This is a genomic window from Candidatus Methanoperedens sp., from assembly GCA_027460535.1.
In the GTDB taxonomy this organism is placed as follows: domain Archaea; phylum Halobacteriota; class Methanosarcinia; order Methanosarcinales; family Methanoperedenaceae; genus Methanoperedens.
The window spans coordinates 1-57,671 of the sequence record JAPZAR010000008.1 but is presented as its reverse complement, the minus strand read 5'-3'; the positions used below and the strand labels follow the sequence as shown (position 1 = coordinate 57,671).

Annotated in this window: 59 protein-coding genes and 1 pseudogene (1 of these 60 running past the window's edge); 19 read left to right on the top strand and 41 right to left on the bottom strand. The window is 42.0% G+C overall.

The features are described from left to right. The 20 genes from O8C65_02815 to O8C65_02720 form a co-directional block, all read right to left on the bottom strand. Positions 1–55, bottom strand: partial view of an NAD-dependent epimerase/dehydratase family protein gene (locus O8C65_02815; GenBank protein MCZ7355841.1) — the start only. Its footprint begins 881 nt before the window's first position; the window shows 55 of its 936 coding nt (coding positions 1–55); it begins with the start codon at positions 53–55; the stop codon falls past the left edge of the window. After that, complete coding sequence (rfbB, locus tag O8C65_02810; protein MCZ7355840.1) at positions 52–999, bottom strand: dTDP-glucose 4,6-dehydratase; 948 nt, start codon at positions 997–999, stop codon at positions 52–54. The genes O8C65_02815 and rfbB overlap by 4 nt, the downstream gene beginning before the upstream one ends. 43 nt (positions 1,000–1,042) lie before the next feature. Beyond that, a complete protein-coding gene (locus tag O8C65_02805; protein MCZ7355839.1) occupies positions 1,043–1,771 on the bottom strand; it encodes a sugar phosphate nucleotidyltransferase in 729 nt (242 codons plus the stop codon). Positions 1,772–1,805: 34 nt separating this feature from the next. After that, complete coding sequence (locus O8C65_02800; GenBank protein MCZ7355838.1) at positions 1,806–2,525, bottom strand: class I SAM-dependent methyltransferase; 720 nt, start codon at positions 2,523–2,525, stop codon at positions 1,806–1,808. Beyond that, positions 2,522–3,715, bottom strand: coding sequence for a glycosyltransferase family 4 protein (locus O8C65_02795; GenBank protein MCZ7355837.1), 1,194 nt, complete (start codon positions 3,713–3,715; stop codon positions 2,522–2,524). The genes O8C65_02800 and O8C65_02795 overlap by 4 nt, the downstream gene beginning before the upstream one ends. Next, positions 3,712–4,257 (bottom strand): HAD-IIIA family hydrolase, encoded by a 546-nt coding sequence (locus O8C65_02790; GenBank protein MCZ7355836.1) that lies wholly within the window; start codon positions 4,255–4,257, stop codon positions 3,712–3,714. Before O8C65_02790 ends, O8C65_02795 begins: the two co-directional genes overlap by 4 nt. Positions 4,258–4,279: 22 nt before the next feature. Next, positions 4,280–4,969 carry a hypothetical protein gene (locus O8C65_02785; GenBank protein ID MCZ7355835.1) on the bottom strand — a complete coding sequence of 230 codons (690 nt, stop codon included), beginning with the start codon at positions 4,967–4,969 and terminating at the stop codon, positions 4,280–4,282. A gap of 39 nt (positions 4,970–5,008) precedes the next feature. Then, positions 5,009–5,605, bottom strand: coding sequence for an SIS domain-containing protein (locus O8C65_02780; protein ID MCZ7355834.1), 597 nt, complete (start codon positions 5,603–5,605; stop codon positions 5,009–5,011). Positions 5,606–5,627: 22 nt separating this feature from the next. Further along, on the bottom strand, positions 5,628–6,497 hold the full coding sequence (locus O8C65_02775) for an SDR family NAD(P)-dependent oxidoreductase (GenBank protein MCZ7355833.1): 870 nt from the start codon (positions 6,495–6,497) through the stop codon (positions 5,628–5,630). A gap of 2 nt (positions 6,498–6,499) precedes the next feature. Further along, positions 6,500–7,807 carry a nucleotide sugar dehydrogenase gene (locus tag O8C65_02770; GenBank protein MCZ7355832.1) on the bottom strand — a complete coding sequence of 436 codons (1,308 nt, stop codon included), beginning with the start codon at positions 7,805–7,807 and terminating at the stop codon, positions 6,500–6,502. A 4-nt stretch (positions 7,808–7,811) separates the two neighbouring features. Continuing rightward, positions 7,812–8,723, bottom strand: coding sequence for a Gfo/Idh/MocA family oxidoreductase (locus O8C65_02765; GenBank protein ID MCZ7355831.1), 912 nt, complete (start codon positions 8,721–8,723; stop codon positions 7,812–7,814). A 41-nt stretch (positions 8,724–8,764) separates the two neighbouring features. Beyond that, positions 8,765–10,297: a PfkB family carbohydrate kinase gene (locus tag O8C65_02760; protein ID MCZ7355830.1), complete on the bottom strand. Its 1,533-nt coding sequence runs from the start codon at positions 10,295–10,297 to the stop codon at positions 8,765–8,767. A gap of 37 nt (positions 10,298–10,334) precedes the next feature. Next, a complete protein-coding gene (locus O8C65_02755; protein MCZ7355829.1) occupies positions 10,335–11,333 on the bottom strand; it encodes an SDR family oxidoreductase in 999 nt (332 codons plus the stop codon). A gap of 6 nt (positions 11,334–11,339) precedes the next feature. After that, on the bottom strand, positions 11,340–12,581 hold the full coding sequence (locus O8C65_02750; protein ID MCZ7355828.1) for a DegT/DnrJ/EryC1/StrS family aminotransferase: 1,242 nt from the start codon (positions 12,579–12,581) through the stop codon (positions 11,340–11,342). A 10-nt stretch (positions 12,582–12,591) separates the two neighbouring features. Next, positions 12,592–13,590 (bottom strand): SDR family oxidoreductase, encoded by a 999-nt coding sequence (locus tag O8C65_02745; protein ID MCZ7355827.1) that lies wholly within the window; start codon positions 13,588–13,590, stop codon positions 12,592–12,594. Between the two features lie 357 nt (positions 13,591–13,947). Then, positions 13,948–15,363, bottom strand: coding sequence for a radical SAM protein (locus O8C65_02740; protein ID MCZ7355826.1), 1,416 nt, complete (start codon positions 15,361–15,363; stop codon positions 13,948–13,950). 33 nt (positions 15,364–15,396) lie between these two features. Next, the gene (locus O8C65_02735) at positions 15,397–15,948 is read right to left on the bottom strand and encodes a methyltransferase domain-containing protein (GenBank protein MCZ7355825.1); all 552 of its coding nucleotides are present in this window, start codon (positions 15,946–15,948) and stop codon (positions 15,397–15,399) included. Continuing rightward, positions 15,949–16,077 (bottom strand): hypothetical protein, encoded by a 129-nt coding sequence (locus O8C65_02730; protein ID MCZ7355824.1) that lies wholly within the window; start codon positions 16,075–16,077, stop codon positions 15,949–15,951. It lies immediately after the preceding gene. A 38-nt stretch (positions 16,078–16,115) separates the two neighbouring features. Then, positions 16,116–16,730 (bottom strand): class I SAM-dependent methyltransferase, encoded by a 615-nt coding sequence (locus tag O8C65_02725; GenBank protein MCZ7355823.1) that lies wholly within the window; start codon positions 16,728–16,730, stop codon positions 16,116–16,118. Further along, positions 16,717–17,913 (bottom strand): hypothetical protein, encoded by a 1,197-nt coding sequence (locus O8C65_02720; GenBank protein ID MCZ7355822.1) that lies wholly within the window; start codon positions 17,911–17,913, stop codon positions 16,717–16,719. The genes O8C65_02725 and O8C65_02720 overlap by 14 nt, the downstream gene beginning before the upstream one ends. Before the next feature lie 207 nt (positions 17,914–18,120). Between O8C65_02720 and O8C65_02715 the strand changes: the two genes are divergently transcribed. From O8C65_02715 to O8C65_02685, 7 genes are read left to right on the top strand one after another with little or no spacing between them, the layout of a single operon-like run. After that, positions 18,121–19,824: a glycosyltransferase family 39 protein gene (locus tag O8C65_02715; GenBank protein ID MCZ7355821.1), complete on the top strand. Its 1,704-nt coding sequence runs from the start codon at positions 18,121–18,123 to the stop codon at positions 19,822–19,824. Between the two features lie 58 nt (positions 19,825–19,882). Further along, entirely contained in the window at positions 19,883–21,085 is a 1,203-nt protein-coding gene (locus O8C65_02710; GenBank protein MCZ7355820.1) for a nucleotide sugar dehydrogenase, read from the top strand. Then, complete coding sequence (locus O8C65_02705; protein MCZ7355819.1) at positions 21,082–21,885, top strand: class I SAM-dependent methyltransferase; 804 nt, start codon at positions 21,082–21,084, stop codon at positions 21,883–21,885. The genes O8C65_02710 and O8C65_02705 overlap by 4 nt, the downstream gene beginning before the upstream one ends. 24 nt (positions 21,886–21,909) lie before the next feature. After that, positions 21,910–23,016: a DegT/DnrJ/EryC1/StrS family aminotransferase gene (locus O8C65_02700; GenBank protein ID MCZ7355818.1), complete on the top strand. Its 1,107-nt coding sequence runs from the start codon at positions 21,910–21,912 to the stop codon at positions 23,014–23,016. Between the two features lie 17 nt (positions 23,017–23,033). Beyond that, positions 23,034–23,822 carry a glycosyltransferase gene (locus tag O8C65_02695; protein ID MCZ7355817.1) on the top strand — a complete coding sequence of 263 codons (789 nt, stop codon included), beginning with the start codon at positions 23,034–23,036 and terminating at the stop codon, positions 23,820–23,822. Beyond that, positions 23,819–24,802, top strand: a complete 984-nt coding sequence (locus O8C65_02690; protein MCZ7355816.1) for an SDR family NAD(P)-dependent oxidoreductase — start codon at positions 23,819–23,821, stop codon at positions 24,800–24,802. Before O8C65_02695 ends, O8C65_02690 begins: the two co-directional genes overlap by 4 nt. 16 nt (positions 24,803–24,818) lie before the next feature. After that, entirely contained in the window at positions 24,819–26,078 is a 1,260-nt protein-coding gene (locus O8C65_02685; GenBank protein MCZ7355815.1) for a class I SAM-dependent methyltransferase, read from the top strand. A 90-nt stretch (positions 26,079–26,168) separates the two neighbouring features. Here the strand turns inward: O8C65_02685 and O8C65_02680 are convergent. The 9 genes and pseudogenes from O8C65_02680 to O8C65_02640 form a co-directional block, all read right to left on the bottom strand. Further along, positions 26,169–26,437 (bottom strand): annotated as a pseudogene (locus O8C65_02680) (ISNCY family transposase). A 320-nt stretch (positions 26,438–26,757) separates the two neighbouring features. Next, complete coding sequence (locus O8C65_02675; protein ID MCZ7355814.1) at positions 26,758–28,197, bottom strand: glycosyltransferase family 39 protein; 1,440 nt, start codon at positions 28,195–28,197, stop codon at positions 26,758–26,760. Further along, positions 28,194–29,936: a flippase-like domain-containing protein gene (locus O8C65_02670; protein MCZ7355813.1), complete on the bottom strand. Its 1,743-nt coding sequence runs from the start codon at positions 29,934–29,936 to the stop codon at positions 28,194–28,196. Before O8C65_02670 ends, O8C65_02675 begins: the two co-directional genes overlap by 4 nt. A 26-nt stretch (positions 29,937–29,962) precedes the next feature. Next, positions 29,963–31,030: an NAD-dependent epimerase/dehydratase family protein gene (locus tag O8C65_02665; protein MCZ7355812.1), complete on the bottom strand. Its 1,068-nt coding sequence runs from the start codon at positions 31,028–31,030 to the stop codon at positions 29,963–29,965. 20 nt (positions 31,031–31,050) lie between these two features. Then, the gene (locus O8C65_02660; GenBank protein ID MCZ7355811.1) at positions 31,051–32,109 is read right to left on the bottom strand and encodes a GDP-mannose 4,6-dehydratase; all 1,059 of its coding nucleotides are present in this window, start codon (positions 32,107–32,109) and stop codon (positions 31,051–31,053) included. After that, complete coding sequence (locus tag O8C65_02655) at positions 32,106–33,044, bottom strand: SDR family oxidoreductase (protein ID MCZ7355810.1); 939 nt, start codon at positions 33,042–33,044, stop codon at positions 32,106–32,108. The genes O8C65_02660 and O8C65_02655 overlap by 4 nt, the downstream gene beginning before the upstream one ends. Before the next feature lie 7 nt (positions 33,045–33,051). After that, positions 33,052–34,056 (bottom strand): nucleotidyltransferase family protein, encoded by a 1,005-nt coding sequence (locus O8C65_02650; GenBank protein MCZ7355809.1) that lies wholly within the window; start codon positions 34,054–34,056, stop codon positions 33,052–33,054. A gap of 47 nt (positions 34,057–34,103) precedes the next feature. After that, a complete protein-coding gene (locus O8C65_02645; GenBank protein MCZ7355808.1) occupies positions 34,104–35,531 on the bottom strand; it encodes a mannose-1-phosphate guanylyltransferase/mannose-6-phosphate isomerase in 1,428 nt (475 codons plus the stop codon). A gap of 21 nt (positions 35,532–35,552) precedes the next feature. After that, the gene (locus O8C65_02640) at positions 35,553–36,836 is read right to left on the bottom strand and encodes a UDP-glucose/GDP-mannose dehydrogenase family protein (protein ID MCZ7355807.1); all 1,284 of its coding nucleotides are present in this window, start codon (positions 36,834–36,836) and stop codon (positions 35,553–35,555) included. A gap of 359 nt (positions 36,837–37,195) precedes the next feature. Here O8C65_02640 and gyrB point away from each other — a divergent pair, with 359 nt between their 5' ends. Genes gyrB through O8C65_02610 form a run of 6 tightly spaced genes read left to right on the top strand, consistent with a single transcriptional unit; the run spans position 37,196 to position 43,755 of the window. Continuing rightward, entirely contained in the window at positions 37,196–39,103 is a 1,908-nt protein-coding gene (gyrB, locus tag O8C65_02635) for a DNA topoisomerase (ATP-hydrolyzing) subunit B (protein MCZ7355806.1), read from the top strand. A 2-nt stretch (positions 39,104–39,105) separates the two neighbouring features. Further along, positions 39,106–39,726 carry a hypothetical protein gene (locus tag O8C65_02630; GenBank protein ID MCZ7355805.1) on the top strand — a complete coding sequence of 207 codons (621 nt, stop codon included), beginning with the start codon at positions 39,106–39,108 and terminating at the stop codon, positions 39,724–39,726. Between the two features lie 8 nt (positions 39,727–39,734). Continuing rightward, positions 39,735–40,055, top strand: a complete 321-nt coding sequence (locus tag O8C65_02625; protein MCZ7355804.1) for a nucleotidyltransferase domain-containing protein — start codon at positions 39,735–39,737, stop codon at positions 40,053–40,055. Next, positions 40,045–40,446: a HEPN domain-containing protein gene (locus O8C65_02620; GenBank protein ID MCZ7355803.1), complete on the top strand. Its 402-nt coding sequence runs from the start codon at positions 40,045–40,047 to the stop codon at positions 40,444–40,446. The genes O8C65_02625 and O8C65_02620 overlap by 11 nt, the downstream gene beginning before the upstream one ends. Positions 40,447–40,450: 4 nt before the next feature. Continuing rightward, entirely contained in the window at positions 40,451–42,955 is a 2,505-nt protein-coding gene (gene gyrA, locus O8C65_02615; protein MCZ7355802.1) for a DNA gyrase subunit A, read from the top strand. A gap of 11 nt (positions 42,956–42,966) precedes the next feature. After that, positions 42,967–43,755, top strand: coding sequence for a class I SAM-dependent methyltransferase (locus O8C65_02610; GenBank protein ID MCZ7355801.1), 789 nt, complete (start codon positions 42,967–42,969; stop codon positions 43,753–43,755). A 55-nt stretch (positions 43,756–43,810) separates the two neighbouring features. Here the strand turns inward: O8C65_02610 and O8C65_02605 are convergent, their stop codons facing one another. Then, on the bottom strand, positions 43,811–44,080 hold the full coding sequence (locus O8C65_02605) for a DUF3303 family protein (GenBank protein MCZ7355800.1): 270 nt from the start codon (positions 44,078–44,080) through the stop codon (positions 43,811–43,813). A 69-nt stretch (positions 44,081–44,149) separates the two neighbouring features. Continuing rightward, the gene (locus O8C65_02600; protein MCZ7355799.1) at positions 44,150–44,857 is read right to left on the bottom strand and encodes a hypothetical protein; all 708 of its coding nucleotides are present in this window, start codon (positions 44,855–44,857) and stop codon (positions 44,150–44,152) included. A gap of 114 nt (positions 44,858–44,971) precedes the next feature. Between O8C65_02600 and O8C65_02595 the strand changes: the two genes are divergently transcribed. Then, the gene (locus O8C65_02595; protein ID MCZ7355798.1) at positions 44,972–45,463 is read left to right on the top strand and encodes a hypothetical protein; all 492 of its coding nucleotides are present in this window, start codon (positions 44,972–44,974) and stop codon (positions 45,461–45,463) included. Here O8C65_02595 and O8C65_02590 read toward each other — a convergent pair. The 8 genes from O8C65_02590 to O8C65_02555 form a co-directional block, all read right to left on the bottom strand. Continuing rightward, entirely contained in the window at positions 45,460–46,215 is a 756-nt protein-coding gene (locus O8C65_02590) for a 7-carboxy-7-deazaguanine synthase QueE (protein ID MCZ7355797.1), read from the bottom strand. The two genes, O8C65_02595 and O8C65_02590, sit on opposite strands and share 4 nt — an antisense overlap. A gap of 18 nt (positions 46,216–46,233) precedes the next feature. Further along, positions 46,234–47,325, bottom strand: a complete 1,092-nt coding sequence (gene ftsZ / locus O8C65_02585) for a cell division protein FtsZ (protein MCZ7355796.1) — start codon at positions 47,323–47,325, stop codon at positions 46,234–46,236. A gap of 10 nt (positions 47,326–47,335) precedes the next feature. Then, on the bottom strand, positions 47,336–48,712 hold the full coding sequence (locus O8C65_02580) for a hypothetical protein (protein ID MCZ7355795.1): 1,377 nt from the start codon (positions 48,710–48,712) through the stop codon (positions 47,336–47,338). Positions 48,713–48,746: 34 nt separating this feature from the next. Next, on the bottom strand, positions 48,747–49,010 hold the full coding sequence (locus O8C65_02575; protein MCZ7355794.1) for a PRC-barrel domain-containing protein: 264 nt from the start codon (positions 49,008–49,010) through the stop codon (positions 48,747–48,749). Between the two features lie 19 nt (positions 49,011–49,029). Next, positions 49,030–51,243: a CDC48 family AAA ATPase gene (locus O8C65_02570; protein ID MCZ7355793.1), complete on the bottom strand. Its 2,214-nt coding sequence runs from the start codon at positions 51,241–51,243 to the stop codon at positions 49,030–49,032. A gap of 122 nt (positions 51,244–51,365) precedes the next feature. Then, on the bottom strand, positions 51,366–52,382 hold the full coding sequence (locus O8C65_02565; GenBank protein MCZ7355792.1) for a DUF169 domain-containing protein: 1,017 nt from the start codon (positions 52,380–52,382) through the stop codon (positions 51,366–51,368). Positions 52,383–52,505: 123 nt separating this feature from the next. Continuing rightward, complete coding sequence (gene pscS, locus O8C65_02560) at positions 52,506–53,696, bottom strand: O-phospho-L-seryl-tRNA:Cys-tRNA synthase (protein ID MCZ7355791.1); 1,191 nt, start codon at positions 53,694–53,696, stop codon at positions 52,506–52,508. 296 nt (positions 53,697–53,992) lie between these two features. Then, positions 53,993–54,241, bottom strand: coding sequence for a thioredoxin family protein (locus O8C65_02555; GenBank protein MCZ7355790.1), 249 nt, complete (start codon positions 54,239–54,241; stop codon positions 53,993–53,995). Between the two features lie 115 nt (positions 54,242–54,356). Here O8C65_02555 and O8C65_02550 point away from each other — a divergent pair, with 115 nt between their 5' ends. Beyond that, the gene (locus O8C65_02550) at positions 54,357–54,638 is read left to right on the top strand and encodes a hypothetical protein (protein ID MCZ7355789.1); all 282 of its coding nucleotides are present in this window, start codon (positions 54,357–54,359) and stop codon (positions 54,636–54,638) included. Here the strand turns inward: O8C65_02550 and O8C65_02545 are convergent. Continuing rightward, entirely contained in the window at positions 54,635–54,838 is a 204-nt protein-coding gene (locus tag O8C65_02545; protein ID MCZ7355788.1) for a hypothetical protein, read from the bottom strand. The two genes, O8C65_02550 and O8C65_02545, sit on opposite strands and share 4 nt — an antisense overlap. A 259-nt stretch (positions 54,839–55,097) precedes the next feature. Between O8C65_02545 and O8C65_02540 the strand changes: the two genes are divergently transcribed. From O8C65_02540 to O8C65_02525, 4 genes are all read left to right on the top strand, one after another. Continuing rightward, positions 55,098–55,583: a hypothetical protein gene (locus tag O8C65_02540; protein MCZ7355787.1), complete on the top strand. Its 486-nt coding sequence runs from the start codon at positions 55,098–55,100 to the stop codon at positions 55,581–55,583. A gap of 44 nt (positions 55,584–55,627) precedes the next feature. Next, on the top strand, positions 55,628–56,161 hold the full coding sequence (locus tag O8C65_02535; protein ID MCZ7355786.1) for a deoxyuridine 5'-triphosphate nucleotidohydrolase: 534 nt from the start codon (positions 55,628–55,630) through the stop codon (positions 56,159–56,161). Continuing rightward, a complete protein-coding gene (locus O8C65_02530) occupies positions 56,162–56,416 on the top strand; it encodes an AAA family ATPase (protein ID MCZ7355785.1) in 255 nt (84 codons plus the stop codon). Positions 56,417–56,633: 217 nt separating this feature from the next. Continuing rightward, complete coding sequence (locus O8C65_02525) at positions 56,634–57,140, top strand: hypothetical protein (protein ID MCZ7355784.1); 507 nt, start codon at positions 56,634–56,636, stop codon at positions 57,138–57,140. Positions 57,141–57,184: 44 nt separating this feature from the next. On the opposite strand, the gene O8C65_02520 is transcribed toward O8C65_02525, so the two are convergent. Further along, on the bottom strand, positions 57,185–57,355 hold the full coding sequence (locus O8C65_02520) for a hypothetical protein (GenBank protein MCZ7355783.1): 171 nt from the start codon (positions 57,353–57,355) through the stop codon (positions 57,185–57,187). Between the last annotated feature and the right edge of the window lie 316 nt (positions 57,356–57,671).

Genomic DNA, 57,671 nt, shown 5'->3' with positions numbered 1-57,671 from the left:
TAGCTATCTGAGAGCCTATAAATCCGTTTCCACCTAATATGAGACAGCTACTCATAAAAGTGGTTTCCACCACCATTCATTCTTTTTATACCATTTTATCGTTGACTTCAAAGAAGTCTCAAAATCATGCTCTGGTTCCCATCCGAGTCTTTTTATTTTCGTAAAATCCAATGAGTATCTTCTATCATGCCCCGGTCTATCTTCTACAAATTTTATCAGACTATTTGGCTTATCAAGTTCGGAAAGGATCAGGTCAGTGATCTCCAAATTCGTTTTTTCATTTCCAGCGCCGATATTGTAAATCTCTCCCGGGGTTCCCTTTTGATACACCATGTCAATAGCTGAACAATTATCCAGAACATATATCCAATCTCTTACATTCATCCCATCACCGTACACCGGCAGTGGTTTGTTTTGTATTGCGTTTATTATAAAGAGTGGTATAAGTTTTTCCGGATATTGATAGGGACCGAAGTTATTAGAACTGCGGGTAGTCAGGACCGGGAGGCCATAGGTTTTATAATAAGCCCCGACCAGCAGATCTGCGCCGGCTTTGCTTGCGGAATACGGCGATGCAGGCTTTAATATATCATCTTCCTTGAAAGAGCCCTTTTCTATTGAGCTATAGACCTCATCTGTGCTTATCTGGATATATTTCTTAATCTCATATTTTCTTGCGGCCTCAAGCAAGGTATATGTTCCAAGAACATCAGTCTTGATAAAAGCGCCGGGTTCCTTTATTGATCTATCCACATGGGTCTCGGCCGCGAAATTAAAAACAATGTCACAATCTTTTATCGCTTTTTCGACATCTTCTCTGCTGCAGATGTCCCCTTTTATGAACGATATCTTCTTTTTTATATCATCCAGATTTTCAAGCCGCCCGGCATATGTGAGCTTATCTATGACCACGATCTCATCATCCGGGCGCTTTTCCAGCATGTATCGGACAAAATTACTTCCAATAAAACCCGCACCTCCCGTAATTAAGAGCTTCATGCATTCACTCCGGCAGGCATAGATTCCAGCATCTTATTCATTATCACATCTTTATTTTATTATTCAATTGGTATAACAGTTCATTTGCCTCAAAATAGGATTCGAAAGTTCCACTGTCCACCCAGCGGCCTTTAACAATGTCATATTTTAATTCATGATCTTTGATATATACATTGTTCACGGAAGTTATCTCGTATTCACCTCGATCTGACGGCTTTATCTTTTTGAGGATATCAAAAACCTTTGGATTGTACATATAAACCCCGACCACGGCAAAATCTGTTTTAGGTGATTGCGGTTTTTCTTCTATCTCAAGTATGTGTTTTTCATCCATTGCAGCTATTCCGAACCTCTCCGGGTCATTCACTTTTTTCAACAGTACCCTTGCACCTTTCTCCTGTTTTTCAAAATTCCTGACATAAGGAGATATGCTGTATTCAAAAACGTTATCCCCCAGGAAAACCACGATCTTATCATTGCCCGCGAAGTTTTCAGCTAATGATAATGCATCAGCTATCCCCTTGGCTTCCTCCTGCACTTTGAATGTAAATTCACATCCGAATTCTTTTCCGCTACCTAAAACTTTGACAATGTCTCCCATGTGGTCGGTACTGGTCACTATCATTATTTGTAGTATCCCGGCACTTACCAGTTGTCTGATGGGATGAAATATCATAGGTTCCTTTCCAACAGGCAATAAGTGCTTGTTGGTGACCTTCGTCAGAGGATATAAGCGAGTTCCTTTTCCGCCTGCTAATATTATTCCCTTCATAATACCATCTTCTGATTATATCTTAATAATTTTATTACTTTTTCACTACCATTATGTAGCCTAAAGTATCTCCTTCCTGTCTGTCCAGTCTGTCCAGTGACAAAAAGAATGCCTGGATAACCGCACATGAACTTCTTTTTATCATTTCTCCAAATATTGACGCTGGCGTCCCTCTCCAATGATATGACCAGCTACTTAATCTTTGTCCAATCATGCCCCAGAAACCGCATCTTTCCTCAATATAGACGATCTCAAATTCGAGACTCTCTGCAAGATATTTTAATCCGTATCTAGTGTAACGATAATAATCATGCGGAATCTCATGCAATCCCCATGTCATGGGGGCTGTCAATATCAGATGTCCGTCCCTTTTTAGGACTCTATGTGCCTCTTTTAGCATTTCTTTCGGTTCAGGAACATGTTCAAGCACCTGGAGCGAGATAACAGTATCAAAACTGTTTGATTTAAAAGGCAGCTCCAAAACGGAACCATGAACATCTGCTTTTTTCTCTTCCTTATTTGCAGATTCAGAGAGGGGTAAATCAATTCCAATATAATTTTCTTCGCGAAAAATAAGAGCATACGGTTTATTTCCGCAGCCCATATCCAATATGTTCCCGCAGGCGTATTTTTTGGCTTTGATTAACGCATCCAGGATGGACTGATTTTCAATTTTATAGGGAGAAAGATAGGATATTTTTCCGCGGTAAAGCAAATCTTCATTTCTCTTCTTCCACGAGGATTGAATGTTCATTTTCCTAAAGCCTTCTCATAAACTTTTATTGTGTCATCAACCATTCTATCCACGCTGTACCGTTCCATTATCTTTCTCCGTGCATTTTTCCCAAGCTTAGCTCCCAGCTCCTCATTTTTTAAAACTTCAAGTATTTTTTCCTTTAATTCCCTGAGATTGCCGGGTTGGATTAAAATCCCATCGATATAATTCTCTATGACAGTAGGAATCCCGCCTATCCTTGATGCAATGACAGGCCTCTCACAGGCCATCGCCTCAGGGATCACCAGAGGCCCGGCTTCCACTCTCAGCGTCGGGAAGGCAAAAACATCTGCAATATTGTAATAAAATTTCAGCTCTTCGTGCGATACTTTTCCTGTGAAGACCACATGATCGGAAACCTTAAGTTCCTGAGCCATTTTCTTTAAATTCTCCATGGCCGGGCCATATCCCACCAGAACCAGCTTTATTTCCCTATCCTCTTTTAAAAGTTCAGGCATGACCCGAATAAGGAGATCATGCCCTTTCTGCCCGGTCATCACGCCAATTGACAGGATAATTTTCTTGTTTTGAAGTTGATATTTTTCTTTCAGACCTGAAACCTCTAAATCCGGTCTGAATGTATCTACATCAATACCGTTCTGGATCAAAATAAATTTTTCTTCAGGGATGTTGTATTGTTTTTTGAGATCCTCTTTTAATTCATTGCTGACCGCAATTATTTTGCTGGCTCTCTTGCTTGTGATTTTATCATCTTTATTATGATTTATTAGAAAATCATTATAAAATATATATAATGCAATGATAAAACCTTTTATTGATTTTGTATTTATCGCGCTGATTATTTCGTTTAACGTTGTTCCCTGAAAAGTTACGATAAAGGGTATTTCATTATGACAGAATCTCGCAAATCCATAACCAGAGGTGCTTTGACTGTGAACTATATCAAATCTTTCTTCATAGTTCAGTTTTTCAAATAATTCCAGAGATTCTTCATAAAATCTCGCCGTACATTTAAGGGATTTATCACCCACGTAGTAGATTTTCAAATTTCCTTTCTCTTCTTTCTTAATTCCCAGCGGGTGCCTGGTGGTTATTACGGTTACTTTATGCTGTCTTTTGATGAGTCCATCAACTAAAGATTGAACATGGATCTCCATTCCCCCTGTAATATGAACGGGCAAGCCTTTAGCGAAAATGCAGATATTCATAAATCTCCACCTATCTTCCTTATTAATACTACTGCATCTTCAAGGGATTCTACTCTATAATCAACCTTAACAGATTGATTATATGGTTTATCTATTAAGAGCGTTATACACCCGGCGGCTTTTCCGGCATCTATATCTTTCCAGTTATCCCCTATTAAGAAAGACCTTATTAGATCTACCTTCCATTTTTTTGAAAGGTCCATAAGCATTCCAGGTTTGGGTTTACGGCAGGTGCATTTATCGCGGTCGTCATGTGGGCAGACCATTATATCCTGGATAGGGAACAGTTCGTACAGCATCTCGTTTATTTTCTCTGTCGTGCCCTCCTCAATATAGCCCCTTGATATGTCTGGTTGATTTGAAATTATAAAGAGATAATAGCCCATCGAAGATAATTCCCCAAGGGGCTTTTCTATTCCGGCAACTAACTTGAATTCTTCAAATCTCCAGGGCGATGACGGTTTCTCGCCATCGTGAAAAACGATCTCATTTATGACCCCATCCCTGTCCAGAAACACAGCCCTGTTGTTGATATTTGTCACACCGATATTAATTCTCTTACAACTATTTCAGCATCGATTCAATTTTTTTAGCATCCTTCAGGAACATCTGCACAGTTTCCTTACTGTACGGATGAACGATCATTCCTTCAAGAAGATTTGGGGTTGTTGTCACAATGTGGGCCCCGGCTTCAAGCCATTCTACGATATTCAATACTTCCCGTGTGGAACCGACGATAATTTTTGATTTAAGATCAAAATCATCGATAAGATTTCGCAGTTTCCTTATTTCTTCACAGCAGTTATATCCCATATTGTTGACCCTGCCGCCGAATATCGAAACATATGTCGCCCCTGAAAGCGCTGCCAGAAGGCACTGCTGCGCGCTCATCATTGCGGTCACATTGACCCTGACGTTATATTCTGTTTCGAGTTCATGGACCACTTCAAGGTTCTCAAGTTCACCATTCGGGCCATGTATCGTTATTTTGACATTGATGTTATCAGCCCATCCGGCAAATTCCTTCGCCTGCTCTATCATCCCATCACGGTCGTTGGTCATTACCTCGACAGATACAGGATACGGCGCGATTAATTCTGCAATTTCGATCGAACGTTTCTTGATGCCTGACATTCCGCCGCCGACCCCATCCTTCAGCATGATGGTCGGATTGGTCGTTACTCCTCTGATTATTCCCATTTTATGGTATTTTGCAATTTCCGATATTATACTCGAATCCAGAAAGATCGGCATATTTCAGTCTCCTTTTTTAGATTATTATATACAATACTATTATTTAACTGATTCCCATTTCATTTCATGAATACTCAGGTCAGGATGGGATACAAGTAAATGCCACACCAGCGCCTGGAATGATTCTGTATGAGGAGTAACCGTATCCTTATTCACTATAGGGACTATCACGCAGGCATCCGCCACTTTTGCCGTGTACCCGCCGTCCCTACCGACTACACCGCATATCTTCGCCCCTGCCGATTTAGCATATTCCAGCGCCTTCACGATATTTGCGCTTATGTTTTTTTCCAAGTTGCCCCCTCCAACTGAAAATACGAACACCATATCATTTGCATCGAGCTTGCTGACTTTCAGCCATTTAGCAAAAACAGTATCCCACCCCTCATCATTTGTTCTTGCCGTCAGTTCGGATACATTATCCGTTGGTGCATAGGATTCTATTCCGGCTATCTTTCGAAAATCGTTGACCGCATGTGATGCATTCCCGGCCCCGCCACCGACGCCCAGGAAAAAAATGCGTCCGCCGTCTTCACGGACATTGACCAGCAATCTTATTATCTTTTCGATCTCCACATGATCCAATTGATCGATTATTTTTTTAGCATCATCCAGATATTGATTTAGGTAGGACATAGAATTACTACTTTAATGGTATCTATAAGTTCATTAATTTTTTTCTCAATTCATCTTTTTCATCCAGGTTGGCAAGATTTATGCGCCTCATTGTATAGAGTTCTGAATCAGTTATTTGCCTGACAGATTTTTTAAAAGTTTCCGTGTTCCATTTATCGAAGCTTGCACTGATGGTTTTACCAGTCAATCCATCTGATTCAGATGAAATTAGAAATTTCACACAATCAACCACAACCTCCATTGGGACTGAGCCTTCTTTTAGCTGAATCTTTGTTTTTTTGAAATGCTCACCTGCGGTCCCTTCCCCGGCCTGGAGCGTAGCATCGTGTATCTCGGTAGCAACAAATCCTGGAGCTACACAATTTACCTGTACGCCAAGGTCTTTTAGCTCTACTGCAATGTTCTCTGAAAAGCGGACCACCGCTGCCTTGGAAACAGCATAGGCGCTGTAATTGGGAAAAGCGCCAAATGCACCACCCCCTGAAAAATTAATTATTTTCTTAACTTCGGAGTGCATAAGAAGTTCTAAAAAATGCTTTGTGACAAGGTATGCTCCGAACATATTTATCTCAAAAGTCTTTTTCCACATTTGTGAGTCGGTCTTATCAAATCGTCCTATTGCCCCAAAAAGACCTGCAGAATTTATTATTACATCAATGTGATTAAATTTAGTCTTAACAAAATTTAAAAGGTCGATAACACTTTTTTCATCTGATACATCGCAGGTGTGGTAATATATATTTTTACCTTTTCCAGCCACATTTTTTAAATTCTTTTCCTTCCTGCCGCAAATAATGACCGAATTACCATATGCACTTAAATCCCCGGCCAATGCAGCCCCTATGCCGGAGCCGCCGCCTGTGATCAATATATTAAGATTCCTGTTTTTCATTTTTACTCCTTTATTGCCATGCCAATTGCGATATATTTAAAATCTTCAAGCTCTTCGATTCGGTTGGAATAGAGATTGACGCAATCAATTATTAAAGGATATTCCATGAGTTTTCTTAACTTTTTGACATCCAGCGCCTTAAACTCATCCGGGTCAGTGAGCAGAATTAAACAGTGGGCTCCTTCCACCGCGGCATATCTATCCTGAGCAATATCCACATTTCCAGGATGACCTGTGGATCTTACGAGCGGGTCGAATGCGCTGATGGCGGCTTCATCCGACAACTCATCGATTAATTTTAAAGCAATGGAATTCTTTAATGACGTTACATCCCTTTTGTAGGCAAGGCCCCAGATACATATTCTTGGTTTTTTCACGTTCTGGAATAAATATTCCCGTAATTTTTTCTCAACCCATTTGTAACGGGTTTGATTCAAGTTCACGAGAACCCTGATCAGATCCGAATTCAAGTTTTTATTTTCCTCAAGCTGTGAGAGAGAGATCATATCACGTTCAAGGTTCCCACCCGTGACCCCGAGACCTGGCCGAATATATGCATAAGGACCTATCCTTTTATCGAGCCGAAGCGCCGGTATTATTTCATTCATGTCCGCCCCATAAGCTTCACAAAGATCGGCAATGGCATTGGCATATGACACGGAATTAAAAAGATAAAAATTGATGGCGAGTTTTGTAAGTTCGGCGCTTTCATATCTCATGACCACTAAAGGTGCACCAAACCCATTCAGCCGGTTTTTAAGATCAGCATATTCATCCAGGCCTTTCCCGGCTTCAGTCCCCAGGATTATCCTCTCAGGCTGAAGAAAACGATCAACCGCATTTCCAATTATTAGCGTCTCGACCATGTAAAACAATTCAAAATCTAAATCGGGTCTCCTTTCTTTTATATGTCTTTTCAATTCATTGCAGGTTCCTACCGACACCTGGCTCATTACAACTATTTTAGTTCCATGGCAAAGATGCGGTATTGTTTTTTCAACTAGCTCATAGAATGAACCATAGTCGCTCCTATTATTCTCATCGGTCTTTATGTCCTGTGTGATGAAGACTGTGCTGCATCTCGATAGATGGCTAAAATCAGTGGTAAACCTGATGCTTTTCCTGCTTTTAGCAAAAAGATCAGCAAGTTTCGGTTCCTCTATCGGTAGTTTCCCGGATGCCAGTTTGTTAATAATTCCCGTGTCCGGGTCTACAGCTATCGCATCCGGGAATCTGGATGCCCAGCATATGCTTGAGACTATACCTAAATGGGTCAATCCTACAAAACCTGTGATGTTTTCATGGTTCATCTGTTCACCGGGTTTTTATATTTGAAATAAGGGCGTTGATGGATTTTGTTATATACAGATCATTTTCATATGAAGATTTTCCAATGTTTATCATTTTTTCAAAATAAGCGATGTCCTCTTCCCATGTCTTATCTTCTCCTGACGAGGTAATGACGCTTTCTCCCGGGACTCCGCTTGGGAAAACGCGTTCGCGGTGGATAAGCCGGCTCCCGCCCCATTTATGTAGCCCGTATAGATGAAGCGACCCCTTGCTTCCGAACGCCTCGATAGTGAATGTATTTTTCCACACGATTGTGCTGCATAAAAAATGGAACCTGCCGTCAACAGTTGAAAATGCACAGTAATCAAGCGCATTCGCTTCAAAATTACCCACTCCGGTAATCCTGTATTCACGCTGATGTTCAGGGAACAGATATGCTGCGAGGTCAAGCAAGTGGCATCCCAGATCATCTAAAACGCCGTGCCCTGCATCCCGCCAGGTGCCGATGATGTTCGAGACGGTTCCGTTCCCGTAAATAAAATTAGCGAAGTAAGGCTGGCCGATAGCCCCATCGTCCAAAAGTTCCTTAAATTTGATGACCAGAGGTTCAAAACGGTGGTTATATGAGGTGTACCAGATCACTCCGCTGGCTCTTGCACTGGAATCTAATCTATCCGCAGTCTTTTCATCTTTGAACAACAGCGGTTTTTCTACTAGCGCGTGTTTTCCGTTTTCTATGAGATATTCGAGAATATCCATCTTGACCGCATTTGGAACCGATACCACAGCAGCATCATAGAGATGAAGCGGGACGCCTCTGCAATCACTGTATTCTGCATCTTCCAGGAAAGGGTCCACGATTGCCATACATTTTTCATTCAGTACCTTGTGCCTCTTTTTACCAATATTCCCATAGCCGATTATTATATATCTCATAGTTCAGATAAATATTGTCTGTAAAAAATTCTCCTGGAAGATCAGGCAAATTTTTGCTCATGGATCTTTTTTATTTTAGCCTCAATTTCTTCAATTGAGATGGGGATATTCCCTTCTTTTTCACATGCTATTGCAGCTCCCATACTTCCAAGTACCGAACTTGTCAGGATATTATTTGAGGCTTTATATGCAAGAGAAGTAGCTGCTAACATGGCATCGCCTGCTCCCGTTGCATCGACCAGGTCTTCTACGAAGCTATCGATCATGAAAAAGTCCCTTGGATTTTCATTTACATCCCTGTACACTAAAATACCTTTTTCACCGAGCTTCAATATCAAATACCTCGCTTTGGATTCCTTATACAATTTTGCACCAAGTGGCCTGATACCTGTATCCTGGTCACCGAGTGCGAATCTCGCTTCTTTCTCATTCGGGAGGATTATGTCAAAGTTCTTAAATTCCAGAATGTTCCCCCATCTATTACTTACCTGGCTATCTGCAACTTTTATCGCGCCCTGATGTATCTTCCTGCTGAACAACTTTATTGTCTCTTTCTGGAAAATACCGTGCCTGAAATCACTGAAAATAACAATATCCGATTTTTCCCATCTTATTTGATTGCCTATCTCTTCTAATATCTTTTCAGAGACGATGCTGTTGTCAAGGGTATCGACCTGCAATAGTTTGTATCCATCTGCCCAGAACCTCTCTTTCATTGTTGTCGGTCTGGTATTGTCGATGATGGCATTAATCTTGATATCCCACTTATTCAGGTCATCAATAACGAAATCTTTCAGATTATCGTTTCCAAGTACTGTCGTGAATGTAACATCCGCACCCAGGCTCTTCAAATGTTTTGCCACTATTCCTGCGCCTCCAACAAACATCTTTGATGTTTCCAGTTTTATACTGAATGTTGGAGTTTTGGTTGTCGGTCCCAAAACCGTGCAATAAGAATATTTATCTACTATCGTATCCCCCACGACATGCACCTTTATACTTCTAAATTTATGAAGTGTGCTTAATATGTCTTCAAATGTTACTTTCTCTGCCTCCATGATCGCCATTAGCTTGTCAATGGAGATCTTGGGCTTGTGAACTGTCAGGAGGTGGGTGGATGAATATACCACATCCCCGGGGCTGAATAATACCTCTCCTCCATATGATGAGATCGCTTTAATTTCTTCCTTTGTCTTTGGGTGGATTCCATCCTTACTATATTCAAAGCCCTTTACAAAAAAATCAGGTTTAATTTTAAGAATATTTTTGATGGGTGTTGCTTCATAGTCTACAATTACATAATCAACCATTTCTAATGCAGCCAGGTTTTTTGCCCGCAATTCTTGCGGCACATAAGGTCTATCTTCACCTTTTGAAATAAATTTGTCAGCAGTAAAACTTGCAATTAAAATATCACCTTTTTCTTTTGCATAAGTCAAGTGTCGGATATGTCCCGGATGAACTATGTCAAAAGTGCCATGACACATTACCACTTTTTTTTCTCTAGGCGGTTGACCAATAATTTCACAAAGCTCTTCTATGGTCTTAATCTTGTTTGAGTAGTTTAACGACATATCATTTATCACTCTAAATCATGTATTCTTTAATCCATTATTTGCTTAAATATTTGAACCAATCTTTTGTTGCAGAAGCGATCGTTTCCGGGGTCCAGGCAGGGGCAGCCTTCCAGTAATCTATGTTCTCAAGCATGATCTTTACACCCTCTTCAAAAGAAATTTTTGGTTTCCATCCAAGCAGATCCTTTATTCTTGTTATATCAGCAAAAGTGCAGTCGGGCTCACCAGGCCTCTTAGGAATGTGTACCACATCTTTTCCCCCCAGGAGCTCGACAAGACGGTTAACGCTATATGTATCCCCGCTGCCAACATTGAGTACCTCGGATGTCAGGTCAGATAACGCTGCCATGAGGCAGGCATCCACGACGTCTGTCACAAAAGTAAAATCCCGCGTCTGCGTGCCATCTCCAACTATTGTAAAGGGTAGTCCTTTTAGTTTCTGGGCAAGAAAGACTCCAAATACAGCACCGTAGGTGCCGGATGTACGGGAGCGCGGCCCGTATACGTTGAAAAATCGCAGCGATACCACCGGCAATTTGTAAACATTTCCCCAGTGGAGCACCATCCGCTCTCCAAGATACTTGGTGAGAGCATAAGGATATTCTGTCCTTGTTTCTGCAGTCTCGGGAGTCGGATAGATATCTGGGATGCCATAACATGAGGAAGATGCTGCGTAGATGAATCTTTTTACTTGATTCTCCCGGCACAGCTCGAGCACATTGAACGTCCCATCCACATTCGATCGAAAATATTTTTCAGGATGCTGGATGGATGGGACGATATCTGCAAGGGCAGCAAAGTGGAAAACCCAATCTGCTCCGTCAAAATAATGGCTGATGGCAGCCGTATCGTTCACGTCAGCACCTACGACCTGCAGGTTCCTGCGTCCCTTCTGGTGCGCAAGATTCTCGGGCCTGCCCGTGCTGAAGTTGTCAATGGCGATCACATGATGACCATCTCCGAGAAGCCGATCAACCATATGGCTTCCAATAAAGCCCGCTCCACCTGTAACAATAGTTTTCATTTTTCGCATAGAATCTTATCTTACTCCATTTTTCCTGAGCGTTTCCATCGTTTCAGCCAATGCATTTTCTATAGTACTGATTTCCCATTCCTGCATCTGTGGGGAGATCGGAAGACTTAATTGTTCATTGAACCACACATGCTCACAAACCGGGCATTCTCCAATATCATGTCCTTTCATACGTAAGATCCCGCCCAGATGGATGGGCCAGAACCGTATAACGATGTCGATCTTATGCTTTTCTTTCATATGATATACGAAATCATCGCGTTTAATGCCTGTATTGCTGTCAAGGAAGAATGTGAAAAGATGCCATGCGTGTTTGCAGCCGGGAAGGATTTTTACCGGCCTTAACCCATCTATCTTTGAAATTGCCTTGTTATAGCGGCTCGCGATCTTTTCCCTTTGGGCGATGAAGTCATCCAGCTTTTTTAATTGAACGCGACCTACTGCTGCTTGTGGGGTGGACATACGGAAAGATGTCCCCACCTCATCAATCCTCGACCAGTCGTAGTCCCATGCATCCCCGGCATGCATGAAGATCGGGGATTTCGGTTTGGGGTAATTCCCAAGATTTGTGGTTTTCCTTTTGGATTTCTCGCCGTATGGGAAACATGTCCTGATGCCTCGTACCATTTCGGCGTAAGAATCATTATTCGTCGTAATCATTCCCCCTTCCCCCAAGGTGGTTATGTTTTTCATTGTGGAAAAAGAGAAGCAGGTAATATCGGCAAATCCCCCCATTTTCCTTCCCTTATATTCCGCGCCAACAGCATGGGCTGCATCTTCAACAACTGCTAATCCATATTTTTTGGCTATCCTCAGGATTGCATCCATATCCGAAGGATTTCCCCCATGATGCATAACGTAAATCGCTTTTGTCCTGGGGGTTATGAGAGATTCTATCGTCCCAGGGTCCATATTGAGTGATCCCGGGTCTATATCAGCGCATTTGATATCGACGTTGCGCTCGATCAGAGCCACGATAGTGGCCCAGAAAGCATTGGCCTGGCAGATGACCTCATTCCCCGGGCCAAGATGAAGCAATTGCGCTGCGATGCGAAGCGCCCCTGTACAGGAACTCACAGCCACTGCATGCTTCACATTGCAGTACCGGGCAAACTCCTGTTCAAAAAGATCCACGTCTTTCCCGCGTGTAAGGGGTTCCCCCGATTCGATCACGCGGCGGACAACGGCTATTTCTTCCTCGCCCAGAATGCTCCCAACCGGATACTCTTCTATTAAATCTTTGCTCATTTAACTCCGATCACAGCACAATTTTTCCATTTTTTATCTGCGTTTTATACCATGCCATATTGAACAATTCCGGATTATCTTTATCAATCAGGTAATTCTCAAATGCAAAGATCAAATCCTGGATTGCATTTTCTACATTCCTTGTAAAAGAAAATCCAAGCTCCTTTTTGATAAGTTCAGAATTCAGGCTGTGGCTTCTTTTATCAGGTCCCACTGCAGTTTTTATATCGCATTTTACATAACTTTTGACCATTTCGCCCAATTCCATGAGCGACATTGTCTCGGCCCCGCAATTGTAGGTCTTTCCATTGATTTTTTCACTATCTGCAGCGAGCAATGCCATATAAGCGTCCACCATATCATCGATATGGATGTGGGGTCTGACCCTCTCTCCGCCTTCGATAACGATTTTACCCTCGTAGTAGCCCTTGAATGTTAAGAGATTGACGATCAGATCCAGTCTCTGGCGCGGGCTGTAGCCGCATACGGTAGCGGGACGGATGCTGACGGTAACAAATTCGTCCGAGGTCTTTGTTTTCAGGTATGATTCAATTATCGCTTTTGTTTCGCTGTATAATGACACAGGGGCAAGGGGAGTTTCCTCAGTAATGTCAGGATCGTCATTAACTCCATAGACACTTGAACTGGAAGCAAATATGAATCTTTTTAATTTATTCTTGATGCTGGCATCGATCAGATTTTTCTGTGCATCGATATTTACAGCTCTTGTAAGAGATGGCTCAAGGTCGCCCATGGGATCGTTTGAGATCGAAGCCAGATCGATAACAGCGTCCGGCCTAATGCGTTTGATAATATCCCTTACTTCATCAAATTTCCGCAGGTCTATATTATAGCATGATAATTTCCTGTTAAATGGAAGATAGTTCCCGTATATCATCCAATCCAGTACATATACCCTGTAACCCGATCCAAGAAGCTCCGGGACAAGCTTGGTTCCAACATATCCGCATCCACCAGTTACCAACACTGATTTGATTTCATTCATCATGTTTCACCGTTGACCATTTTTGATCTTTTAATAGCTCCTCATGTGTTTTACCTTTTCTGAAAGGAACTTTTATCCCTGGCATACTCCAACAATCTTATGTGAAGTTTTTCTATCTTTTTCATGATTTTGTATGCAGGCTTATTCCAGTGCCTTCTCTATTAAATATCTGATATTTATTATAATCCTCTGGTTTTAGAATTATTTGTCTCCATTTTCATACCTTTAACTATCTCCTTTTTATTAAGTATTTCCATAAGTATTTGACATTGTATAGTCCCGAAACCAATAAGTTCTTGACATCATCAACAACAAGCCTCTAACAAAAGCATAGGCTTATAAGATTTTATATTATCTATATCACTTAATTTTTATTACATTTAATCCCTTATTGATTGTCCATTTTAAATACTCAATCTTCCTATTGCCTATAACTATGTTCTTAACATAAATCCAATTCATAATAAACGGATACAGTCTTCGATGACCTATCCTAAATATCGCCTCACGCGCTAATTCGTCCAAATCTTTATGATCGGGTGTAAAATTATAATTTTCTGTTACATATTTTAAAGTAGCATTTTGTTTCAAAGTGTTAAGGTAAGGGTAATCCTTCTCCGTTACCGAAATATTATATTTCTCAACTATTTCACATCCCGGAAACGGTACAAAAATGTTATAAATTAATCTGTCCGCATTAATTTCTTTGGCAAATCTAATAGTCTCCTCTCTCTCTTGTACCGTCTCTGTGGGAATATTTGTCATATAATTCGCCAAGGTCCGAACTCCATTTTTTCTGCACATTTCCAAAGTATCTTTCGCCTGCTGTAACGACACGCCTTTTTTAAGAATTTTCAAAACTCTTTCCACACCAGATTCCAATCCGAAATCAACTTGGATGCATCCTGATTTTTTCATCCTTAATAACAGATCTTCCGATAGCAAATTAGCCCGAGTATCACATCCCCATATTATTTTGATACCGCGCTTATCAATCTCATCACAGATTTCGTAAACATGTTGTTTGTTGATTGTGAACGTTTCATCAAGGAAATAGATAGCATTAACTTTATATTTTTTTATCAAAATCTCCATCTCGTCAACTGCTTTTTTGGCGTTGATGAGTCGTTGAGGGCCTAGAAAGTGTTGTTTCGGACAGAATGTACAATGATAAGGACAGCCACGTGATGTATAGAGAGTTCCACAACTAACGAGAACGCCACGCAGAATACCATCTGTCAATCTAGTATAATAAGACATATCTATTAAATGGTAAGCTGGTGGTGGAAGAGTGTCTAAGTCAGCCAAAGGTCTCGGTTCTGTATATTTGACCGAATGTTTAAGGACTGAAATACCCTGGACATCGGTAATCGGAGTGTTGTTTTCTATAGACTTTGCTAACTCCAATACTGTAATCTCTCCTTCTCCAATACAAACATAATCTGCATATCCCAAAAATTCCTGCGGTGCGTAAGATGGATGGAAACCACCGACTACTATCGGGATGTCCTTTATTTTCTTGATTCCCACACATAGTTCTTTAATGTCAGATACATCTCCTAAATAGCATGTAAACCCGATGAGATCAGGGTGAGTTAAATTAATGTGTTCGAGAAGAACGGATTTATAATCTTCGTATGATTTTATTTCTTTACGATTAAATATTTCAACGTCTATACCATTCTTTTCCAGATTCGATGCAATACACATTAATCCCAGCGGTGGGATGTGACCATGTATCGCCGTTATGGGAGGGTTAACGAGCAAGACTTTCATATTTTATCCTCTCTGTGAAGATAATGGTAGCCGTCATCTCTTATAATGATATTCAACTATATCCACATCCATATTCTCTAAATATTCTGCAATGATATAAATCATAGTCGAGAATAGCAAATGTCTTAATCTAATTGGCAGCAAATTAACTAAATGGATATATTTTCGTTGCTTCCATGTGTACTTCGGTATTGCTTTACGCATCATCTCCACGTCAATCCACGATTTCGAAACCGGATTCCAGACAAATTTATGTTCGCCTTTACCTACTCCGCCAAAGAATACTTCACCATAGATGTGATGAATGAGTCCCGGAGCGGTTATAGTTATATTTTGTCCTACCCTGTTACATTCCTTTAAAAATAACTCCGGATCATCTAAATGCTCAATAACATGGTTAGAATAAATATGTTCAATAGATTTCTTTTTAAATGGTAAATACTGAGCGTCCCCAATAACCATATTTTCTTTTAGTTTCACTGGATACCCTGCTCTGTGAATGTGGTTTTTAAAGAACCGTTCTAAAAACAGATTGGCTTTTGGATTTGGGTTATGGCCGCTGCCAACATCTAATATCCAGTTCATCTATTGTTTAAGAATAAAGTTCGAGAGGTTTTGATTACCCAGAATCTTGATCTGGGATTTGAGCTTTGGTCTTTTTGGGCACTGTCCTATCCCTGAAATATCTTCAAATATCTCTTTAAAAAATCTCATTTTTATTAAATTCTCTCCTTTTTTTATTGATATCAGAACTAGAAACATATACAGTAGAATGTCCAGACGTTATTTTTATGCAGGGAACCGATGATTTCATCAAGCTGACCAAGAATCAGTACCCTTTTAAAAACCTTATTTAGATCCTCGTACAATTCATCGTAAGCGTACTCATGCAGATGATATTTCAGCCTGTTCGGCGTCAGAAGATCTTCGGGCAATCTTCTTGGAGTTGAAAGGAAAAGAACAGCGTCCGTATCCTTATGATCATTGATGGTCTTCAGGAATTCAAATGACTTTTCTCTGCTCATGTCCTGAATTACCTCAAAGCAGGTAATGATATCTTTATTTTTTATCACCTCTGGATTTTTTAATATATCTAAGTGTTCAAATAAAATATTCTTGGATTTGTAAGTTTTATTTGCTTTTTCTATCTGGGCAGGATCGATATCGACTCCTGTAATATCCCTGCAGAATTCACCCAGGTAAAAAGTTCCGTATCCTGTCCCGCACCCGATATCAAGAAGTGATTCATTACCTGATAGAATTGATTTGACAAATTTATACTTCGCCAGAGAGACCAGCAACGTGGTGTAATCCACTTCTCTCAGGTTATCCAGATCCAAATGGGAATAATCCTTAGCCGGACACATATTTTTCTCCTGATCTTATTATGATTTTTTGATAAAATTCCTCAAGAGACTTCCCTTGATGACCTGACAAAAAAATCTCTCTCGTCTTTATTATATTCTCTTTCAATTTCATAGGATCATAAGTTTTTATCATCTCTCCAATTTGATCTATCTCAGTATCCTTAACAGAAAAACCTATTTGATTTGTCTCAACAAAATCTTTTATGAGGGTATAATGATGACTGACTATGACTGGAATTCCTGCCTCCAGATAACCAAAAAATTTTGCGCCCATCGCTACTTTTGCTTTTTCATCGGTTAAACGTTCGCCCTGGATATTTTTTACAATGTCAATACCCCAATCATACTTTGCAATTTCCTTACTCAGTTCATTATATAGAATATGTTTATGAAAATGAAAATAATGCACTTTTTTTTCCAGTTCTATATAGTCTGTGGCTTTTCTATACTCCAGCGGATTTGAAGGATATATGTCCAGATGGATTTTTTGTTTTGCCAATTCTTTTATTAATGGAATAAAATTTTTATATTCATATTTTGGATCTGTTGAAACGCTGCCAATATAGACTAAATGTATCTCACCATCTTCTTCAGATAATTTTTTGGTATTTATATCTGCAAAAAGTTCCTCTTCACAACAGCCCCACCACTGAAGATCCGGGGACTCGATTTTATATCCATGCTGCCTGTAATAATCTAATTCAGATTGTGGTCCTTTATGACAAATCCCTTCAGCATGCTCGAAACAATATTTTTCATCTTCCCGTGTTCTCCTGTCCAGATTCTCTATTCCGGCAGTTATCCCAGTGAAGTCCTGCCCATCAAAGACCGAAGGCTTATTTGAATTCTCAATAACGATTCTCGGAATATTATTGGGTTCTGCATGTGCATGAAATATATCAACTTCAATGTTATTTACTATACTTTTCAATTTTTTTTCGCCATAATTTATTACTTTATTGAAAGCAAAGTTACAGCTTCTTGAAAGAAAGTTATTGTCTTTATTTTTTATGAATCCATAAAAAATGATCTCATCGAATATGGTTTCCAATAAGTCATAATTACATTTTTCGCATATCAGCAATAGTTTATATTTTTTTGTCGCTCTTAGGGCCTTTGCCTGCATGTATATTCGGATGCTTGGATCCTGCTGGACAAAACAAATGTTTCTCATTAATTTCAACACTCAAAATTTTATGCTATAATCTTAAGATCATTTCTATGTCCTTATTTTAGCGTATCTTCAAACAATAATATCATTCCTCAACCAGTATTAGATTCATTTCATAATAGAATTCCACGTGTTTTTCAGTCTGGCAAACAATTTTTTTTCTTTAATCTAAGTCTCTACTTCGCTACTCTTATCTATATATAAATATATGATAAGAGCGTGAACCTAATAGCGTATTGGAGCTATATAAGTGTTGTTTTGTTAATATCCTTTATTCCAGGCTTTGCAATAGCAAATCGTTTCAAAAATCTAAACACCTGCGAAAAATTAGCTATCAGTTTTGGCTTTTCTTTTTTGATACCAATCTTAATGGTTCCATTTTTTCCATTGAAGCTGGCATTTCTTGCGCGAATCCTTTTGATTGGTGTAATGATCGTTTCAATGTGGTACCTCGTTAAAAAGAGGGCAACATTAAAAATTGAGATTGATGCAAAGTTCCTCATCCTTGTTCTGGTTATCAGCATTGTTTCAAACCTCTTCTTCCAGACCCTCTGGGAATACCCTGTCATGGGAGGGGACTGGATCCGGCATACATTACAGATACCGTATGCTTTTGAGATGGGAGACTGGTCTCAAAACAAAGAAAAAACCCCGCTTTTTAGTCTACTGATTTATTCATATCACCATCTTCTCGGTACTTCGCTTTATCAATACTGGGTTTCTCAGATTATAAGTGTGCTAATAAATAGTGTTTATATATTTCCCGCTTATCTAATAGCCAGGAGAGTTTTCGGGGTTTGGGTGGCCAAGATATCAGCACTTTTCATGCTTGTAACCCCTTTCCTGATTTTCAATACAATCTATACATGGCCCAAGAATGCAGCTATGTATGGTATTCTGATGATGATTTATTTCCTTTTCTTCAGTGATCATGATATTAGGCTTCGCTATCCATTGGCAGGGTTTTTTGCAGGTCTTGGGTTCTTGTTTCATAATTATTCTTTGTTTTATATTGGAATTGCTTTTTTACTACTGGTTTACAAAGAGAAAATGTATAAGGCGCTTCTATCTAAAGACATTATTAGCAATTTGAAGAAATTGTCTTTCTTTTTGCTCGTTTTACTCCTCTTCTTAGCACCCTATTTTGCATGGGTTTATTCATATTATGGAACTGTTTCCAATTCAAGAACCATTTATTATCCAATCGCGGTTAAAGGATACGAGTCAGCTTTCAACCAAACACCAGAAGAACTCTGGGAAACTTTTAAAGCCACTCCACTTAAAGAAATAATAATGCCTCGAATTAGTAATATTATCGCAACATTCACCCCCGCTACATTGCCTATAAATCCCTATGCGATAAACTTTCGTACTTATAATCCAATATTTTATTATACTCAAGATTATCCTGGAGGTCTTTCGACTCTGATGTACCTGCTTGTGGTAATATGGTTTATTGGATACATTCTCGGGAAAACAAGAACTGATAGGATACTGGTTGGTTTCTTGGTTTTACCATGGATAACGATCATAATTTTGTATGCATGGAGAGAATGGGGTCTCCTCACAGGAATACTGCATCCAACACTTCCGCTGTTGATCGCAATAGGTATCAATGAAATGCATAGATTGAGCGGCAAGATAGAATATATTTTACTTTACATTATATTTATTTCAGCCATAATTGAGGATGCCATATTTGGTGTGCTCATCGGAAAATTCTATTATATAGAAGGCGGGCTTCCCCAAGTAGCAAGAACCGGGCAGCAATTTATTCCTGACTTTCAAGTATCAGATTTTGTCTCTACTCATTTTCTGTTTAATGGAACTATTGATATGTTGACCAATTTTTTAATTTCGGTCGGAATAATAATATTGGTTTACATCCTCTACAGAGCACGTGAAAATATTGGACAGTTATAGTTAAGGGCAACATGGTTGAACATAAAGATTATAATAATCAAATCTAATTGAGAATGATATGACAAATAACACTGATGGTAGTTCCTTTGATGTGATCATTGTCGGCGGCCTGGGTCATGTAGGTCTGCCTCTAGGGTTGGCTTTTGCAGATAAAGGTTTGAAAGTGTGCCTTTACGACCTTGATCAGAAAAAAGCTGATGTTGTCAGGCAGGGTACAATGCCTTTTATCGAATATGGCGCTGAGCCTATCCTAAAAAAAGTTCTCAAGAAAGGAAATCTTGAGATTTCACTCGATATTAACAGTATTTCGAAAGCGCGAAATGTTATCATTGCGATAGGTACACCCGTGGATGAATATCTGAACCCAAAAACACGTATTTTCCTTGAGTTCTTTGCCAGGCTCAAAGAAAATCTTCATAAGGACCAATTGATTATTATAAGAAGCACGGTATATCCGCGCACCTGTCAGCAAGTTCTAAACTTACTGGGTGGCGATGGCTGGAATATAGCCTATTGTCCTGAACGTATTGTTCAGGGTTATGCAATCAAGGAATTAAAAGAACTGCCACAGATCATTGCCGGCTTAAGTGAGAAAGCAATTGAAGATGCCGCTGAATTGTTCAGTGTCCTTTCCCCGAAAATAATCCGGACTTCAATCGAAGAAGCGGAACTAGTCAAGCTTTTCTCGAATGCATGGAGGTATATTCAATTTGCAGTGACAAACCAGTTCTACATGATCGCACATAATTTCGGGGTGGATTATAACAGAGTACGCCAAGCCATGATGGAAGGATACGGAAGGGCAGCGACTCTGCCGACAGCAGGATTTGCCGCAGGCCCATGCCTTCTTAAAGATACAATGCAATTGTCGGCTTTTAACACCAATAATTTTCTTTTGGGTCATGCCGCGATGATGATAAACGAAGGTTTACCTAATTTTATTGTGGAAGACTTGAGTAGGAGATACGATTTAAGCAAAACAGCTGTTGGCATTCTTGGTATGGCTTATAAAAATGATATAGATGATATCAGGGATTCGCTTTCATACAAATTGGGTAAAATCTTGCGGTTTTACGGCGCTAGGGTTTACTATTCCGATGAATATGCAAAAGACCCGACTTTCGTTTCAAAAGAAGAGGCAATAAATTTAAGTAAGGTTTTGATTATAGGGGTACCCCACTCGGCATATAAACAACTTAAATTCCCACCAAATAAGGAAATTATAGATCTGTGGGGTATTCTTAAAAAAGAGGATAAATGAATTCAGAACATGATTTTAATGAGGCTGTAAAAGAATATTGGGAAGATCACAATACTGTGTCAATTATCGATAAAAATTTACATAAAATAGAAGTTGATACAGTATGCAGATACTTGCGTTCTACTGACTTTCTGGCTGATATTGGATGTGGTGATGGAGATGCGACCATTGAATATGCCAAAAAAGTGAATAAATGTATAGGTTTTGAGCGTTCGGATTATTTGAGGCAGAAAGCTATGGAGAATGTAAAAAAATCAGGAATCAAGAATATATCTATTGAAAGAGCTGATGTTCTTGAAATGTCAAACCTGCCAAAAAAGTTTGATGTTATTGTTACACAGCGTGCATTAATTAATCTGGCTTCATGGGAGGAGCAAAAAAAAGCCATTCTTAATATTTATGAGACTTTAAAAGTTGGGGGATTGTATATAATGATTGAAAATACAAATGATGCTTTTCTTGCTCTCAATGAAATGCGCGTTGAGGTCGGGCTTGACCCAATCCCACAGCACTGGCATAACCGATTCTTCGATTATGAATTGCTAATGGCGTTTCTTGAGGGAAGGTTCCAGCTTTTAAAAGTTCATGATTTTGGACTTTACTACTTTCTTACACGTGTCTATGTACAGATGTTTGCATCTTTCTCAGGTTACGGCAAGAATGCAATTAAGAATCCTATATTTGAGAGCTCCGATAAAGCTGCAAGTATTATTTATGAGAAGTTCCATGATCGTGTCCGCATAGATGGATGCCGCGTATTGGGTCCGATTCAGGCATTTGTACTTAGAAGAGAGCCTTAAACAAAGAAATGATTTGAACATAGTATGAATTATAAAATCCCTTGGTGGCAGCCTCAACTTGGAGGAGAGGAACAGAAATTTCTCAAAAAAGTTTTCGATAGTAATTTTCCCAACGAAGGGGGATTGACAACATTATTTGAACAAAAATTATGCGAGTTGCTGCGGTGTAAACATGCGGTTGCCGTTACAAGTGGGACGGCTGCAATTTTTCTTACTTTGAAGTCTGTCGGCATCAAGCATGGTGATGAAGTAATCGTCCCTGATATAACATTCATCGCAACCGCCAATGCCGTACAGATGTGCGGCGCCAAACCGGTCCTGGTGGATGTTGATCCCAGGAATATGAATATGTCCCCAGAAGCTTTCGAAGGTGCGATAACCGAGAAAACTAAAGCTGTTGTTCCGGTCCATGTCAGCGGTCGAGCAGCAAATATGGGAGCAATAATGGGGATCGCAAAGAGCAATGATATTGAGGTTGTGGAAGATGCTGCTGAGGCATTAATGTCCAGGCACAAAGGAAAATACCTGGGCACCTTTGGAAAAGCGGGCTGCTTTTCGTTTTCACCCAATAAGACCATAACCACAGGGCAGGGCGGCGTAATTGTCACTGATGACGATGATCTTCATATTCGTTTACGCGAGTTAAAAGACCACGGAAGGCCCACAAGGGGGACTGGCGGTGATGACCTCCACAATGTGATTGGTTATAACTTCAAATTCACAGATCTCCAGGCGGCTGTAGGTCTTGGCCAGCTTACCTATCTGGAATCAAGGATAGAACGAATGAAAAGAACATATCGTCTTTATGTTGAAGAATTAAAAGACCTAGACGGGATATCATTGTTTAACTTTAACATCGATACAGGTGAATCGCCCCAGTGGACCGATGCCCTGCTGGAGCACAGGAACGAATTGGACAAGTATCTTGCCGCCAATGGTATAGGATGCCGCAGATACTGGTTCCCGATACATACCCAAAAACCCTACTGGCTGCCGGATGATAGTTTTCCAAACAGTACTATACTGTCACCAAAAGCTATTTGGCTACCTTCCGCATTTACGCTTTCTGATAAAGACATTGAAACCGTCTGCAACCATATACGGAATTTCTTAAGCAAAGATAATCTATAATTAAAATTTTAATCAAAATGACAGAAGATACAACAAAAGCAAAATTATCTATTTTGATGCCAGTCCGCAATGAAGGGGTAAATATAGGTATCATGCTAAAAATCCTGCGCGCTGTGGTCGAGATCCCGCATGAGATTTTAATCGTTTATGACTCTCCTGAAGACGACAGCATTCCTGTTGTCAGGAAGCTTCAACCCAATTATCCGGAGGTCCGCCTTGTATTTAACGATCTTGGCAGGGGGGTGGTTAATGCTATCAAAGCCGGAATAAAGGCTTCGAACGGGGAATTTATCCTCATTTTTGCAGTCGATGAAGTCGGGCCTGTTATCGCAATAGATGATATGATCGCTCTTATGGATGAAGGATGCGATCTGGTAAGTTGCACGAGGTACGCACATGGTGGAAGGAGGCTAGGAGGCACTTTTATTGGAAGTTTCCTGTCAAGCCTCGGAAATAGAGTTTTCAATATCCTTTCAGGTTCGGTTTTCACAGATTCCACAACAGGCATCAAGATGTTTCGGAAATCCATATTTGATAGAATAACTTTAGAGTCAAGACCGGTTGGCTGGGCTGTAGTCTTTGAGCTTGCAGTCAAGGCGCAGATCGAAGGATTCAAACTTGGGGAAGTCCCGATTATTTCCATCGATCGCCTTTATGGGGGAAAATCGACTTTTTCATTAGGACCATGGTTTAAAGAATATCTTAGATGGTTCTTGTGGGGTACAAAACATCTGCACAACTCAAAGAAAAGACAGAAACCAGTAATACGAATACCATCAAACTTTGTTGAGGGAAGACCAGAATGAAAGGCAAAAAATATCTTGTGACAGGCGGCACAGGTTTCATAGGTAGTTCGCTTGTCAGGCGTCTTGTAAAAGAAGGCTACAATGTCAGCATAATTGACAACGATTCTCGTGGTGCCTCGGAAAGGCTCAAAGATGTTGCTCATCAGATCGAAATGTTCCGAGCAGACATAAGAGACGCCGATGCTGTGCAGAAGGCATGCAAAGGCATGGATAGCGTCATTCATCTGGCTTATGTGAACGGCACGGAATTTTTCTACAAAAAACCGGAACTTGTCCTTGACGTCGGCGTAAAGGGGATCATTAATGTTATAGACGGTTGCATCGGGCAAGGAGTTAAGGAATTGATACTTGCATCAAGCTCAGAGGTATATCAGACGCCTCCAAGGATTCCGACAGATGAGGCAGTCCCTCTTTCAATCCCGGATCCCCTTAATCCGCGCTATTCATACGGCGGAGGGAAGATCATAAGCGAACTCATGGCAATTAATTATGGAAGAAAGTATTTTGACCGGGTTGTAATATTCCGCCCGCATAATGTGTATGGTCCGGATATGGGGTGGGAGCATGTCATACCGCAGTTCGTCATGCGAATGAAACAACTTTGCAGGGACTACAATGAAAAATTTATAAAATTCCCGATACAGGGAACGGGAAAAGAAACTCGGGCTTTTGTTTTTATCGATGATTTCATTGATGGACTGATGCTTGTATTAGAAAAAGGTGAACACCTTGGAATATACCATATAGGCACGATGGAGGAGATTTCCGTAGAAAAAGTTGCCATTGAAACAGGTAAATATTTTGGAAAGGAAGTTATTATTATTCCAGGGGAGTTGGCAAAGGGCGGCACATTGAGAAGATGTCCAGACATAACAAAGCTGAAAAACCTGGGATACATACCAAAAATTCCGTTAAAGGAGGGTCTAAAGATCACCGCAAAATGGTATGATGAAAATATCCATAAAAAACCAGATATATGAAAGTAGGCGATAAGTTATGAAAAATAATCCTGTTCAAAAAATATCAAGTACAGTCGTTGAAAAATGCCAGATTTGTGAGCATACAGGTCTTGAAACTGTCCTGTTTTTAGGATATTTGCCTCCTGTCAATGCCATGAACAATATCGGTGAGAGACCACATGAGCAGCCCAGCTATCCCGCCCAGCTTTTGTACTGCTCTATGTGCCATCTTGTGCAGCTTGGCCTGATAGTTGACCCGAAAATACTGTTTCCTTCTTCATACCCTTATACCAGTAGCACGACAAAAATACTGAGGGATAACTTTGCAGAATTATATAAAGAATGTAAGACGATTGTGGATTTAGACAGGGAAGATTTGGTTATTGATATCGGCTCAAATGATGGCAATTTGCTCAGCAATTTTAAAGACAATCATAAAGTTTTAGGGATAACCCCGGAGGAAATGGGAAAGATCGCAATAGAGCGCGGAATTCCTACGATCATAAATTACTTTACGAGTGAGGTCGCCGACAAAGTAAAATCCGAATATGGACAAGCAAAAATCATCACCGCAACTAATGTGTTTGCGCATATCGCCAACGTCGGCAGCGTTGTAGAGTCCATCCTTGAATTGCTCAAGGAAGACGGGGTCTTTATCTCTGAGTCCCATTATTTGCTGCCGCTTATTGAAACGCTTCAGTATGATACGATTTACCACGAACATTTGAGATATTATTCCCTGCACAGCCTCAAATATTTACTTGAAATGAACGGGCTTGAAATCATCCATGCAAAGCAAATCCCAACGCATGGAGGCTCGATAAGAGTATACGCTGCAAGGAAAGGAGCGTATACAGTAAAAAAAACCGTCGGCGCTCTTCTTGAGAAAGAGAAAAAGACGGTTCTTGACAAGAAAAACCTTCTGGAATTCAAAAAAAGAGTTGTTGTTTCCAAGCTTGAACTTCATTCATTGCTCCTTGGCATAAAGAAACAAGGGAAACATATTTATGGTGTCGGGGCACCTTCCCGCGCAAGTACACTAATAAACTATGTGGGTATTGATGATGGCATAATGGATTACGTCGTGGAGATCAAAGGCTCCCATAAAATTGGTAAATACATCCCTGGCACGCTGATACCGGTTGTGGAAGAGTCCAAGCTCTTTGAAGACCAGCCTGAATACGCTTTATTGCTTTCATGGCATATCGCGGACGAACTTGCTCCCAAGCTCAGGGAGAAAGGATTTAGGGGAGAATTTATTGTTCCACTTCCGAAACCATACATACTAAAACTATAATATATATCTTACCTTTGAGAGGGACGCGATGAAAAAAGGTTTGTCAATCAAGATGCTGAGATATAATTCCAAGGGTCTTAGGAAAACCGACTTTAAGAGATGGAAAATACACAGTTGATGGTTTATTTTAAGTTCATCCATTATGCTTTTATATTCCAGTCGATGATCCGTAGTAATAGCATGAACTGGTTTCCCATTTATTGCTTTTTCAATAAACGATTTGACAGTATCATATTCAAGATCATTGACGATCGACTCTTCTACCGGTTTATCTAGTATTGAATCAATCAATAGAACCGCCTTCCATCGATCCATAAGTACTGTTCATAATAGCAATAATATCCAGATAATTTCGTGGACATCACTTCTGATTTTGGATATATCTCATCAATCCAATTGTATATTATTTAAATATATATTAGCTGTAATTTCCAAATAACTCACCGCAGAGAACGCAAAGAAGGCAAAGGTTATGACAATCGTTATTTTCGTCCTTTGCGCCCTTTGCAGTGTTTGAATATGTATATGGGATCCCAAAACACTTCGGTTGAGCTATTAAACTCTCATGAAACATTATTTTATTGGATATTACGTAATACATGCAGAGTTACGGATTAAATTAAAAATTGTTCAGCTGGGAATTCTTTCCTCCTCAACTGGGAAATGACCGCCATTGTCACTATCTTACCCTGACGATTTTCAATCCATATGACGTCCCTAAATTATAAAGGATATCAAGATTCGCTATAGCAGATTCGTATCTTGACTCATACAAAACATCGTAATTAATCGAAGCCTTCCCTGTATTCTTTTCAAAGTCGGATACCAGAAGAACCGTCTTTGCAGGATCAAAATTATTCAATACCCCTGTCAGATACGGGACAGACAAGTCGTCCCCTGTGCTGTATATCTGCCTCTTTCCATCAACTCTCAAATCAGCATACCAAGCTATCTGAGGGCTATACTTCATTTGAACCAATACAAGATAATCACCATCTGGATGTTTGTCCATATAAACCTTCAAAAATTCCCCGGCATCCTTTGTGGCGGTATAGCCAAGATCCCCACTATAAACAAAAAGGGCATAGGTGATCGGTACTGCCAGAATAATTACGACTGCAAGCGGTATCAACGCGAATTTCTTATCCAGCTTATGGGAAAATCCAGCAATACCGGCAGCCGCCATTATTGCCAATGGCGCCATCAGCGGCAGTGAGTAGTATTCATGGCTTGGCGGCGTTCTTATCAGCACAAAAGCCCCGTATATCAAAAGCCAGATAGCAAGTATGTTCTTTACATCTCTCTCTTTGAACATCTGGTATGTTGCAGCTATTATTATTGGCGTTATTCCAGCTGCAGTAAATAGAACTACCCTCCCAAGGTCTGAGAATGGCTCGCTTCTATATACGAGCTCCCCGTATATAAAATGTGAAACGAAAGCAGTATTCCCATTTATGAAATAATAAGAAAGCCAAACCAAAAGTGGTACCATTCCCACAAGAAAGCATACGAACGCATTGATTACCTGTTTTTTCTTAATCCCCTGGAAATAGCTCCATATAAGAACAATCGGCAATGCGGCAAGCGCGGGTTGTTTGGTAAAGACAGCAAGACCAAGCATGATCCCGAAAGGCAACATGCTTTCATCTTTTTTATAAGCACGTACATACAACGCAATGGCAAGCGTCATAAGCGCAGTCATCAAAGGGTCAGTCTCCACTCTTCCGAACCAGAGTATATTCCAGGGAATGAAAATAAATATGATTGCTGCGATACTTGCCGTTCTTTCGTTATGTAATTCCCTGGCAAGTATATACACGCCCAAAACCGCGATAAGTTCCGAGAGTATGGATACGAGACGTGCACTGATATCAGAGATGCCAAATATCTTGAAGGATGTATATACGGCATAGGAAAACAATGGAGGGGCAGAGGAGAAAGGTTCTCCTCCGGGATAGGCTATCTGCTCCCATAACGAGCCTGAAAAATAATTCTTCGCTATGAGGGAATAATAGCCTTCATTCCAGCCGTGATAATATCCGTATGATGAAAAAGTGGCGATGCAGGTGCGCACCACAATATATGTGGCTATTAATGCGATTAACCATCTTTTTTTCATGTTGCATCATCAGATTCATGCGAAATCTGTCTCATGTCTGCAAAATACTCCCTGGATGCAAAACCAAGATGTATCGTTGATATCATTCCGAAAATAAGCGTCACTGAAGCACGGATGAAATGATCAACTAACGCCAGGGAAATCCCGGTGGACAGAGGTATTCCGAAAAGCACTAAAACCCCTGCCATAGTGCCCTCATAGACCCCAATTCCTCCGGGGGTTATTGGGATGGTCTGGCCAAGAAATGAGGTTATCCCTGCAATCATAGCCAGTGAAAAAGGAATTTCATATCCAATAGCTAGGGATGCTATATATACTCCGGATATTTCAAATAGCCAAACAGGTATTGAAATTGCTATCGATAAAACCAGTGCACTGGGATTGGAATAAATTTTGTAAAGCCCCTCCTTCATGGTATTCATGAAACCTGAAATAGCCGGAAATCTCTTTCCAAGTTTCCTTGATATGAATGAGTCATACCTGTAAACAATAATTAGCATTAGTACAAGCAGAATAGATACTGCCAGTGCAATTGTGGCTACAAAAAACATTGTGTCGCTCTTTGATACTAACATTGCGCCAGCGCTCAGAAGAAGTGAGAGTGTGAGCATATCCATCGCCCTTTCAATAACTATCGTGGCAAGACTTGCCCCCATAGGAATTTTTTCAGTTGGTTTAAGGGCTGCACACCTTGCGATATCGCCGGCTCTTGCAGGAATTAAATAGTTTATAAAAAAGCCGAACATCAAGCTTTTGAAGAGAATATCCCTGGGCACGACATATCCTGATGTCCTGAGAAGCACACTCCACCTCCATGTCCGCATGAAAAATGCCATTGATACAGCAAAGAATCCAAGAGAAACATAATATAAAGATGCATTTTTTATGGTGTCATAGACCTGAGTGTATCCGGAATACGAAAATATCCCGATCAGTACCAAAACTCCGAATACCAGTGCAGCCAGAAGTTTTATTTTTGAACCTGAAACCGCCGAACCCAGAAGGTCCCTCAGGCTTATAATATTCCCTATGATGAACAATTTCACGAGGCGTTTCCCGTATTTTGTGGCATTCTCCGAAAGTTTGAGCTTTGCCACCCCCCGCTTCCTCCCATGCCAGGTGACTGGAACCTCGGCACTTGTGAATCCCATGATATGCGCTTTAAGAGGTATCTCTACAGTGAGATCAAAGCCGTTTGCTTCCAGATTATCTATTCCGATCCTATCAAGTACCTCTTTTCTGTATGCCTTGAAAGCATTGGTGATATCTTTATGCTTTATCCCAAAAAGCAGCCGGACACTGTTGTTGAAAGTGCGATTGGCGATCATTTTAGCATATGGATATCCATCGGTTCTACCTCCCTCAATGAACCTCGAGCCATAGGCGATATCGTAGCCTTCCTCGATCTTCTGGACCAGCTTTATTATATCCTCGGGGTCATCGGATAGGTCGCCCATCACAGGTATTATGATATCTCCCTTGGCATTCCTGAACCCTTCTTTTATTGCATTGCCAAACCCGGGGTTGGAAAGCATGTGCACTGGTTTGATTCTTGGATTCAGGTCTGCAAGCGTTTCTATTATTTGGGGTGTTCTATCGGTGCTATTGTCGTTTACTATTATCAGTTCATAGTCCCGTGTTTCTTCATGCCCTTCGAGAACAGGTAGTAGTTCACCAAGTAGATTGGCAAGATTTTCCTCTTCATTATGGGCCGGAACTACAATTGATATTTTCGACATCTTGTATTTATTACAATTTTTTGATTTTATTGTATTTGTGAAAAAACGCTATTGTTGAATATCTCAACCAGGATGTCTTTGAGGTTATACTTGTAGTTCCATCCTGGATAATGGGATTTGAATTTGCTCACATCGCTGATCCACCAGATATGATCTCCAATACGATTGTTTTCAATATACGAATAATTCATTTTTTTCCCGGAGATCTCTTCGCACATGCTTATAGCCTCCAGCATTGAGCAGTTGGAATGCCTGCTCCCTCCCATGTTATATACTTCGCCTCTTCTTGGTTTTTGATAAAAATGCCAGAAAGCGTTCACAAGATCGAAACTATGGATATTATCCCTGACCTGCTTGCCTTTGTAGCCATATATCGTATAATGGTTCCCTGTAACAGCACATTTCATAAGATACGCCAGGAACCCGTGGAGTTCTGTGGACGAATGTCCCGGTCCTGTGAGGCACCCGCCCCTGAAGCAAACGGTTCTCATATCGAAATACCTGCCGTACTCCTGGACAAGCACATCAGCAGCCAGTTTTGAAGCACCGAACAGGCTGTGTTTTGTATGGTCAACACTCATGGATTCGTCAATACCGTTTTCATAATAAGGATGGGATTCATCAATTTCCCACCGGGTCTCAAGTTCGACCAGTGGCAAACTATTTGGAGTGTCGCCGTATACTTTATTAGTGGAAGTGAATATGAACACGGCATCAGGGCAGTTCTGTCTTGTCATTTCGAGAAGCGTCAGGGTTCCATTCGCATTAACTGTAAAATCAGTGAACGGGTCCTTTGCTGCCCAATCATGAGAAGGCTGTGCTGCAGTGTGTATAATTAATTTTATTTCATTACTATATTTTTTAAAAATGGCTTCCATCGCTGCCCTATCCCGGATGTCCTCCCTGTAATGAATATAATTTTTTATTTCATACTCGAGCTTTTTCCTGCTCCACTCGGTGGACGCTTCTTCACCAAAGAATACCTTTCTCATATCGTTGTCAATTCCAACGACCTTAAAACCTTTTTTGCTGAAAAACCGGACAGATTCAGCACCTATCAAGCCTGCAGAACCTGTGATCAAGGCAATATCCATTTGTAAGCTCCTCCATTAATTCATGCAAGTATTGGTCTCAGTAACTCCGAGTTCTCTCCAATCCAGTTGGAGATTTCTTCTATTATTTGTTCGACCTCAATTTCAGGCTTCCAGCCTGTTTTTCCCGTTATCTTGCTATTATCGGTTATAAATATTCGTATATCTCCTGGCCTGTCTTCATTAACGTTTTTTATAGGTATTTTGTTTCCAGTATGTTTCTGGCAGAGACGTGTCAATTCAAGCAGGGATACGGTGCGTTCTAGTCCGCCTCCTACATTGTATATTTCGCCATTGTGTGCATCCATATCTGCAATCTGGATCTCTAAAAGGCGCTGCAGGTCTTTTACATGTAGAATATCCCTCACCTGTTTCCCTTTGCCTCCATATCCGATATAACTTAATGACTGCTGATAATGATGTTTAGCCACCCATAGAACTATAACCCCCTGGTCAACCTTCCCCATTTGCCAGCTTCCTGTGAGGACGCCACAACGGTTTATGACCGCTCTCAATCCATACATTTCTATGTATTCTTGAATGATCAACTCGGATGCTAACTTTGTTGCGCCGTATAATGTACGCGGGCCATTGAGAGGGAATTCTTCTGTGTAACCTTTGGAAGAGACGCCCTGTATACTTTGGTTATCCGATAGTTCGAAGCGTGTCGGCTTTTCAATGAAATTGATGCTATTTATCGTTCTAACGGGGTAAACTCTGCTTGTGGATAAAAATACAATGTCTGCCCCGCATTTCCTTGCGTATTCAAGACAATTGATGGTACCCAAAAGGTTTGTATTCAATAGATAATCCGGGGAGGAATCAAAACCTGCCAGCACAGAAGGTTCTGCTGAGCACTCGATAAGAATATCGGTATCACCCACAGGATCAAAATCTTCCCTGTTCCTTATATCGCCATGTATGAATTCCACATCGTTTTCTTTCAATCTCGGGATATTCAGTTCAGACCCTCTTCTTTTAAGATTATCAAAAGCTACTACCTGGGCATCCCTATTTTTTTTGAACTCGATTGCCAGATTCGAGCCGACGAAGCCTGCTCCGCCCGTTATTAGTATTTTCATTTACTCCATTCCAGAATATCCTTGAAGTATTTTATTGTTTCCTTTAATCCTTGCTCAAGAGAGACTTTTGGTTCCCAGCCAAGGAGTTGTCGCGCTTTTGTGATATCAGGTCTTCGTTGCTTTGGGTCGTCAACAGGCAATTCTTTAAAAATAATTTTTGAAGTACTACCTGTCATCTCTGCAATCAATCTTGCAAACTCAAGTATGGTATGCTCCTCCGGGTTACCTACATTCATTGGCAGCGTATAATCAGACATCATCAGCCTGTAGATCCCCTCGATCTCGTCGCTCACGTAGCAGAAACTTCTTGTTTGCGAACCGTTACCATAAACGGTAATCCCCTCGCCGCGCAGAGCCTGCCCGATGAAGTTGGGCACGACCCTTCCGTCGTTCGGACGCATCCTTGGCCCGTATGTGTTGAAGATACGGACTATCCTGGTATCCAGCTTATGGTAGCGATGGTAAGCCATCGTGATGGCCTCGGCAAATCTTTTTGCCTCATCGTACACGCCTCTCGGACCGATAGGGTTCACGTTGCCCCAGTACTCCTCGCTCTGGGGATTCACGAGGGGGTCGCCATATACCTCGGAGGTCGAGGCCAGCAAAAATCGTGCTCCCTGTTCCTTGGCAAGGCCAAGCATGTTATGTGCGCCAAGAGCACCAACTTTCAGGGTCTGGATAGGCAATTCCAGATAGTCTATGGGACTGGCCGGGCTGGCAAGATGGAAGAGGAACTGGACTTTTTCTTCCAGGTATAGGGGTTTTGTCACGTCATGCTTTATGAATTGGAATCTATCGGTTTTTATGTGTGCAATATTCCCTTCATTTCCCGTTAGAAGAGAATCTACACATATAACTTCAAAATTTTTTTTGAGCAGTAAATCGCACAGATGCGATCCAAGAAATCCTGCCCCACCGGTTACTAATGCTTTCATGTTACTTTCAGAATTCTATGGACGAAGAGTCTCCTATATTAAGAGAATTGTGCTTGCCGTGAACGCTGGCATCGTCTCCAACGATGGAGCGCTGAAGGTTGACTTTTGAGATGTGGGAGCGCGATCCAATCACGCTGTCCGAGATGATACTGCTTTCAATGATCGAATCGCTTGCGATCGACGCGTGCGGTCCGATAACCGAATTAATAATTGTCACATTCTCCCCTATTGCAACAGGATGGATGATCACTGAATCTTTCAATACCTCCACTTTATCCATATCCTCTTTTTCATCCAGCAATACGCGGTTTGTCTCAAGCAAGGATTCAGGATGCCCGCAATCATACCAGCTTGAGACGGGGAAGGTTTTCAGACGGTAACCTCTTTTTACCATTTCCTGTAGCGCATCCGTAAGCTGGAATTCTCCACGTGTGCGAAGATTTTTATGTATCATCTCATCGAGTATCGATAAGAGTACAGGTGTATCCTCAATGAAATATATCCCGGCTATTCCAAGATTGGATTTGGGGCGTGCGGGCTTTTCTTCCAGTCTTTTTATATAATCGCCTTCGACTTCCACGATGCCATATTTTTTTGGGTCTTTAACCTCACGAACCCCGATCGATCCGGAGCAATCGCCATTGGTCAAATGATGCCTGTGGAACTCGGAATAGCCCGCTTTGAATATCATATCCCCGAGTGCTATCATTATATCCGAATTCCCGATCTCCTCTCCAGCAACATGGATAGAATGGCCAAGGCCCAGTTGTTCTTCCTGCTCGACATATTTTATATCGAAAATTTTTGAATAATTTTTCTCCACATAAGACATTATCTGTTCTTTCTTATAGCCCACCACCATTATTATTTCATCAGGTTCAACATCTTTCAATCTGTCAAGGATATGGCCGATAATGGGTTTTCCAGCTATGTACACCATGGGCTTGGGTTTTGTGAAGGTATGCGGAAAAAGACGTTTGCCTGCACCTGCAGCGGGTATAACTACTTTCATTCTATTCGCCCTTGGTAAATCTGTCAATTATATATAGGTATTCTTTTTCAGGATTGTTGAACACGTCCATATTCATCATCAAACCTGACAATATCGTTTTCATCCACCGTGTCTCCGAGCTGTACCTCAATGATTTCCAGGGGGATCTTCCCTGGATTGGAAAGCCTGTGCTTGACACCACCTTTTATAAACGTACTCTCTCCAGGCCGCAAAAAAAACTCGCTGCTATCGACCTGTACGCTTGCCATACCTTTCACAACAACCCAGTGCTCGCTGCGGTGGTGATGGAGCTGTAGGCTCAATCTCTTCTCTGGCATGACTGTTAAGTTCTTTATTTTATGTCTTTCTGAGCTTTCAAGGATCGTGTAAGAGCCCCATGGTCTGTACACGGTCTCATGAATGGATGCCCGCGCATCATTTCTATTTTTCAATTTTGACACGACATCCTTGACCTTCTGACTGCTGCTCCTGGGGCATACAAGCAGTGCGTCAGAAGTATCCACTACAACCATATCATTGATATCGATAAGTGAAACAAGCTTGCCAGGTTTTGAGTATATGAGATTACCGGTTGAATTTAGCAGAACGTCATCGCAACCGTATACAACATTCCCGGCTGCATCTTTTTCGAGCTCTTCATACATCGCATCGAAGTTTCCGAGGTCGCTCCATTTACCCTCAATCTTCACAACTGCCACCCGATCTGATTTTTCCATGATACCATAATCAATGGAAATTGCTGTCACTTTACTGTATGCAGCATCCATATCATCAGAGACACCAAAAGCTTCCAAAACCGAAGGTTCATGTGCCTTTAGTTCAGCAAAGAACAAATCTGTATCGAAGAGGAACATTCCGCTGTTCCAGAGACACCCCTCCTTCACGTATTTCTTGGCAATATCAAGAGCAGGTTTTTCTCTGAATTCGGAGACTTTGTATCCTGGCCCGATTGGTTCTGCCGGTTTGATGTACCCATAGCCGATATGAGGGGATTTTGGCACTATCCCAAAGGTAACGAGGTAATCCAAAGCCAATTTTTGAGCGCTCGCTATTGTTTTCATCGCGCTTTTACCCATCACATGGTCAGAAGAAAAAATCCCAACGATGGATTTCCCGAATCGTTTTTCGATTACCCTCATCCCAAAACAGATCGCCGGCAATGTATTCTTCCCTTCCGGTTCTATGAGTACATTCTCCACAGGGAAATCATATCCCAGTTCATTGATTTGCCCCAATGCGAAAAACTTCTGGAATTCGTTAGTCACGACGAAAATTTCTTTGATATCAGATATCTCAAGGCATCTATCCAGCGTATCCTGGAACAATGATGTTTTGCCAAGTTTTAGAAACTGTTTCGGATATTGTTCGCGTGATAGGGGCCATAGACGTGTGCCGGATCCTCCTGCAAGAATTATAGATTTTATAGTTCCATCTCCTCGATTTTTAACGGCAGTTTTTGCTCTGATATTTAACATATATTGATTTATGTAACCAACCTACCAGCAAAGACCAACATATTCTATATTTTTTCCGGGGGTGATCATATGCCTCCCGTCTACTACAAGCTTATTTTTCATAATATGAAATTCATTATCAAGTGATCTGAACTCATCCCATTCGGTCATTATGAGGCATGCGTCTGCACCGCGCAGGGCGTCTTCCGCAGAGCGCTGGTATTCGACACTACCGAAAAGCCTCCGCATATTCTCATTTGCCATGGGATCGTAGGCAAGAACCCTTGCACCATTATCTAGCAGTTCTTTTATCACGGGTATAGACCTTGATTCCCTTATATCATCGGTATCGTTCTTGAAGGCAAGTCCAAGCACGGCGATCTTTTTTCCATTCAACCTCCCGAGTTTATTTTTCAATATCTCTACTATCCGGATAGGTTGTCCTTCGTTTACTGCAATTACAGATCTGAGCAGTACTGGTTCATATCCAATCTCTTTTGCCTTGCCTATCAGGGCCTTCACATCCTTTGGAAAACATGAACCTCCAAACCCGGCTCCCGCATTCAGGAAGTGCGGTCCTATCCTGAAATCCTTACCGATTGCAGACATGACTTCATATGTATCGATCCCCAGTTCCTTGCAGATATTCCCAACCTCGTTTGCGAAAGATATTTTGGTTGCAAGAAATGCGTTATTTGCGTATTTTATCATCTCGGCTGTGCGCGGGTTTGTCCTTGTTACCTCGCAATCAAGCCCGCTGTAAAGGGAAGCGACCATATCACCCGACCTTTTGTCAAGCGAACCCACAACTATCTTGTCCGGATGCATGAAATCATACACCGCTTTTCCTTCGCGCAAGAACTCAGGGTTCATGGCTATGCCGAAATCACCAATGCGTTTTCCCGAGTGTTTTTCTATAATTGGGAGAACCACCTTTTCTGTGGTCTCTGGGACGACTGTGCTTTTCACCACTACAACATGGAACTCCTTCTTCTTTTTCAAAGAATCCCCCAGGCTAGCGCTGGCCGCTCTTACGATGCCAAGATCGATATTGCCTGAAGAGTCAGATGGAGTTCCCACGCAAATAAAGGATAAATCTGATTTCATAACAGCAAAACCGTAATCCGATGTTGCAGTCAAGCTATTTCCGGCATGTTTTTTCAAAAGTTCGGAAAGTCCATCCTCATAGATAGGCGGGATGCCCGCATTTATATGGTCTATTTTAGATTGATCGATATCTACACATATCACTTTATGGCCGAGTTCTGCAAAACAGGCAGCACTGACGGTACCGACGTAGCCTGTGCCGATCACTGAAATTCTCATAATTATCTTTTTTTTGGATATACTTTTCAATTCAATTTGATTTCGGTTTATATAATGTTTTAACTTATATATGAAACGTTTTGTATTTGGGGTCTCTTGCATCTAATTTAAATTATTTTTTCCCAATTTTGAAATTCCACTCTTGTTCAAGAGTTTATTTATTGAAGGTTAATATAAAAATGAAATCGACATGCGTTGAAGTGATAAGGTATATATGCTATAAAAAACAATTACAGACCGGAAGATTCAGCAGGTCGAAGGTACTGAATTGTTTTGAACCCAGGGAATTGTATTGGAAAAGGAGACTTAGATAATTTAATACTTATTATTTAATCTTTTAATAAACGAAGGAAATTGACATGGAGACTACTACCAAAGAATACGGCGCAGAGCAGATTCAGGTACTTGAAGGGCTTGAGGCTGTGCGCAAACGCCCCAGCATGTACATAGGCAGCACAGATGCTCGAGGACTTCACCATTTAGTGTACGAAGTGGTGGATAACAGCATAGATGAAGCCCTCGCAGGCTACTGCAACAATATCGAGGTGACCATCAGACCCGACCACAGCGTCAGGGTCATCGATAATGGCAGGGGAATCCCGATCGAAACCATGCCGAAGTATAATAAATCTGCACTGGAAGTTGTCATGACCATGCTCCATGCTGGCGGAAAGTTTGACAATAACGCATACAAGGTCTCAGGAGGTCTCCATGGCGTTGGCGTATCTGTTGTTAACGCTCTCTCAGAATGGCTCGAAGTAGAAGTCAAACGGGATGGTAAGCTGTACAAACAGCGGTATGAGCAGGGAAAACCTGTTACCAAAGTAGAGGAGATAGATAAAGCCGATGGAACAGGGACAACAGTCATATTCAGACCCGATAAAGCTATTTTCGAAACTCTTCAGTTCGATATTGAAATAATAGCAGGACGACTTCGTGAGCTTGCGTTCCTCAATAAAGGGCTGAAAATCTCAATCAAAGATGATTTTTCCCAGAAAGAGCAGGTGTTCCAGTATGAAGGAGGCATCGTATCGTTTGTTGAGTTCCTGAACAAGAACAAAAACCTCCTCCACGAGAAGCCGATATATTTCCAGAAGCAAAAAGATTCCACAATAGTAGAAATCGCAATGCAATATAACGATAGCTATACCGAGAATGTCTATACTTTTGCCAATGATATAAACACGCACGAAGGAGGGACTCATCTTGCGGGATTCAAGGCTGCCCTCACCAAGGTGTCCAACGATTATGCTAAATCAAAGGGGTTCCTGAAGGGCGAGGAAAAGCTGTCAGGAGAGGACGCGAGAGAGGGATTAACGGCAATTATCAACGTCAAGCTCACAAATCCCCAGTTCGAGGGACAGACCAAGACAAAACTGGGCAACAGCGACATCAAGGGCATCGTGGAGACGCTTGTTTCAGAAGGTCTGTCGGAGTTCCTTGAAGAAAACCCAACGGCAGCAAAGAACATTCTTTCAAAAGCGCTTGAAGCGGCCGAGGCGAGGGAAGCAGCGAGGAAGGCGCGCGAGCTCACGCGGAGAAAGAACGCGCTTGAAGTCAGCTCGCTCCCTGGAAAATTAGCCGACTGCTCGGAGAAAGACCCGGCAAAGAGCGAGATATATATCGTGGAGGGTGATTCAGCCGGTGGAAGCGCAAAGCAGGGACGTGACCGCAAGTTCCAGGCGATACTTCCTTTGCGGGGCAAGATATTGAACGTGGAGAAGGCGCGCCTTACCAAGATACTCAAGAACGAGGAGATTCGCGCGCTCATCACAGCCATAGGCGCAGGCATAGGCGAGGGTGAGGAATTCGATATTAATAAAGCCCGCTATCACAGAATCATCATAATGACCGATGCCGATGTTGATGGAAGCCATATCAGGACGCTGCTGCTGACGCTGTTTTACAGGTACATGCGCCAGCTTATTGACATGGGTTTTGTATATATTGCCCAGCCTCCGCTTTTCAAGGTCAAGAAGGGAAAGTCCGAGTTTTACGTGTATAATGAGGATGAACTCAATAAGAAATTAGTCGAGATAGGAAGGGAAGGTATTGCTATGCAGCGCTACAAGGGTCTTGGTGAGATGAACCCGCAGCAGCTCTGGGATACTACAATGAACCCCGGGACAAGGACGATGCTCAAGGTCTCGCTTGAGGATGCAATAAAGGCGGATGAGATTTTTACAATACTTATGGGTGATAAGGTGGAGCCGAGGCGGGAGTTCATCGAGAGGCATGCGAAGGATGTAAGGAATTTGGATGTGTAAAGATGGTTGATTGGACATCATTTCCAATTTCTATTATTTATAGAGCATATTCTTATTTTAAGAAATATTTTGATTTAAATAAAAAAGAAAATGCTTTGGTTGCAAAAGAAGTGCAACTTAATAATTTGGAACAAGAACTAACACGGTTGAAAGAAATTCGTAACGAGAATTTAAACAAATACTCGTCAATGATCGAATTTAACTCAATGTTGGGAGTTATCAAAGCAGAAGATAATAATCCGTCTCCGTCGTTGGAATTCACTTTTGTAATTTTAAACTTCAGCATATTTGATTTTAAAACAAAAAAAATAACTATGCGTGCAATTTATGAGGATATATCTGGTCATGAATATGAGTTGGGAACACCAATTCCAGCAATAGAAGAAATGGAAGTAACTCATCAACAGCATAGTAAGAATAGTGCAAAACTTCAACCCTTGCATACAAATTTTATAACTATACTAAAATCACTAAAAAAAGAAAGCAAAAAGAATTCTATTAGAATTCGTCTTAATGATGTAAAAATAGATTTTATTGGTGACAAACAACTTTCCAAGTCGTGGGGATATAATACCTATTTTGAATTAGAAATACCAATTAAAGATATTCATGTAACTTTGTGAACAGAACCATGCAACCAATAACCGAAGAACTTATCCAGCAAATCAAAAACCGTATTGTTAACGAAGCCCATCCTGAAAAGATAATCCTTTTTGGTTCATACGCTTATGGAAACCCGACAAAAGACAGCGACCTGGATTTATTGGTAATTCTCCCGACGAAGGAACCAATGCATAAAAGGGGGGTTCGGATAAGAAAATTACTACGTGACATCAGGGTTCCGAAGGATATTCTCGTTTATACACCGCAGGAAGTTGAGAAATGGAAAAATGCTTCTGCTGCTTTTGTAACTTCAATCATTAGAAAAGGAAAGGTCATATATGGACAATAAAGATGTAGCCAAAAAATGGTTCAATAAAGCAAATAATGACCTTATAACAGTGGAATATCTGTTCACAATGCAAAGCCCTCCTACAGATATAATATGTTTTCACAGCCAGCAGGTCGCAGAAAAATATCTTAAAGGATTTCTTGCTTTTCAAGGAAAAGAAGCACCAAAAATACATGACCTTGAGGAATTGATTTCAATTTGCAAAGAAATCGATTCTAAATTTACTGACTTTTATGATATTGCGTCTGAACTATCGGGATATGCAGTCGAAGTCAGATATCCTTTAGAAGAAGATTATGAGATTACTTTTGAAGAGGCACAACTGGCTTTTAAAAATGCCAAGAAAATCAAAGAATTCGTTTTAACCAGATTAAAATCAAAATTGAGCTGATACCATGACCGACCCAGAACCTAAGAACCCCCAGCAGAAACTTGTAGTTGAAAAAATCACCCCGGTGAACATCGAGGACGAGATGAAGCGCTCCTACATTGATTACGCCATGAGCGTCATCGTGGGGCGCGCGCTTCCGGATGTCAGGGACGGCTTGAAACCCGTTCACCGCCGCATTTTGTATGCAATGAACGAGCAGGGTATGACACATGACAAACCATACAAGAAATCCGCAAGGATCGTGGGAGATGTTCTGGGTAAATACCACCCGCATGGTGATATCGCTGTTTACGATTCTCTCGTAAGGATGGTACAGGAGTTCTCGCTTCGTTATCCGCTTATCGACGGGCAGGGGAACTTCGGCAGTATCGACGGCGACAGCGCCGCAGCGATGCGATACACTGAAGTCAGACTCGGAAAAATAGCAGATGAAATACTGGGCGACATCGACAAAGAGACCGTTGATTTCGTACCCAACTACGATGATTCATTAAAAGAGCCTTCAGTTCTTCCATGTAAGCTTCCCAACCTTCTCATTAACGGTTCGACAGGTATCGCCGTCGGCATGGCGACCAACATGCCGCCTCATAATCTTGGGGAGGTTATTGACGGAATTATTATGGTCATAGATAATCCTGCTGTCGAATGGAACGAACTCATGACCGCAGTCAAAGGGCCTGATTTTCCCACAGCTGGATTCATCTACGGCCGGCAGGGGATACGAGATGCTTACCAAAATGGCCGTGGCTCGATAAAGATGCGTGCCAGGGCAATAATAGAGGAAGTAAAGAACAAGGAAACAATAATCGTCAATGAGCTCCCCTATCAGGTGAATAAGGCAAAATTGATAGAAGATATTGCAGGTCTTGTGAGGGACAAGAAAATTGCGGGGATAACCGACCTTCGTGATGAATCTGATAAAGATGGCATCCGCATCGTAATGGAAGTATCAAGACAGGCGCAGGCGAACATCATTTTGAACCAGCTGTATTCGCATACCCAGCTTGAGACCACTTTTGGCGTTATCAACCTTGCACTTGTCGATGGGAGGCCAATTGTTCTTCCGTTAAAGGAAATAATCGTCCAGTATATTTCACACAGGAAGAATGCAATAATAAGAAGAAGCCAGTTTGAGCTCAAAAAGGCACAGCAGCGTGCCCATATCCTCGAAGGTTTGATAATTGCGCTTGATAATATCGATGAAGTGATCAAGCTTATAAAAGCTTCAAATACACCTGATGAAGCGCGCGATGGTCTAATTGCAAAGTTCAAACTGAGCATTGAACAGGCAAAGGCAATCCTTGACATGAGGCTTCAGCGCCTCACCGGCTTAGAGCGCGAGAAGATAGACACTGAATACGGTGAGCTACAAAAGACAATAAAATGGCTCAAAGAACTCCTTGCAAGTGAAATAAAAATACTTGCACTTATAAAAGAAGAACTTGCAGACCTCAAGGCACGATTCGCAGATAAAAGGCGGACCGAGATCATCGAGAGCACAGGAGAACTTGTGACCGAGGACCTGATACCAAAGGAGGATGACGTCATCACAATCACGAACAGCGGTTATATCAAGCGCATCGCAGTGGATGCATATAAGCAGCAGCGCCGCGGCGGGAAGGGCGTGATGGGCATGGAGACAAAAGAAGAGGATTTCGTGAGCGACCTTTTTATAGGCAATACTCATGATTACCTCCTTTTCTTCACCGATAAAGGCAAGGTTTACTGGCTGAAAGTATATGGGATACCCGAGGCAGGAAGGCAGGCCCGGGGCACGGCCATCGTCAATCTGCTGCAACTTGAACAGGGTGAAAAGATCAACGCGTATATACCTATCAGCAAGTTTGATGAGAAACACTATCTACTGATGGTCACAAAGAAAGGTACAGCTAAGAAAACTGCTCTCACTGATTTCTCAAATCCCAGAAAGACAGGCATTATCGCCATTTCTCTTGATGACGGGGATAAGCTTGTATCGGTGAAGCTCACGGACGGCACAAAAGAAGCAGTCATCGGCACAAAGCATGGAAAAGCGATTCGCTTTAACGAGAACGATGTGCGCGACATGGGGCGCGGCGCTTATGGCGTCAGAGGTGTAAGGCTCATGGGCGAGGATGAAGTGGTGAGCATGGCAGTGGTGGAAGGAGGAGCTACTCTTCTCACGGTGACAGAGAACGGCTTCGGGAAGCGCACAGACTTTGAGGAATACCGCACCAGCAACCGCGGCGGCCAGGGTGTGATAACTATCGATGTTAACATCAGGAACGGGAGCGTGGTTGACATAAGGAGCGTCCATGAAGATGACGAGATAATGGTCACGACCTCGAACGGCATCATCATCCGCGTGCCTGTGAGCGGGATTCGCGTGCAGGGAAGGAATACGCAGGGCGTGAAGATAATGAATGTGGGGGAGAAGGACAGGGTGGTGGGGGTGGCGACGCTTGCGAAGGAGGAGAGCGGGGAGGAGAAAGCGGTGCAGGAGAAGCTGGAAGAGGAGGAGGCTGAGTGAGGTAGCTTAACATGACCACTTTCGATAATATATCAGGTCAATATAAAGAAAAATCACTGGTTCAGCAAAAAGCAGCACTGAAACTGCTTGATCTCTTAAAAGTCGGGAGTACAGATAGCGCTATTGATGTTGCCTGCGGACCGGGGCATATTACGAATTTGCTCAGTAAAGTCACAAGCGGAAAAGTAATAGGTATAGACATTTCTGATGGCATGATTAAACAGGCTAGAGCATTGTATCCGGGGATAGAATTCAGGCAAATCGCGGCTGAAGATTTGGATTACAATAACGAATTCGACATTGCCTTCTGTAATTCTGCACTGCCGTGGTTCAGGGATCCGGCCAAGGCAATAAAAGCAATTTTCAGATCATTGAAGAAATCCGGTAGATTGGGGCTTGCCTGTCCTGGAACCTATAACTGGGTGCCATGGAGTGATAGAATTATATCTGAAGTTGTGCAGAATGAAAAGATTAAACCTATCTTTTCTCACTGGAGAGACCCGTGGTTTCGCCTTCCAACCAAGAATGACTATAAGCTCTTTTTTGAAGGACAGGGTTTCTCTACTGTTTTAATTGAAGTAGAGTATGAGGAAACTTACTATTCAACAGAAGATGCATTCAACATATATCTTTCAAGCACTGCGAATGGATATACTGGAAGAGAATACTACGACATTGATATTGATGATGATTATATCACCAGTTTTAATAATGGTGTGAAGGAAGAGATTGAGAGACAGTCAAAAGATGGGAAAATAAAGGTGGATTTTATTCGTTTGTACTACATAGGCAAAAAATAATTTTCGGGAGTGCAATCAATTTGCAGAGACTCCTATAGGATAAGGTATAATATCCTTATCCCATCTTCTCCGCATATATCTTCGCCACTTCTTTCGCTTCCATCACCGGGACAGAATCAACCTTCGCGATATCCAGCCACATATCATTGGCTGCCAGCATGGCTTTGGGGTCGTCAACCTCATACAGGACAAATATGCGATTTCCCGTGAGATCGAGCCACTCGCCTGCGACCTTCAGCTCTTCAGGATATTTGAATTCACTCCATCTTTTTTCAACTTCGCGCCTATTTTCTGGTTCCCATGTCCAGATGTCCATGAACAACATATCGATGTAACCTCCACGGTATAATGTTGGTATTTATCATTAATAAGGCTTTACAGGCAAAAAATACTATTATTTCATCAACGTTTCAATCTTATCAATATCATCTTTTTTCAACCTGAACTCCTGGTTCCATCCACCAAGCCATGAATTGTCAGCATGGAAATCATTTGCATCCTGCGGCGTATCAAAAAAATAAACTGTAGCATTATAGAACTCTGCGGAGGTGTATTCCTGGTCGTTTACTATGAACCTCTGGTTATCATCCAAAACGAGTTTTGGTATTGTGGCTTCCAGATAATAATAATCTGTTCCTTTAATATTCCAGTGCCTGTACTCAGATGAATTACCCACATCGCTGACCTTCAGAGCTAACCATGCATGCTGCCTTTGATATGAAGCAACTATTTTCGGCGCTACATGGTAATTGCTCCTGATGTAATTCCACAGGTACGTGGACATCCTTGAACAGTCAAGTTCATCTTCCTGATAAAGAGCATACCATTTTTTATTATAAATAATGGTCAGGTTCTCGGCTATCCTGTCTATCAGCAAATCACTCTGATTTATTCTTGTTTGAGGTGTGCCCCCTCCAACTTCACTGTTGGATACGTCCGCAATCTGAGTTATGGTGCTGGAAGTTTCAGTTGGAGATGACATATCGGGAGTACCGGGTGTTGGATTCTTATCAAACCCGATGCAGCCTGAAACAAATATGAATAGGACTGTTATAGCAAGAAAAACCAGTTTTTTCATGTCATATTTAAAGAAAATTTCCATTACAATATAAAATATAAACATTGAATATATAAGCTTGCTTTAACTTCAATTGAATTCGTAGTAACCGTTACCTTTTTAAGTCCGATGGGTATTAGAAGGAAAGGAGACAATAGTATGTCAAATAAAAGTATATTATTCCTTATCTTAATCGTTCCAGCAATTCTTATTTCGGGATGTATTTTCAGTAAACCGACGCAGGTAACTCCACAATCTCAGGTTATTCCGCAAAAGAACTTACCTTCAGGTTTTACTTTTATGGGCATCCATGAAGCTACAGTGGACATCGGGGGATCATCGATGAATGCTACTGAAGGTGTTTATAGAAATAATAATGAAGACATTTATATTCAGGTCATAAAAAACGATCAGCCCAGCTTTCTTGTCGATCAGTACAAGCAGACATACAAAAATGCAAAGTACGATCCTTTTGAGGAAGTTTTATTCAACGGCCATAATGCCACAAAAGTTAAAGATTATGAAACAAAAAATGGGAAGCAATTAATGACTTTCACTGTAATATGGGCAAACGTTGATTCAATGATAATAGTTGGATCATCTAACGATTCCAATTCGGTGCTGAACCTGGCAGCTGCAACACTTCATTAGAGCATTCCCAGAAATGTGTGCGTTTGAGGTATGACACGCACATCCTTTAACTTTTTCCCCGCAAAATCCATCAGCTCAAGCAGCATCCTGGAAGTCTTCGCCATGCTGTTTTGATCATACCTTCCCTCGGCTTTTTGAGTCACAGGCTGAAGTATCAGGGGAATGTTATTGTCAATCGAGGCAATTCCATCGACTGCGGAAGTTAACGATTGTTCTGTAGTTTCCGGAAGAACAACTATTTTCACGAAGGTCTTTGCTGTCTCGTTAAATATTGATATTGTCTCAAGCTCGTTCTTCAACAGCTCGCTGTAATGTTGTGTTGAGTCGTGTTCAGGCAATTTGATATCGCATGAAGCAATGGCGATAATATCTTTTAATTTCCGGGCCTTTTGCGGAAAACCGGAATTTGTCTCAAGGTATAAGGGATATTCAAGATTGAGCGTCCTGATAAAATCTGAATGGATAAGAGGCTCCCCGCCTGTTAAAGATACGTGTCTGGTTGAAGGGGACCATAATTTACGTATTGCTTTCTCAAGATCATCCCTGTTCATGGGATTGCTGAACGAATGAAAATCCCTTTTTCCTGGCGTGCCCTCGATGCTGCAGGCGGCTGAAGTCGTGCGGCTCTCAGGCGTGTCGCAATATGCACAATGCAGCTGGCACATTTCGAACCTCACAAATACCTGGCGCACGCCTACATATAGTCCTTCACCCTGAATCGAATTAAATATCTCCTTTATCTGCGCATGCATTAAAATGGCCGATGCATCTTATTTAACCAGGTCAATTCCATATCTAGCTGTGGATATATTCCCCTGCGTGTTCCTTCCAAGGATCTGGGGGGACTTGACTCCAGTAACTACTATCATAGTCCGTATGACATGCTCAAGTTCCGGGTCTACCATGGCACCCCAGATCAGCCTTGCCTTGGGATCGATCCGGGTGTAAAGTTCATTCACCACGCTTTCTGCTTCAGCAATGGTCATATCAGGACCGCCAACGACATTTACGAGAGCGGCAGTAGCGCCCGAAACATCTACGTCCAGGAGTGGACTTCTAAGTGCTTTCTGGACGGATTCTATCGCTTTGTTCTCGCCTTCGGCTTCGCCAAGACCTATCATGGCCACACCGCTTTTTTGCATTATGACTCTTATGTCGGCAAAATCGAGATTGACAAGACCGGGTTTCGTGATCAATTCGGTTATTCCCTTGACGGCGCGCATGAGTACCTCATCGCATACCTTAAATGCTGCCTGCAGTGGAAGATGCGGTACCACTTCAAGTAATTTATCATTGGGAACAACGATCACTGTATCCACTACATCGCGTAGCCTCTCAAGACCAGCTTCGGCATTGTCCATACGCACAGATCCTTCTACAGAGAACGGCAATGTTACAACAGCAATTGTGAGAGCTCCGGAATCCCGAGCAACTTCAGCCACCACGGGTGCTGATCCTGTGCCCGTTCCACCGCCAAGTCCGCAGGTCACGAAAACCATATCTGCATTTCCTATCACTTTTTCTATCTGGGCTTTGGATTCCTGGGCAGCATCCTGCCCTATCTGCGGTATGCTTCCTGCGCCAAGCCCTCTCGTCCTGCTCCGGCCGATCAGGACTTTCTTCTTGACCTTAATGTTCAGTAGATGCTGGGCATCAGTATTGAGCGCATACAGATCTGCACCAAGTATTCCTTCTTCAGATATTCTCTGGATTGTGTTTGATCCCGATCCTCCGCATCCTATTACCACGATATTCGTCTTTAATTCTTGCAGGATTGCCAGGAGTTCCTCGTCTGTTTCCCCAACAGAAGGAATTTTAGATTCTCCGGCCCGTGCGATTGCCTCAGATATTATTGATTCCATGTTTCATCCCTCAGTCATAACCTAATTTAATGGTTCTTTTATTTATTTCATATACCATTTCTGGATTTATAGTTTTTCCATCTATGATCACAGATTGACCCTGAGCTAATCTCCCAAAGAGCGGGCCCATGGACATTCCCAGGGATTTTGCGCGCTCCGGGCTGAACTTCTTTTCTGTTATCTGTAATATTCCATTATTGACCCCTACATCATAATGTTTTTTCAGGATATCTATGCATTCGTTCTTTAATTTTTCTGCCACTAACCTTGCGCAGTTGCTATCCAGAGCGATTATGACATGGGCAAATCTCCCGTCTTCATATTCGATATAGGCGATATTATGGTCTGAAAGAAATTTTTTAAGTCTATCTCTATCGAGTTTCTCGGCTTCAGATAAAAGGTCGGGATTGATGCGGGCGATTTTTACCTTTGGGCATATGCAGTTCTGGCAGGATGATATTTCGCATTTTATTCCGTTTGTGATCATAGGGCGGCCATTTGGGCATACTTCTTTGACCTTCTGCCGAAGCTGCTTGCAAAATTGCCATGGGACCCCTTCCATATCCCTTATATCGCTTTCTTTTAGCACCTCAAATCCCAATCCTTCAATTATTGAAGCCAATTTTTCACGCTGCTCTGCCTTCATGGATTTCCTGTCAAAATAGGCAAAATCAGCTTTGGATTTCAAAAAAGCCTCTCGTATTATATACTCATCAAGTTCGAAAAGCGCATGCGATGGAAATATGTGCCCGAAAGTGATATCGGTTTCAAGGACAAGGGCTGTTTGTCTGGGAGCGTAGTGTGTGCCCCCGAAGCCCACAGCCACTGGAGAGTCACCATCTTTCAGCATCAGGATAGCGTTTGCGACGATTCTGCCTGCCACTTCATCAAGCCACTGGTCTTCATTACTTCCTATCTCAATATACACAGAAGGCATATCGATGTCACTCGGTCCATGATGCGTGCACTCAAGAGTGACCTCGTAATCCTCGTTCGCGACCAGGACTTTCAGTGACCGGAGTAAAGAACGCAAGGCCTGCGGAGCGGCGGCGGCAAGTTGCTTTAGCGATCCCCCGAACTTCGCTTCGTTAACGTTACCTGTGGAATGAACAGTTAGAATAGCCCGCCCATCTTTGCTCCTGTGCTTGGATGCAAATATTATGAGATTCGCAGGAAACCCGCATTCGGATAGTCTTTTATCAAGCCTGTCCTGGTGAATTAGAGGTTCATTTATCTCTACGAGCCGAAAATTCTTGAATTCAAAAACAGAAAAAGTATTAGATTTTAGCTGCTCCCATTTCTTGAGAGCCAATAGATTGGTCTTGATATTCTGGCTGGCCCTGTCCTGAGTTGAACAAATTATTGTGGTCTTTGTTTCACCGCTCAAAACACTGCCTTCTACTATCGGTCAAAAAATAAAATCAATCCATATCGGTGCCGGTTATCATCTTTTTATCGACAATTGCGTAATCCTTTGCAGCCCTGACAGCCTCAAAAGGTATCAGTACATAACTATCCTGCGTTTTGTATTTCGATGTATCCACCATGGTGCCGGGTTTCACAACAAGATATATCAGTTCCCCGGTTTGAGTATCCATTACCACGTTAGTGGCAATTCCGAATTCTGAACCGTCAGTGAGCATTACCCTCTTATTCGCTAGATTTTTTGCAAGTATCTTCGCCATAAAAATTCCCGTCTTCTTTTTATCTATATCCTATATAAGACTTCTGTTCCTGTTTCTTTCCACCCTTGAATTGTTCCTGGAGCTTTTCATAATATTCCAACATACCCTCAACCAGTGCAGGTCTCACCTTTTTCAATGAGTCCCGGAAATGCTTCATCTCAACTTTTTCAGTATCAAAATTCTCTCGGAGTGCCAGCATTACTGCTTCCCTGCACAGTGATTCTATGTCAGCCCCTACATAATTATCAGTAAGATCCGCCAATTCTTCTACTACCACATCATCTGAAAGAGGGATATTCTTAAGATGGATATTGAGTATTTCGATCCTGCCCGACCTGCTGGGCGGTCCTACAAAAACCAATCTGTCAAATCTTCCGGAGCGGATAAGTGCCGGATCGACTATCTCGGGTCTATTCGTTGCAGCTATTACCACAACGTTCTTCAGGACTTCAATGCCATCGAGTTCTGTCAGTAGCTGGTTGACCACACGTTCCGAAGACTTAGAACCCATGTCCACTCCTCTTATGGGAGCGATGGCATCCAGTTCATCGAGGAAGAGTATGCATGGTGCAACCTGGCGCGCTTTTTTGAATACCTCACGTACTGCCTTTTCCGATTCTCCCACCCATTTTGACAAGAGCTGCGGACCCCTGATGCTGATGAAATTGGCAGAACTTTCATTCGCAGCAGCCTTGGCAAGAAGAGTCTTGCCCGTGCCCGGTGGACCGTAAAGCAGAATTCCTTTTGGTGGACGGATACCCATTTTTTCAAACTTCGCAGAGTTTTTAAGAGGCCATTCTACGGCTTCTATTATCTCCTGCTTAGCCTCATCGAGGCCACCAGCATCATCCCAGACCACTCTTGGGATCTCAACCAGCACTTCCCTCATAGCTGAAGGTTCAACATCTTTTAGCGCTTCCTCGAAATCGCTTCCTGTAACCTGCATGCTGTTGAGTATCTCCCGCGGTACAGCTTCATCAAGTTTTATCTGGGGAAGATATCTCCGAAGAGCTTTCATTGCGGCCTCTCGTGCAAGAGCCGAGATGTCAGCGCCAACGAACCCATGGGTCCTGTCGGCAATTTCCTCAAGTTTAACCTCATTCGAAAGCGGCATGCCTCGTGTGTGTATCTGGAGGATCTCAAGCCTCTCCATCCTGTCTGGCACCCCTATTTCTATCTCGCGGTCAAAGCGGCCAGGGCGGCGAAGCGCGGGATCGATCGCATCTATCCGGTTCGTTGCACCTATCACAACAACCTGGCCTCTCTCTTCAAGACCATCCATCATGGTCAGAAGCTGGGCAACAACCCTGCGTTCCACTTCACCGGTCACTTCTTCCCTTTTGGGAGCGATGGAATCCAGTTCATCTATGAAAATAATGGAAGGGGCATCCTTGTTGGCCTGCTCGAACAGCTCACGTAACCTCTGCTCGCTCTCACCGTAATACTTGCTCATGATCTCAGGGCCGGCGATTGAGAAAAAATTTGCTCCGGATTCGTTGGCAACCGCCCTGGCTATCAGGGTCTTGCCTGTTCCGGGCGGGCCGTACATCAATACGCCTTTGGGTGATTCGATACCCAATTTCTCAAATACCTCAGGATGTTTCATGGGAAGCTCGATCATTTCGCGAAGACGCTGGATCTCGTCACTGAGACCACCTATATCCTCATATGTTATACCAGTCCCGGTCACATCTACTACCACAGGCTTTTCCCTGAGTTTGATCTCTGTACTTTCGGTGATCAGAATTATTCCTTCTGGCTCGGCCTCTATCGCGATCAGCGGAATGGTCTGACCTGTTACCACGCGCCCGAGGAAGGGGTGCGCCATTGTGCTCATTACCGGAATAATATCTCCTTTTGTGACCGGGCGTTTCATTATCTGCCGCTTTACCATTTCCTCTGCTTCTCCCCCGAACTGTATTGAGGTACCTTCAGGCGGCGCAAGTACTACCCTATCAGCTATCTTTACTTCCGCTTTACTAATTTTTACACGGTCGCCTATGCCCACACCTGCATTCTGCCTTATGAAACCATCAATACGAATGATATCCTGGTCCCAGTCTATACGGTCTGCACGCCATACTTTTGCTGACGTGTTCTTCTTCCCCTCCATCTTTATGACATCGCCAGGGGTAAGTTGCAGAACCATCAATGTGTGCGGGTCAAGACGGGCAATCCCTCTTCCCGAATCGTTTGGATATGCTTTTGCAACAGTGAGCTGTATTTCGTCCATTTTTTATATCCCCTCAGATATATTTGAATAATCCAATAATTATATGCCTTTATATATTCCTGTACTTAATTGTATTGCAGGGATAAAACTGTTTGCTAGAATTTTCAATAAATATTTATATCCTAAACCGCTTTCCTCTTCACCTTTTCGACTTCCTTCAATAATGTATCTATACCGCCTTTGACCAACGCTTCGAATTTATTGCCCTTCAAGCTTGCCCTGTTGAGGGTTTCTCCCAGATCTAAAGGCAGCGCGATGTCCACCCAGTTATCCCTTACCCTGTGAAGAACAGGCGGTTGCAGGAACTCATGCACTTTTTCATTCACCACCCTGGCAGTGGCGTCATCCTTGAATTTTACAGGCACATGCAGCGTCAGGGAAGTGATCTTACCCTCCTTGTCTTTTGGTGTGTAAAGCCGTATTATCTCCTCACCAAATCTTCCAAAGAACTGGTCCGTCCCTTTTCCGAATCCTATCTTCTCTATTGCAGCAACGGCATTTGCCGGGATGTCGTCCATGATACAACCGCAAAGTGCACTAGTTATTTCTTTCTCTTCCGTGCTCTCTGATATCCGGATAAAATCATCCAGTGGAAATCCCATGACTATCTCGTCATCCCTGTAACCCGAAAACATCCTTGCGCCGTTACAGAGAAGGGACATGTTGACTTTTTTCTCCATATAGGGTATTGCCGTGCATTCTCCGCACACTGCGAACTCACCTTTGAATTTCGCTTCCACAGGCTGTTTTTGGTGCAGCTGGGAAAGTATGGTCGAAACGCGCATTATTTTGCGGGGGGTGCTCACTATTATTACCACGTCGGGTTTCTTGTCCGTCTTTTCAAGCGGCGATACGCTCACGAATTTCGTGTTTGCAGGCTTTATCCGCGGATAGATTTCTCCGTACGACGGTTCAGTGAATCCGAGCGCAAGTTCAGCGCTCGTGCACGTGAGCTCCTCAACCCCAAAAATGAAACTCTCGCCATAAACCGCGCTTCGCCGTACCATTTCGCAGAATCGCATTGGCTGTGTTCCGGTTTTCTGCTCCTGAGAGCCATCACTGATGATTCTCACGGCCACTGGCGACGAAGGCAGTTCAAAAAATTTCCTGAATTTGGTTGACAGTTCAGCGTATTTCATTATAATTCTCCGTGTAGGTTAACCTTATGGTTCAATAATTGAATCCATGTATGCCCGAAGGGCATACGTGTATGCGCCCTCCCGAGGCGCGACTCGGGGTGGGACAGTTCAGAGTATTTCATTTCATTCCTCAACTCTTATTCCATTTGTTCTCGCGATGTCCTTGAATGCATCCGCGACATACTTTATCTGTTCCCATTTCAGACCATAGGTATTGATCTTGAAATTCTTGCTCATACCCGGGTGAAGCCCCACTATCTTTCGCTTTTTTAATTCATGGTACAGGAAATATCCCCGTCGTTTATCTTTTTCAGCGATCTCATGCAGGGGAAGGCTTTCAAAATTCATGAGAGTGTGCTGTTTTGGTTTGACGCCCATCTGGTGGAATCCATCGATCTTCTCAAGCTCCCCCACAAAATACTGCGCTTTCTTCACCTCTTCATCCCAGTGTTTGACCCTTTCAACAACAGCGGGGAATGATGCCATAAGTGTGGCAACCGGTGCTCCAAAAACCGGGGAGCATCCAAATAAGGCCACCTCTTTTTTTGTGAACCCCCTGCCGCTCCAGTCGCCCCTGACGGTTGATTTATTGAATACCTTGCTAGTCCATTCATACGTGGTGGCAAGTATTCCCATGGGAGCGGACGCAGCCCAGCTCTTGTGACCCGAGCCGCACAGGAAATCCACGTGGAGTTTTTTGCCGTCCACTGGCATTATGCCTGAGGAGTAAGCAGTGTTCAGAAGGAACGGGACGCCATATTCCTTGCATATCCTTCCAACTTTTTCAGCATCGGCCACATTCCCGTACCTGTAATCCACATGGGTGAGCACAGCCATCGCCGGAAGTTTTCCTGTCTTTTTTTCCACTTCCTCAAATTTACCGGCATAGCCATCGATATCTATCTCGAATTTTGGGTAGCCGTTGTGAGGTACTTCAACAACGTTCAACCTGTTCGCCTCGGCTGCAAGATATGATGTGTAATGTGCCAGGGAATCGAGAACAACAGTATCTCCAGGTTCGCATACCATATGCATTGCAGCCCATTTCGCATGCCTGCATCCTGCGGTGAACCTGACATCATCCATGTTCAGGAACTCTGCGACATCCTGTGTCAAATCGTGTACCGGCGGGTTATCTACAAGGTCCACTCTTGACTCGAAGCAGTAGTCGCACACAGAATAGCCGTCCCCGAACTCCAGGAGGGCTTTTCTCGCCTCTCCGGTCAGCACGCCGCCGCGCTGGATGGGGTGCACATTGACGTAAGTTTCGGAGATTCCCCGCATGACATTCTTGTATTTTTTCAGATCTTCCATGCTCAGCTCCTACGTGACTTAATGACTTAATTCCTCGTTGAGATTCGAAGAGGTAGTTTTTGCTGTCATTGCTTGATTTGTTTGATGATATTTTTGATTCAAGAGTTTTTAGACGGGCTTAAAATTAACGGTCGAGGTAATTACGTAGAGGAAATTTACGGTTTTATTTCAACTGCAATCTCTATGCCTGCTAATTCAATCATTACGCGATATCTTGACACGGAATTGCTGGCTTCTCTCTCAAAGGCATAGCATTGAGTTTTATTCGAATATGATAAGATGCGTATAGTAAATATTTACTTTTTTAAATTAATCTCTCTTAAGAGTTCCTCTTTTGTAACTCTTCCAACAAACACAACCTCTCCATCGATAGCAACGGTTGGAACTGACATTATATTGAGCTCGCTTGCCCTGCGCTGTCCCTCTGGATAAGAGATGTTAATTTCTTTGAATTTCATGTTTTTGGGGAGAATTTCCATTATAAGCGCCCTTAATTGATGGCAGTTATGGCAGGTGTCTGAATAATAAAGTTCAATTGTGGTCATTGCTATCAAATAGTATCTGATTACATTAATGAGTTGTTTATGCGGCAAGATTTGCATATCCCTTGTTCTTTGTTAGATTAGGATTTGCTCTGGCCCAATATTACATGGGTTTAAAATGCACGAGCGGTATAAAAAAATCATAATTTTAGAAAGGAAGGGAAGAAGCAGATGGGATATAATTCTCGAAGTGCTGGGAATAATACTGGAAGAAAATAATGTAAAAAAGACACGAATTATGCAAAAGGCATATCTGGATTGGAGAAATTTTAAGAGATATTTTGACTTCCTGTTAGAGGAGGGTTTTGTAGCAAAAACCAATCCGGATGAATACTATGAACTCACTGAAAAAGGGAAGGAACTGTTCAGGAGATTGAATGAAGTGAAAAAATTGGTTTAGGTTGGGAGTTCCAGGAATCTTAAGCCTTTGGGTTTTATTCTCAGCTTTTCATTTTCTCTAATAATGTATCCCTGTCCTTGCAGGAAATTAAGGATCTCGTTCAATGTATCTTCAGGCGCAGAGATCTCCTTTTTTATCTCCTCAATGTCGTGCCATTGAGAATTTTGGAGCAACTCCAGCACTCTGTCAATTAAAATCATAATAATAATCATATAACTTTAAGTATTCTTATTTATAACCTTTGATTTTTTGCCATGTATGAATTCCATATGCTTTCAGCACATGCATCTCCTTCCTAAAGGTATATGCGGTTTCCATCCAAACTACCTTATTCAATGCTTTAAAATATCCTGGATGAATAGGGATTTGCTCATAAGGGCATTGAGGCATCAGGCGTCGAGGGCTCCGCGTAAAGCGCTCTTTGAAAGGTAAATACTTAAAATTTGGGAGGAAAATACAATGAGATTAGGAACCAGGACAGTTGCGTTGCTGTTAGCACTAATTGTGGTTGCGGCTTTTGTAGTCCCCACAACAATGGCAAAGGCAGCAAAACCAGAAAAAAAAGAAAAAATGGAAACCAAGGGTGGAGGCTGGATCAATAGTACTGTTCCCGATAACAAATCAACCTTTGGGTTCGAAGCCAAAAACATTCCAGACAAGAAGGGCACCAAGATAGAAGGAAACCTGAAATACTATGACCATGGCGCCAATATTAAGGTCAAAGGAAATGTCACAATGCTTGTTATTGATAAATTAGCAGGGACGGCGACCTTCAGCGGAATGGCGAAAGTTACCGATGCCACCGGAGCAAAAATGATGCTACCGTATGAAGTCATCGTGACGGCAGGCAAGAAAGGTGCAGGTACTTTCATGATATTCATACCAGTGCTCAAATATAAGGGTGGTGATGTGCTGATGGGAGGACACATTAAGGTGGACCCGTAAGCTTTGAGGGAGAACTCCCTCTCTTTTTTTGGTTAGCAATATTTATCCTATCATCCTCCAATTGTGTTCTTGTGCTTTCTCACGATGAATTAATTTCTTTGATCAATAATAAGCCGCCCCTTATCGACCAAATGATAGACCCGAAGGCACAGGTGCAGCCAAACGGTGTTGAACTCTCACTGCAGCGCATAGAGGTCTATGATGGTTCTGGTGCGGTGGCATTTGATAATTCCGAGCGAAAACTCCCGCCAACCAACAAGATTGATTTTGATAACGAAGGATGGGTTCATTTGCCCAAAGGCGTTTATAAAATCGTTTTCAATGAAGTCGTAAATATTCCTAAAAACATAGCCGCGATCGCAAAACCGCGCTCAAGTCTCCTCAGGTGCGGCGTGACAGTGGAGACCGCCGTCTGGGATGCTGGCTACAGCGGGAGGAGTGAGAGCCTTCTTGTTGTTTATAATGAAAAAGGGTTCAAGATCAAGAAAAATGCCCGAGTTCTGCAGCTTCTGTTTTTCAGGCTTGATGAAGAAGTGAGGGAAGGATATTGCGGGATCTATCAGAATGAGAATGTATAGATGCGGAGGATGGGATTTGAACCCACGAACTCCTACGAGACCAGCCCCTTAGATCCGAAACTTAAGGTCTTTGTTGGCGCGTACGGCTCTGGAAAATCAACTGTTCTGGATGCAATTGCAATCATGCTTTCATGGGCACTTAGCAGAATCGGCCATTCAGGGACATCGGGTAGACAAATCATGGAAAGTGATATTACCAATGATAAGTCCACATCATCCATCAGTTATCCTGTGAAGCTGATGGCAGACAGATAGTGTGGAAATTGTCGAAAAGCCGAAAATGGCATGCAGCTTCAGAAGAAAAGAGTAATCTGCTGGAGCTGAATGACCATGTTGATATAAGCAAGCTGATGGATGATTTTTTGTGAAAAGTGGTTTCGCGAAAGAAGGATGAAGCATGAAATAGGGCGCGAGTTACCTTTCTAAACGAAAACTTATTTTAGTTAAACGAATAATTAGTATGTGCATTATAATGAATGAAATAATTCCAGACAGAGTTAATAAAATCGCACAAATAATATCCGAAGTATCGCATTTAAACGAAACCGATATGTTCATCTTGCTGACCCTGCTTGCCGACAGTACGATCACCAATGCGGAGCTTGCAAAAATATTGAAATTCAAAGACGGGAATTCTGCGGCATATCACACACGCACCATGCAGCAGCAAGGAGATATTGTTGTAAAGGAGACAATCTCAGGTTGTGTAATCCTTAAGGATGTCTTCCACTGTTTCGGTGATAAAACGATGGCGATAATAATCGGAAGAGCAACATCTGACCAGGATGCTGCGGTCTATTGCAAGAATTATCTTGTCAGCATATATCCTGATATCAAAGTAAGTCTGCTTATTAATAAATACAGAACAATAAGTGATTTTTTCATCGATAAGCCTGCAATTAAAAAATTGAAAGAAATGTTCCAGATTGGATCCGTTACGTCTGATGTATTAAAAGAATTGCAAAATTCATCAGTTTAGATATACTTCCATCTTAATCAGTAATATAATAATATTCGGAACAGTCAATACCCGCTGTGAATCATAATTCCCGCAAGGATTGCAAAGGCTGCCCTGTAATCCCAGACTCCCAGAAAAGCGCATGTTACCGCTACCACGGAAATGTCAACGATACTTCCTTTTAATTTAAGGATTGAAATGTATGGATTGTTTTTGAAAATTTCAACTCCTCGCATTTTTTTCGTTTAGTAACCATTTTTGTAATTGATACTTTTTTTAATATTAAAGATTTCTTTTTCACATTTAACTGATTAAACACGATAAAAACGATAAATTTATATACATTACATGAAAATAACTTGGCGTACAGATGAATAAATCCTGTACACAAATGGTGGTAAAGTGGCAGTTTGAAAGATAATAACTCTAACAACTGGATTTTACTGACCATGAAAAACGTAGGGTTCAACTGAACCTACTAAAGTACGGTTGAACCCCAAGGCCCGTAGGCAAAATAAGGTTAAGACTTTCAAAGTATTAAAGATTTGCCTG

Bases quoted from the DNA above. Each gene is read 5' to 3' on its own strand.
- rfbB (MCZ7355840.1), bottom strand. From the start codon at position 999: ATGAAGCTCTTAATTACGGGAGGTGCGGGTTTTATTGGAAGTAATTTT.
- O8C65_02805 (MCZ7355839.1), bottom strand. From the start codon at position 1,771: ATGAAGGGAATAATATTAGCAGGCGGAAAAGGAACTCGCTTATATCCT.
- O8C65_02800 (MCZ7355838.1), bottom strand. From the start codon at position 2,525: ATGAACATTCAATCCTCGTGGAAGAAGAGAAATGAAGATTTGCTTTAC.
- O8C65_02795 (MCZ7355837.1), bottom strand. From the start codon at position 3,715: ATGAATATCTGCATTTTCGCTAAAGGCTTGCCCGTTCATATTACAGGG.
- O8C65_02785 (MCZ7355835.1), bottom strand. From the start codon at position 4,969: ATGCCGATCTTTCTGGATTCGAGTATAATATCGGAAATTGCAAAATAC.
- O8C65_02780 (MCZ7355834.1), bottom strand. From the start codon at position 5,605: ATGTCCTACCTAAATCAATATCTGGATGATGCTAAAAAAATAATCGAT.
- O8C65_02775 (MCZ7355833.1), bottom strand. From the start codon at position 6,497: ATGAAAAACAGGAATCTTAATATATTGATCACAGGCGGCGGCTCCGGC.
- O8C65_02770 (MCZ7355832.1), bottom strand. From the start codon at position 7,807: ATGAACCATGAAAACATCACAGGTTTTGTAGGATTGACCCATTTAGGT.
- O8C65_02765 (MCZ7355831.1), bottom strand. From the start codon at position 8,723: ATGAGATATATAATAATCGGCTATGGGAATATTGGTAAAAAGAGGCAC.
- O8C65_02760 (MCZ7355830.1), bottom strand. From the start codon at position 10,297: ATGTCGTTAAACTACTCAAACAAGATTAAGACCATAGAAGAGCTTTGT.
- O8C65_02755 (MCZ7355829.1), bottom strand. From the start codon at position 11,333: ATGCGAAAAATGAAAACTATTGTTACAGGTGGAGCGGGCTTTATTGGA.
- O8C65_02750 (MCZ7355828.1), bottom strand. From the start codon at position 12,581: ATGAGCAAAGATTTAATAGAAGAGTATCCGGTTGGGAGCATTCTGGGC.
- O8C65_02745 (MCZ7355827.1), bottom strand. From the start codon at position 13,590: ATGATGAATGAAATCAAATCAGTGTTGGTAACTGGTGGATGCGGATAT.
- O8C65_02740 (MCZ7355826.1), bottom strand. From the start codon at position 15,363: ATGAAAGTCTTGCTCGTTAACCCTCCCATAACGGCGATACATGGTCAC.
- O8C65_02735 (MCZ7355825.1), bottom strand. From the start codon at position 15,948: ATGAACTGGATATTAGATGTTGGCAGCGGCCATAACCCAAATCCAAAA.
- O8C65_02730 (MCZ7355824.1), bottom strand. From the start codon at position 16,077: ATGAGATTTTTTAAAGAGATATTTGAAGATATTTCAGGGATAGGACAG.
- O8C65_02725 (MCZ7355823.1), bottom strand. From the start codon at position 16,730: ATGTGTCCGGCTAAGGATTATTCCCATTTGGATCTGGATAACCTGAGA.
- O8C65_02710 (MCZ7355820.1), top strand. From the start codon at position 19,883: ATGACAAATAACACTGATGGTAGTTCCTTTGATGTGATCATTGTCGGC.
- O8C65_02705 (MCZ7355819.1), top strand. From the start codon at position 21,082: ATGAATTCAGAACATGATTTTAATGAGGCTGTAAAAGAATATTGGGAA.
- O8C65_02700 (MCZ7355818.1), top strand. From the start codon at position 21,910: ATGAATTATAAAATCCCTTGGTGGCAGCCTCAACTTGGAGGAGAGGAA.
- O8C65_02695 (MCZ7355817.1), top strand. From the start codon at position 23,034: ATGACAGAAGATACAACAAAAGCAAAATTATCTATTTTGATGCCAGTC.
- O8C65_02690 (MCZ7355816.1), top strand. From the start codon at position 23,819: ATGAAAGGCAAAAAATATCTTGTGACAGGCGGCACAGGTTTCATAGGT.
- O8C65_02685 (MCZ7355815.1), top strand. From the start codon at position 24,819: ATGAAAAATAATCCTGTTCAAAAAATATCAAGTACAGTCGTTGAAAAA.
- O8C65_02675 (MCZ7355814.1), bottom strand. From the start codon at position 28,197: ATGAAAAAAAGATGGTTAATCGCATTAATAGCCACATATATTGTGGTG.
- O8C65_02670 (MCZ7355813.1), bottom strand. From the start codon at position 29,936: ATGTCGAAAATATCAATTGTAGTTCCGGCCCATAATGAAGAGGAAAAT.
- O8C65_02665 (MCZ7355812.1), bottom strand. From the start codon at position 31,030: ATGGATATTGCCTTGATCACAGGTTCTGCAGGCTTGATAGGTGCTGAA.
- O8C65_02660 (MCZ7355811.1), bottom strand. From the start codon at position 32,109: ATGAAAATACTAATAACGGGCGGAGCAGGCTTCGTCGGCTCGAATCTG.
- O8C65_02655 (MCZ7355810.1), bottom strand. From the start codon at position 33,044: ATGAAAGCATTAGTAACCGGTGGGGCAGGATTTCTTGGATCGCATCTG.
- O8C65_02650 (MCZ7355809.1), bottom strand. From the start codon at position 34,056: ATGAAAGTAGTTATACCCGCTGCAGGTGCAGGCAAACGTCTTTTTCCG.
- O8C65_02645 (MCZ7355808.1), bottom strand. From the start codon at position 35,531: ATGTTAAATATCAGAGCAAAAACTGCCGTTAAAAATCGAGGAGATGGA.
- O8C65_02640 (MCZ7355807.1), bottom strand. From the start codon at position 36,836: ATGAGAATTTCAGTGATCGGCACAGGCTACGTCGGTACCGTCAGTGCT.
- gyrB (MCZ7355806.1), top strand. From the start codon at position 37,196: ATGGAGACTACTACCAAAGAATACGGCGCAGAGCAGATTCAGGTACTT.
- O8C65_02630 (MCZ7355805.1), top strand. From the start codon at position 39,106: ATGGTTGATTGGACATCATTTCCAATTTCTATTATTTATAGAGCATAT.
- O8C65_02625 (MCZ7355804.1), top strand. From the start codon at position 39,735: ATGCAACCAATAACCGAAGAACTTATCCAGCAAATCAAAAACCGTATT.
- O8C65_02620 (MCZ7355803.1), top strand. From the start codon at position 40,045: ATGGACAATAAAGATGTAGCCAAAAAATGGTTCAATAAAGCAAATAAT.
- gyrA (MCZ7355802.1), top strand. From the start codon at position 40,451: ATGACCGACCCAGAACCTAAGAACCCCCAGCAGAAACTTGTAGTTGAA.
- O8C65_02610 (MCZ7355801.1), top strand. From the start codon at position 42,967: ATGACCACTTTCGATAATATATCAGGTCAATATAAAGAAAAATCACTG.
- O8C65_02605 (MCZ7355800.1), bottom strand. From the start codon at position 44,080: ATGTTGTTCATGGACATCTGGACATGGGAACCAGAAAATAGGCGCGAA.
- O8C65_02600 (MCZ7355799.1), bottom strand. From the start codon at position 44,857: ATGGAAATTTTCTTTAAATATGACATGAAAAAACTGGTTTTTCTTGCT.
- O8C65_02595 (MCZ7355798.1), top strand. From the start codon at position 44,972: ATGTCAAATAAAAGTATATTATTCCTTATCTTAATCGTTCCAGCAATT.
- O8C65_02590 (MCZ7355797.1), bottom strand. From the start codon at position 46,215: ATGCATGCGCAGATAAAGGAGATATTTAATTCGATTCAGGGTGAAGGA.
- ftsZ (MCZ7355796.1), bottom strand. From the start codon at position 47,325: ATGGAATCAATAATATCTGAGGCAATCGCACGGGCCGGAGAATCTAAA.
- O8C65_02575 (MCZ7355794.1), bottom strand. From the start codon at position 49,010: ATGGCGAAGATACTTGCAAAAAATCTAGCGAATAAGAGGGTAATGCTC.
- O8C65_02570 (MCZ7355793.1), bottom strand. From the start codon at position 51,243: ATGGACGAAATACAGCTCACTGTTGCAAAAGCATATCCAAACGATTCG.
- O8C65_02565 (MCZ7355792.1), bottom strand. From the start codon at position 52,382: ATGAAATACGCTGAACTGTCAACCAAATTCAGGAAATTTTTTGAACTG.
- pscS (MCZ7355791.1), bottom strand. From the start codon at position 53,696: ATGGAAGATCTGAAAAAATACAAGAATGTCATGCGGGGAATCTCCGAA.
- O8C65_02555 (MCZ7355790.1), bottom strand. From the start codon at position 54,241: ATGACCACAATTGAACTTTATTATTCAGACACCTGCCATAACTGCCAT.
- O8C65_02550 (MCZ7355789.1), top strand. From the start codon at position 54,357: ATGCACGAGCGGTATAAAAAAATCATAATTTTAGAAAGGAAGGGAAGA.
- O8C65_02545 (MCZ7355788.1), bottom strand. From the start codon at position 54,838: ATGATTTTAATTGACAGAGTGCTGGAGTTGCTCCAAAATTCTCAATGG.
- O8C65_02540 (MCZ7355787.1), top strand. From the start codon at position 55,098: ATGAGATTAGGAACCAGGACAGTTGCGTTGCTGTTAGCACTAATTGTG.
- O8C65_02530 (MCZ7355785.1), top strand. From the start codon at position 56,162: ATGCGGAGGATGGGATTTGAACCCACGAACTCCTACGAGACCAGCCCC.
- O8C65_02525 (MCZ7355784.1), top strand. From the start codon at position 56,634: ATGAATGAAATAATTCCAGACAGAGTTAATAAAATCGCACAAATAATA.
- O8C65_02520 (MCZ7355783.1), bottom strand. From the start codon at position 57,355: ATGCGAGGAGTTGAAATTTTCAAAAACAATCCATACATTTCAATCCTT.